Source organism: Streptomyces yaizuensis, from assembly GCF_034961445.1.
In the GTDB taxonomy this organism is placed as follows: Bacteria; Actinomycetota; Actinomycetes; order Streptomycetales; family Streptomycetaceae; genus Streptomyces; species Streptomyces yaizuensis.
In genome coordinates this window covers 1-56,052 of sequence record NZ_BSBI01000003.1, presented here as the reverse complement: position 1 = coordinate 56,052, position 56,052 = coordinate 1, and the positions used below count along the sequence as shown (strand labels likewise).

Genomic DNA, 56,052 nt, shown 5'->3' with positions numbered 1-56,052 from the left:
GGCGGCGGAGCCCGAGGGGGCTTTGGGCTCGGTCGTGCCCGCGGAGGTGGTTCCCGGGCCGGGCGTGGTGAGACCCTCCGTCGTACAGCCGTCCGAGCGGGACGTGGCACCGGTCTGGTGGCGCGTCCCGCTCATCGTGACGGCGGTCGCCCTGCCGTTCCATCTGGTGTGGGCCCTCTGGCTGGCGACGGGCGGTGGTGACCTCGCCGCGCAGTTCGCGTGGACGGGGTTCACGCGGGAGCACCCGGGGTCGGCGTACAACCTGTCCTGGTACGGGGGTATGCACACCGTCAACTACAGCGTGCTGGCTCCCCCGCTGATGGCGGTGTTCGGTGTGCGGGCGGTCTCGGTCGCCGCCGCGCTGGTCGGTACGTGGGCGATGGCCCGGCTGGTCGTCCGCAGCGGGGTGCGGTGGCCGGTGTGGCCGGCGCTGATGGGTGCGGCGGTGATCTGGTGCAACATCGCGTCGGGCCGGACGACGTTCACGCTGGGGCTGGCCATCGGGCTGGTCGCGCTGCTGTACGTCCGCAGGCCCGCCCTGGCGGCCCTCGGCGCGGCCCTGGCCACGCTGGCGAGCCCGGTGGCGGGTCTCTTCCTGGTGGTGATGGGCGCGGCCTGGCTGCTGGAGCGGCGCTGGGCGCGGGCGGCCGCGCTGCTGGTGCCGCCGGCGCTGGTGGTGGGGGCGACCACGGTCCTGTTCCCGTTCTCCGGGGAGATGCCGATGCCGTCGGGGAAGCTGTGGCTGCCGCTGCTGGTCTCCGCCACGGTGGCGGTGGCGGCGCCGCGTGAGCGCGCGTGGCGGGTGGTGCGGTACGGGGCCGGGATCTACGGCCTGGGCGTGGTGCTGACGTATCTCATCCCCACCCCCATCGGGACCAATGTGGAGCGGCTGGCGGGTCTGGCGGGGCCGGTGGTGCTGCTGGCCGCCGTGCTGACCGTCTTCGACGGGGTGCCAGCGTCCGCGTGGTGGCAGCGTTCCCGGGCGGGTCTGTCCCGGCTGCTGCTGGTGGCGGTGCTGCTGGTGAATGTGTCCTGGCTCGGTGACAAGACCGAGGACGACCTCGCCGTCTCCACGGTCGTCCCGTCGTGGGCGAAGGAGACCGACGGGGTCGTACGGGAGCTGGAGCGGCTGGGCGCCGACCGGATGCGGGTCGAGGTCGTCCCCGCCCGCAACCACCGCGAGGCGACGGTCCTGGCCCCGCACATCAACATGGCGCGCGGCTGGAACCGTCAGCTGGACAAGGAGCGCGGGCGGCTCTTCTACGACGGTTCGCTGAGCGAGGAGAGCTACCGGCAGTGGCTGGACCGGTGGGCCGTGGGGCTGGTGGTGCTGCCGCACGGCCGGATCGACGGGCCCGCCGAGGGCGAGGCGGAGATCGTGCGCTCGGAGCCGGAGTGGCTGGAGCGGGTCTGGTCCGACGCGGGCTGGACGATCTTCCGGGTGCGGGACGCGGTGCCGCTGGTGTCGTCGCCGGGTGCGGCGGTCGGCGGGGACGCGGGGAGCCTCCTGGTACGGATGCCGTCGGCCGGTTCGGTGACGGTACGGGTGGCGTACTCGCCGTGGCTGCGGGCCGACGGGGCCTGTCTGCGCCAGGAGGGCGAGTACACCCGGCTGACCGTGGAGCGGGCCGGCGAGTACCGGCTCGGCTCCGGGTACGGGATGCGGTTCCGCGACGACAGCTGCTGAGCGGCTACCGAATGGATACCGAGTGGGGCGGCCCGGCCCTGGGCCACCCCCACCCGTACGGCTCAGATCGTCGTCGCGTCTATCACGAACCGGAAACGCACATCACTCGCGAGCACCCGCTCGAAGGCCCCATTGACCTCCTCCGCCCGGATCACCTCGATCTCCGCGCCGATCCCCCGCTCCGCGCAGAAGTCCAGCATCTCCTGCGTCTCCGCGATCCCCCCGATCATCGAGCCCGCGAGGCTCCGCCGCCCCTGGAGCAGCCGGCCCAGGTCGAAGGAGACGGGCTCCTCCGGCGCCCCCACGTTCACCAGGACGCCGTCGTCGGCGAGGAGCCCCAGGTAGGAGCCGAGGGCCAGGGGCGCGGAGACCGTCGAGACGATCAGGTCGAAGGTCCCGGCCAGCTTCTCGAACACCTCCCCGTCAGCGGTGGCCCAGTAGTGGTCGGCGCCGAGCCGCAGCCCGTCCTCCTTCTTGCGGAGCGACTGGCTGAGCACGGTGACCTCGGCCCCCATCGCGTGCGCGAGCCGTACCCCCATGTGTCCGAGGCCGCCGAAGCCGACGATGGCCACCTGCTTCCCCGGGCCGGCTCCCCAGTGGACGAGCGGGGAGTACAGGGTGATGCCGGCGCACAGCAGGGGCGCGGCGGTGTCGAGCGGCAGCCCGTCGGGGATCCGGACGGTGTACGCCTCGTCCACGACGATATGGGTGGAGTAGCCCCCGTACGTCGGTTCGCCGTTCCGGTCGTGGTCGTTGTAGGTGTTGACGCAGCGCCGGCAGTACTGTTCCCGGCCGGCCCGGCAGTTGGCGCAGACGCGGCAGGAGTCGACGAGGCAGCCGACCCCGACGCGGTCGCCGACGGCGAAACGGGTCACGCCGGGCCCGGCCTGGAGCACCCGGCCGGTGATCTCGTGGCCCGGCACCATCGGGTAGCTGCCCGGTGACCAGCCGTCGCGCACCTGGTGGATGTCCGAGTGGCAGATCCCCACGTACGCGATCTCTATCAGTACGTCGTGCTCGCCCACCGGGCGGCGGGGCACGGTGACGCGCTCCAGCGGTGCCTTGGCGCGGGGCGCGGCGTACGCGGGGACGGTGGTGAAGTCCAGAATCGTCATGGCCCCACCCTGTCCGACGGCCCGGCCCGGCCCAACCCCCCGACCACCGTACGGACTCCTCCCGGTGAAACGCCGGAGGCGGCGCTCCCCGCACCGGGGAGCGCCGCCTCCGGCGACAAGGAAGGACAAAGGAAGGACAGGGGAAGCGTCGGGGCGACGGCTCAGACCTTGGAGCCCTGCTTCCACTGCGCCCAGTCCATGTTCCAGCCGTTGAGGCCGTTGTCCGGGGCGATGGTCTTGTCCTTGGAGTTCTTGACGATCACGACATCGCCGAGCAGGGAGTTGTCGTAGAACCAGGCGCCGGGCTTGCTGGGGTCGTTGGCGCCCTGCACGTCCTCCAGGCCGACACAGCCGTGGCTGGTGTTCGAGTTGCCGAAGACGCCCTTGCCCCAGTAGCTGCCGTGGATGAAGGTGCCCGACGTGGAGAGCCGCATGGCGTGCGGGACGTCCTTGATGTCGTACTCGCCCTTGCCGTTGGCGTCGGTGAAGCCGACCGTGGCGCCGTTCATCCGGGTCTCCTTGAACTTCTCGGAGATCACCATCTGACCGTTGTACGTGGGGGTGGCGGGGGCGCCGGCGGAGATCGGGATGGTCCGGATCGTCTTCCCGTCCTGCTGGACCTTCATCGTCTTGCTGGCGGCGTCGACGACGGAGACCTGGTTGCGGCCGACCGTGAACTTCACCGTCTTCTGCTGGACGCCGACGACGCCGGGCGCGCCCTCGACCCCGTCCAGGGCCAGCTTCAGGGTGACAGTGGAGTTCTCCTTCCAGTACTGCTCGGGGCGGAAGTCGAGGCGCTGGCTGTTGAACCAGTGGCCGACGACCTCCTGGCCGCTGCTGGAGGAGACGGTGATCGCGGACTGGACGGCCTTCTGGTCGGCGATCGGCTTGTTGAAGTTGATGGAGACGGGCATGCCGACGCCGACGGTGCTGTTGGCCTCGGGCGTGAAGTTCCCGATGAAGCTGTTGCCCGGCGCCACGGTGGTGAAGGAGCTGTTCTCGTGGGCGGTCAGCCCGGCGTCGTCCTTGGCCTTGACCGCCAGCTTGTACGAGGTGGAACGCTCCAGCTGGGCGTCGGGCTTCCAGCTCTTGGCGTCGGCGGCGAGGGTGCCCTTGACGGCGGTGCCGTCGGCGGTGGTGAGCGTGACCTCGGTGAGGGTCCCCTCGGTGACGGTGACCTTGCCGGCGTTGTTGATGCTGGCGTTGGTGGCGCCGTTCTTGGGCGCGATGGCTATTCGCGCCTTCGAGGCCTTCTCCGCGGCGGCCTTGTCGACCTGCTGCTGGGACTGCTTCCCGCCTTTGTCGTCCCCGCCCTTGTCCTCGCCGTCCCCGCTACAGGCCGACAGCACGAGCACACTGCTGAGCACCGCCGCCGCAGCCGCGAGGCCCCTGCGCCGCTTGCCGTCCGTCATCACAAGCTTCTCCATCGTCGCCGCTCCCCTGCCCTGACCGAACTACTTACATGAACACCTGTGACAGGGCCCACGGTTTCATTTCCCGGGCGATGTGAAGAACGCCACTCTCCCGGTGTCTGTATCCGATCAACCTTTCTGCCCCACCATCTTGCATGGCACGGTTCTGCTGTCATGGGCCGGGGCGGTGGTCCCCGGTTTCTCATCGACGTGCACCTCTCACTAGCATCTGCGCATCCGGCCAACTCCAGGACGCCTCAAGGGAGATCGTGTCCGTGTCCGCCGCACGCCGCCCGCTTCTGACCGCCACCGCCGCGGGCACGCTTCTGTGCGCCCTGTGGTTCGTCCCCTCGGCGAACGCCTCCGCCGACGAGGGCGGCACCGAGAGACAGGGGCAGGCCGGCACGGTCTCCGTGGCCGCCGTCGCCACCGCGGGGATCGAGGAGGAACCCCGGCTCGCGGAGTCCGGCGGCTTCGACACCACCCCGTACCTGATCGGGGGAACGGCCTTCCTCGGTGTGGGCATCGGCTTCGTGTCGTACGCGGTGCGCAGGCGCGGTTCCGAGCCGCTGTGACGCCCCTGGCCGGGCCGTCCTTGGGGGGACGGCCCGGCCGGGGGCAGTGGCGCGGGGGCTGGCGGGCGCGGGGTGGCGGAAGGCCGCTCAGGCCAGCGGGCCCGTGACCCGCTCCACGGCCGTGACGAGTCCGCCGCCCCGGACGAAGGCGTCGGCCGCCGCCAGTTCGGGCGCGAGGAACCGGTCCGGTCCTGGGCCCTTCGCCCCGGCGGCCCGCAGCGCGTCGATCGCGGCCCGGGAGGCGGGCGCGGGGGTCAGCCCTTCGCGCAGTTCGATCGCGCGGGCCGCCGTGTACAGCTCCACGGCGACGATCCGGCCCAGCGCGTCGACGGCGGTCCGCAGTTTGCGCGCGGCCGACCAGCCCATCGAGACATGGTCCTCCTGCATCGCGGAGGACGGGATGGAGTCGACGGACGCCGGGACGGCGAGCCGCTTCATCTCGCTGACCAGGGCGGCCTGCGTGTACTGGGCGATCATCAGCCCCGAGTCCACGCCGGGGTCGCCGGCCAGGAAGGGCGGGAGGCCGTGGCTGCGGTTCTTGTCGAGGAGCCGGTCGGTGCGGCGCTCGCAGATGGAGCCGAGGTCGGCGGCGGCGATGGCCAGGAAGTCCAGGGCGTACGCGACCGGGGCGCCGTGGAAGTTCCCGTTGGACTCCACCCGGCCGTCGGGCAGCACCACGGGGTTGTCGACGGCTGCGGCCAGTTCGCGGTCGGCGACCAGCCGGGCGTGGGCCATGGTGTCCCGGCCGGCGCCGGCCACCTGGGGGGCGCAGCGCACGGAGTACGCGTCCTGCACCCGGGGGGCCTCGTCCTGCTGGAAGTGCCCGGTGAGCCCGGACCCCTTGAGGACGGCGCTCATGTTGGCGGCGGCGGCGCCCTGGCCGGGGTGGGGGCGGATGGCGTGCAGTTCGGGCGCGAGGACGCGGTCCGTGCCGAGCAGGGCCTCCAGGCTGAGCGCGGCGGTGATGTCCGCGGAGAGGTAGAGGCGCCGGAGGTCGGCGAGGGCGAGGAGCAGCATGCCGAGCATGCCGTCGGTGCCGTTGAGGAGGGCGAGGCCCTCCTTCTCCCGCAGTTCGACGGGGGCGATGCCGTGTTCGGCGAGGAGTTCGGCGGCGGGGCGCACCTCGCCGTCGGGGCCCTCGGCGTCGCCCTCGCCCATCAGGGCCAGGGCGCAGTGGGAGAGCGGGGCGAGGTCGCCGGAGCAGCCGAGGGAGCCGTACTCGTGGACGACGGGGGTGATCCCGGCGTTCAGGAGGTCGGCCATGGTCCGCGCGACCTCGGGGCGTACTCCGGTGTGTCCGGAGCAGACCGTCTTCAGCCGGAGGAACATCAGGGCCCGGACGACCTCGCGTTCGACCCGTGGGCCCATGCCGGCGGCGTGCGAGCGGACGATGTTGCGCTGGAGGCGGGTGCGCAGCTCGGGGCCGATGTGGCGGGTGGCGAGCGCGCCGAAGCCGGTGGAGACGCCGTAGACGGGTTCGGGGGTGGCTGCAAGGGTCTCCACGACGGCGCGGGCGCGGGCCAGGGCGGTGCGGGCGTCGGCGGAGATCTCGACCCGGGCACCCTCGCGGGCCACGGCGACGACGTCCTCGGCGGTGGTACCGGACGTCCCCACCACGACGGTATGCATATCCATATTCAGCAGCGTACGGATTGAATTGCAGCATGTCATCAGCGGGACGGCAGGGGAACAGCAGGGGAAACGGGGCCGGTCCAGGGGGCCTTGGCGGGGCTCCGGCAGGGCTTCGGAAGGGCTTCGGCGGGGCTCCGGGAGGGCTCCGGCAGGACTTCGGGACCGCTCCCGGGTGGCGGGGTACGAGGGACTGCGCACGCGGTACGGGGTTCTGCGCCCGGCGGCCGCTACGGCTCGTCGCTCCACGGCTCGCCGGGGCCGTCGGGGGTGGCGGAGGGCGCGGGGGGCGCGGGGGTGTCCGGCGCCGCCACTCCCCGGAACGCGCGGCGCTCCTGCTGAGGGTGGCGCGGCGGGGTGTCCGCCAGCCGGAGCACGGCCCCGTCCCGGCCCGCGACCACCGGGCCCGGCGCGCGGGCGGCCTTCGCCCGGTACTGGGCGGCGTCCGCCAGCCGGAACAGCCGCCGGGCGGTGCGGATCTGACCGATCGGGTCGCCGGTGGACGCGACGCCGCAGGCCACCCCTTCGCCCAGCTCCAGCGCCGCCGCCCGGACGCAGAGTTCGTCCGCGACCCGGACGACCTCGTCGGCGGAGGGCCCCACGGACAGCAGACAGAACTCGTCCCCGCCGAGCCGGGCGGCGAGGGCCCCGGAGAGCATCGCCCCGCAGAACGAGAGCACCGAGCCGAACCGTTCCAGCAGACGGTCGCCGACGGCGTGGCCCTGGGTGTCGTTCACCTGCTTCAGCCCGTTGAGGTCGCAGACCACCAGGCTGACGACGGAGCCGTCGGCGCGATGGCGCTCCAGGGCCTCGTCGAGCCGGGCGTCGACGGCCCTGCGGTTGGCGAGACCGGTGAGCGGATCGGTGAACGCCAGCCGGCGGACCTCCTCCAGCCGCTCGGTCTGGGCGATCCCGGAGGCGACGACGGACGCGAGCACGGTGGCGAAATCCGTGTCCTCCCCGTCAAAGACGGGCGCCCCGAGCGGCCGGGCGACGTACAGCTCGCCCCAGGCCCGTCCGTGCAGCACGATCGGGGCGACGACGCAGCATCCGCGCTCGCGCCGGCGCAGCGCGGCGGCCCGCCCCTCGGGGGGTGCGGAGGGGTGCCGGTACCCCTGCACGGGGTTCTCCACGACGACGGGCCGCCCCACCCGGGCGCCGGTGCCCCGGGTGCCCGGGCCCCGGGTGTCCGTGCCGGGAGTGTCCGCGCCGGGGGGCCGGCCGGGGTGCGGGGCCCCGGGGGCGGCCGTCTCCACCCAGGCGTCCGGCTCGCCGCCACCGGCCCAGCGTTCGTGCAGGAACTCGGTGATCTCCGGAAAGCGGTTGACCGGATAGGTCTCGGCCTCGGGGAACTCCTCCTCGCCGGGCGCCCGTTCGCCCGCGTTGACCAGCACCTTGAGTCTGCCCCGCTCGCGCTCCCAGACGGAGAGCGCGGCGAACGAACCCCCGAGCGCCGAGCACGCGCCGAGCGCGGCGGCCCGCCAGAACTCGCGCGGGGTCTGTGCCGCCGCCATCGCCTGCGCCAGTGCCACCACGGCTCGCAGCCGCCGATCCTCAGCCATCAAACCAGCTTAGGGAGGATTGGCGCGTTTTGATCGGTGATCGGCGGCGGGAATCCGTTCTCCCCCACCGGGGACGCCCACTCGCGGGGCCGCCCGCCAGACGCGGTGGCCATGGGCGGGACGGGGCCGCGCTCCGGCCCCCGGACGCTCCGCCGCGCCGGCTGCGGCAGGAGCGCGGGCGCTCCGGGGAGAGCGCCCGACAACGCGTTCAGGGCACCCGGTGCGCCTTGACGGACCCCGCGCCCAGCACCCCGGGGGGCCTCCGCGCCCCGGCGCAAAGCCGCACCCGAGCCGCGCGGGCGCCGGGACCCCGGTCGGCGGCCCGGAACACCCCGCCACGCCACCCCCGTACCCCCGGCGCCTCCACGCCGGACGCGCCGGACGCGCCGGACGCGCCGGACGCGCCGGACGCGCCGGACGCGTCAACCCGTACCCGAGCCGCTTGGAGCCTGGACCCGGACCGCCCCGGAAGACCGCAGAGCCACCGACCGGACGTGCCCACGGACACCCGCTGCACCGTCCCGCACGCCGGACACGGCAACCCGCACCCCGGCACAGAAAGCGGCACCCGAACCGCGCAGGGGCGAACACCCCGGGCCGTCGCCGCCGACTGGGCGGTGCCCACGGACACCCCGCCACGCCACCCCCGTACCCCGGACATCTCCGCACCTCGCGCGCCGGAACACGGGAACCCGTACCCCGGCGCAAAAAGCCGCACCCGAACCGCGCAGGGGCGAACACCCCGGGCCGTCGACGGACCGTACGCACGGAGCCGGCCCGAGGCCTCCGGGAGCCGTGCCCCGAGCACGTCGTGGTGTCGACCAGCGCCCCGGAGCACGGCACGGCACCACCCGAGGAACCCCTGCCCGTACCCCGGACGGGAGCCGCCCGGCGACGGAGCACGCCCGGTCGGAACAGTGGCGGAGCGGAACAGTGCCGCGGCCGTCCGGCAGATCAGCCCGGTCTCACAGCAGAACGGGCACAGACACCCGCACCCCGGACGTCACTCCCCCGGCCACTGCGGCTTCCGCTTCTCGTTGAACGCGGCGACCCCCTCCGCGCGGTCGCCGGAGAACGCGACCGAGCGCCAGGCCGCGTCCTCCACCTCCAGGCCGGAGCGGAGGTCGAGACCCTGGCCGAGGCGGAGCGCACGCTTCGCGGCGCGCAGCCCGACCGGGGAGTTCCCGGCCATGCGCGCGGCGAGCGCGAGCGCTTCCGTGCGGGCGTCCTCGGCGAGTTGGTCGACCAGGCCCAGTTCGCCGGCCTCCTTGGCGGCGACCCGGCGCGCGGTGAAGATCAGCTCGGCGGCGCGGGCGGAGCCCACCCGCCGGGGCAGCAACTGGGTCCCGCCACCGCCGGGCAGGACGCCCACCGACACCTCCGGCAGCCCCACCACCGTGGTCGCGTCGCCGACGATGACATCGCAGGCGAGCGCCAGCTCGAACCCGCCGCCGAGGGCGAAGCCGTGCACCGCCGCGATGGCGGGCATCGGCAGTTCCAGGACACCCGTGTACGCGGCCCGGGTCACGGGCCGCTGCCGCAGCAGTTCGGCGTCGGAGAAGGAGTTGCGCTCCTTGAGGTCGGCGCCGACGCAGAACGCGCGGTCGCCCGACGAGGTCAGCACGGTGACGCGGACGGCCGGGTCGGCGGCGAGGGCGGCGGTGGCGGCGGTGATCGACCGGGCCATCGCTGTGGAGACGGCGTTCATGGCGGCGGGCCGGTCGAGGACCAGCTCGGCGACGTGGCCGTGGGAACGGACCAGGACGTACTCGCCGTACCGCTGCTCGGACGCGGACGACACAGACGACACCGACATGGGGACACCCTCCCGGCTGACGCGTTAACGACGGTTCACCATCCCCTCGGATCATAGGCCCACGCGGGGACACCCCGGCGAGGAGGGAGGGAGTGGGTGAGGAGGGAGCGGGGAGAAAGGGCCGTCAGTGCCGGCGGGAGAGCAGCCAGGGCTCGACGACGCCGAGGCCGCGCACGGGCCGCTGCCACATCGGCTGGAGGGCGAAGCGGTACGAGGGGGCGGGCTCGCCCTCCTTCTCCGCCGCGAGGGTGTCCTCGGCGGCCTGCGCCTCGGACTTCGGCGCGTCGCCGGTACGGATCAGCTCCTCCGCGAAGGCCCCGTCCACCAGGACCGCGTCCTTCGGGGCTATCGACGTCAGCCGGCTCGCCAGATTCACCGTCGTCCCGAAGACATCGCCCATCCGGGTGGTGACCGTCCCGAACGCGATCCCCACCCGCAGCGCGGGCATCGTCTCGTCCTGGGTCATCGCGTCGATCAGCCGCAGCGCGATCTCCGAGGCGGTGCCGGCGTCGTCCGCCGCGTACAGCACCTCGTCGCCCAGGGTCTTGATCAGCCGGCCGCCGTGCGCGGCCACCAGGTCGGCGGCCGTGGTCTCGAAGGACTCGACCAGTTCGCCCAGCTCCTCCTCCTCCAGCCGGCGGGTGAGCCGGGTGAAGCCGACGAGGTCGGCGAAGCCCACCGCGAGCCGGCGGTCGACCATCTCCTCGTCGTCCGCCGCCTGGACCACCCGGCCGGTGGCCGCCGCGAGCTGGCGCCGCCACACGTACCGCAGGAACTCCTCCAGCTCCGGCAGCAGCAGCTCGATCAGCGGATAGGTGACCTCCGTGCGGGTCATCCCCGGCTCCGGCGGCTCGGTCAGGCCCTCCAGGAAGGAGTCGATCTGCCACTCGGCGAGCCGGGCCGTGGTCTGCCCGGTGGAGCGCGCGACCTGGATCGCCATCGGCTCGCTGAGCAGCCCGGCCTCCACCAGACCGGCGAGCCGCCGCAGGGCCAGCACGTCCGCCTCGGTCAGGGCCTTCGCCTGGCCGATGTCGGCGAAGCCCATGGCCCGCCAGAAACGGGAGGCCAGATCCATCGAGACACCGGCGGTCCGCGCGGCCTGGAAGGGGGTGTAGCGGCGCTCGGCGCCGAGGATCAGCTGCTCCAGCCGGATGGCGAGGGGGTCGTCCGTGGGCTCGGCGGTGTGGTCGACCGCGTGGTGGGGCGTGGGATGCACCGACGACCGGCCCGACCCACCGGGCACGCCCTCGCCGGACGTGGTGTGGTCGCCGGTCACCAGCCGCCTCCTGCCCGTTCCCTGCCCACTGTCCTGCCGTTTCTCGCATCCGTGCCCGACCGCCTCAACGATACGGCAGGTGTGCCCTAGCTCACGTCCTGGCGACGGGCGAGGTTCACCGGGGGCCGTGACGGCCCGCGCCCCCCACCCGGCACCGGCCCGCCGCCGCGCCCCGGGCCCCGGCGGGCGGCGCCGGGGCCGCCCGCCCCCCGTTCACCCCGCCGGGCGCAGATGCACGATGTCGCCCGCGCCGACCGCCTCCCGCCCGCCGTCCGCGCGTGCGAGCACCAGCCGTCCGTCGCCGTCCAGGGCCACCGCCTCGCCGGTCAGGGAGCGGTCCCCGGGGAGTTCGGCCCGTACGGTACGGCCGAGGGTGGCGCACCCGGCCGCGTACGCCTCCTGGACCCGGGAGGCCACGGGGTCGCCGCCGGCCGCGCGCCAGTCCCCGTACCACTGCTCCAGGGAGCGCAGGACGGCCCGCAGCAGCGGGTCGCGGTCGGTGGAGACGGCGTTCGCGAGCGCGAGCGAGCCCGCCGTGGGCACGGGGAGTTCACCGGCGCGCAGCGAGACGTTGACGCCGATGCCGACGACCACGGTGTCGTCGCCCGCCCGCTCGGCGAGGATGCCGCCGGTCTTGCGTTCCTCGCCGCCGACGGTGACGAGGAGGTCGTTGGGCCATTTGAGGGACATGTCGACGCCGGCGGCCCGGCTCAGCCCGGTGGCGACCGCGACACCGGCGAGCAGCGGCAGCCAGCCCCAGCGTTCGACGGGGACGGCGGGCCCGGGGCGCAGGGCCACGGAGAAGAAGAGGCCGGAGCGGGGCGGGGCGGTCCAGGAGCGGTCGAGGCGGCCGCGCCCGGCGGTCTGTTCCTCGGCGACGAGTACGGCGCCCTCGGCCGGCGGGGTGCGGCGCGTCAGGTCGGAGTTGGTCGAGCCGGTGGTGGGGACCACGTCGAAGGAGGTCCACAGCCCGCCGGGGCGGAGCAGGGCCCGGCGCAGGGCGGCGGCCCGGAGCGGCGGCCGGTCCAGGTCGGACCAGCGGCTCCCGGTCACGCCACCCGGTACCGCACCTGGCACCGCCCCCGGCACGTCACCCGGCTTGTCCCCGGGCACGCTTCCCGGTGTATTCCCCGGCGCACTCCCCGGCGTACTCCCAGGCGTGTTCCCCGGCTTCCTTGGCGCGTTGTCTGGCGTCATGCAAGCCAGAGTAGGTGTGGTGAACACCGCACTGCCGAACAGTAGGGGCGCCGATACTCTACGACTCGGTAGCAAGGGCCGGAGCCGGTCCGGACGGCATGATTCCGGGTCTCTCCGTCCCCTGTGACCTGCACACGTGCGACCCGCACACCGGTGCAGTGCACCAGCTCGGGGACCGCCCGCCGGGACACCGCCCGTATCCGCCGCACCACCAGCACCAGCAGAGACGCCCAGCCGCACCGACGCACGCAGCTCAGCCGCCGACGGCGCTGACGAGCCAGCCAGGGGAGCCGCATCCCGATGTCCGAGCCGGAAAAGGTCCCGTCGGAGATCTCGCAGGAGATCCCGCAGTCCATCGACGTCCACACCACCGCCGGGAAGATCGCGGATCTCCGGCGCCGCATCGACGAGGCCGTCCACGCCGGCTCCGGGCGCGCGGTGGAGAAGCAGCACGCCAAGGGGAAACTGACCGCGCGCGAGCGGATCGAACTGCTCCTGGACGAGGGGTCGTTCGTCGAACTGGACGAGCTGGCCCGCCACCGCTCCACCAGCTTCGGCCTGGAGAACACCCGCCCGTACGGGGACGGCGTGGTCACCGGCTACGGCACGGTCGACGGCCGCCCGGTCGCCGTCTTCTCGCAGGACTTCACCGTCTTCGGCGGCGCCCTCGGCGAGGTCTACGGCCAGAAGATCATCAAGGTGATGGACTTCGCGCTGAAGACCGGCTGCCCGGTGATCGGCATCAACGACTCCGGCGGCGCGCGGATCCAGGAGGGCGTCAGCGCGCTGGGGATGTACGGCGAGATCTTCCGCCGCAACACCCACGCCTCCGGGGTGATCCCGCAGATCTCCCTGGTCGTGGGCCCGTGCGCGGGCGGCGCCGTCTACTCCCCCGCCATCACCGACTTCACGGTGATGGTGGACCGGACGTCGCACATGTTCATCACGGGACCCGATGTGATCAAGACGGTCACCGGTGAGGACGTCGGCTTCGAGGCGCTGGGCGGCGCCCGCACCCACAACACCACCTCGGGCGTGGCCCATCACCTGGCGGGGGACGAGAAGGACGCCGTCGAGTATGTGAAGTCGCTGCTCTCCTACCTCCCCTCCAACAACCTCTCCGAGCCGCCCGCCTACCCGGAGGAGGCCGATCTGCGCCCCTCCGCACAGGACGCGGAGCTGGACACCCTGATCCCGGACAGCGCCAACCAGCCGTACGACATGCACACGGTGATCGAGCATGTGGTGGACGAGGGCGAGTTCCTGGAGACCCAGGCGCTGTTCGCGCCGAACATCCTCACCGGCTTCGGCCGGGTGGAGGGGCATCCGGTCGGCGTGGTGGCCAATCAGCCGCTCCAGTTCGCGGGCTGTCTGGACATCAACGCGTCCGAGAAGGCTGCGCGGTTCGTCCGCACCTGCGACGCGTTCAACATCCCGGTGCTGACCTTCGTCGACGTCCCCGGTTTCCTTCCCGGCGTGGACCAGGAGTACGGCGGGATCATCCGCAGGGGCGCCAAGCTGATCTACGCGTACGCGGAGGCCACGGTGCCGCTGATCACGGTCATCACCCGCAAGGCGTTCGGCGGCGCGTACGACGTGATGGGGTCCAAGCACCTGGGGGCGGATCTCAACCTCGCCTGGCCGACCGCGCAGATCGCGGTCATGGGCGCCCAGGGCGCGGTCAACATCCTGCACCGGCGCACCATCGCCGCCGCCGGGGACGACGAGAGCCGGGAGGCCGTGCGCGCGGAGCTGATCAGGGAGTACGAGGATGCCCTGCTCAACCCGTACACGGCGGCGGAACGCGGCTACGTGGACGCGGTGATCCTGCCGTCCGACACCCGGGCGCAGATCACGCGCGGGCTGCGTCAGCTGCGGACCAAACGGGAGAGCCTGCCGCCGAAGAAGCACGGCAACATCCCGCTGTGAGCGGGCCTGCCGCTGCCGCAAGCGGACCTCCCCCGGAACGGGAGCCGGAGCAGAAACCGGAGCAGAAACCGGAACGGGAGCCGGAACGGAAGGGCGAGACGATGATCAGGGTGGTACGGGGCAATCCCACGCCGGAGGAGCTGGCCGCCGCGCTCGCGGTGGTCCGCGCCCGCGCGGTGGCGTCCGCGAGCGGCGCGGACAGTTTCGGGAGCGGTGCTCCGGGACCGGAGCAGTGGTCCGACCCGGCGCGGATCGCGCGCCGGCCGGGCCCGCGGCCGGGGCCCCGGGCCTGGGCGCGGACCTACTGGCCCGGGTAGCCCGCCGACGGGTGGAGCGGCCCCTTCGCGCAGGTCATCGCCCGATGGCCGGTACGGGACTGGCCGCCTTCCCGCCCCTGTGCCCGGACCCGCGACCGCATGTCCTCCGGCAGGTGTGACGAAGGGCCCGCGCGGCTTGAGTACCCGTACTCAGGCGGCACGACAGCCGGCAGCGCCACCATCGGAATCATGCTGTGGTCCGACCCCGACAACGAGCCCCCCGAGGAACTGCGCGAGACGCAGGCGATGATGCGCCGCGCGGGGCTGCTGCTCGCGCTGGCCATGCTGGTGGGGATGTTCGTGATCGGTCTGCGCTGACCGCGACCTACCATGGCGGGCATGACCGCCGAAACCCCCCGCCTGGTGCTCGCGTCCGCCTCCCCCGCCCGTCTCGGTCTGCTGCGGCACGCGGGCTTCGCGCCCGAAGTGATCGTCAGCGGTGTCGACGAGGACGCCCTGACCGCCCCGACCCCCGCCGAACTGGCCCTGGTCCTCGCCGAGGCGAAGGCGGCCGTCGTCGCCGCGCTGCCGGAGGTCTCCGGGGCGCTGGTCATCGGCTGCGACTCGGTCCTGGAGCTGGACGGGGAGGCCCTCGGCAAGCCGCGGGACGCGGAGGAGGCGACGGCCCGCTGGAAGTCGATGCGCGGCCGCAGCGGCGTCCTCCAGACCGGTCACTGCGTGATCGACACCGGGACCGGGCGGATCGCGTCGGCGACCGCGTCCACGACGGTCCGGTTCGGTGAGCCCTCGGACGCGGAGATCGCCGCGTACGTGGCCAGTGGCGAGCCGCTGCACGTCGCGGGCGCGTTCACGCTGGACGGCAGGTCGGGTCCGTTCATCGAGGGGATCGAGGGCGACCACGGCAATGTCATCGGCCTGTCGCTGCCGCTGCTGCGGAGGCTGCTGGGCGAGCACGGGCGTTCGGTGGCCGATTTCTGGGTCTGACCCGCGCCGTCCCGCTCCACCGGCCCCCTCCACCGGCCCTCCCCCGCCCCGCCCCGCCGCCCACGGCCCGTACCGCCGGTAAGGGCGGGCCGGGAGGCCAGGGCGGCTACTGGCCGGTACCTGTCACGACAGGGGGCGGAACACCTGCCCGCCGCGCGTCCGAAAGCGCCGGAGCGGCAGAAATACGCCCCTGTGTCATTCGTAGACACTCCACAAAGAAACACGTCGGGCCGCTGGGCTCCCTAACAGAGACCCGCACCGCTCCAGCGGGCTACGCTGCGAGGAGGAAGCCCGTCGCACTCCGTTGCGACAAGGGATTTCGCGACTTGCGCGAGCCTCGAATCACGCTCCGTGTGGGCAAGCTCACCAATGGGGACGGGTCGAAAGGCCGTGTCGGTAGTCCCTAAACTCAGCTTGTTTCCAGGAGGGAGCCATCGTGCGCAAGGTGCTCATCGCCAACCGTGGCGAAATCGCTGTTCGCGTCGCCCGCGCCTGTCGGGACGCGGGGATCGGGAGCGTGGCGGTCTACGCCGACCCGGACCGGGACGCCCTGCACGTCCGCGCGGCAGACGAGGCGTTCGCCCTGGGCGGTGACACACCGGCCGCCAGCTATCTGGACATGGCCAAGGTGCTCCAGGCCGCCCGGGACTCCGGGGCGGACGCGATCCACCCGGGTTACGGCTTCCTGTCCGAGAACGCGGAGTTCGCCCAGGCCGTGATCGACGCCGGGCTGACCTGGATCGGCCCGCCGCCGTCCGCGATCCGCGACCTCGGTGACAAGGTCGCCGCCCGGCACATCGCCCAGCGGGCCGGGGCCCCGCTCGTCGCGGGCACCCCGGACCCGGTCTCCGGCGCGGACGAGGTCGTCGCCTTCGCGCGGGAGCACGGCCTCCCCATCGCGATCAAGGCGGCCTTCGGCGGCGGCGGCCGCGGCCTGAAGGTCGCCCGCACCCTCGAAGAGGTCCCGGAGCTGTACGACTCGGCGGTCCGCGAGGCCGTCGCCGCCTTCGGCCGGGGCGAGTGCTTCGTCGAGCGCTATCTCGACAAGCCCCGCCATGTCGAGACCCAGTGCCTGGCCGACCAGCACGGCAACGTGGTCGTCGTCTCCACCCGTGACTGCTCGCTCCAGCGCCGCCACCAGAAGCTGGTCGAGGAGGCCCCGGCGCCGTTCCTGAGCGAGGCGCAGAACGCCGAGCTGTACCGGGCGTCGAAGGCCATCCTCAAGGAGGCCGGCTATGTCGGCGCCGGCACGGTGGAGTTCCTCGTCGGCCTCGACGGCACGATCTCCTTCCTGGAGGTCAACACCCGCCTCCAGGTCGAGCACCCGGTGACCGAGGAGGTCGCCGGCATCGACCTCGTGCGCGAGATGTTCCGCATCGCCGACGGCGAGGAACTGGGCTACGACGACCCGCAGGTGCGCGGTCACTCCTTCGAGTTCCGCATCAACGGCGAGGACCCGGGCCGCGGCTTCCTGCCCGCGCCCGGCACCGTCACCGCCTTCAACGCGCCCACCGGACCCGGGGTCCGCCTGGACGCGGGCGTCGAGTCCGGCAGCGTCATCGGCCCCGCGTGGGACTCCCTGCTCGCCAAGCTGATCGTCACCGGCGCGACCCGCGAGCAGGCGCTCCAGCGCGCCGCCCGCGCGCTGGACGAGTTCACCGTGGAGGGCATGGCGACCGCGATCCCCTTCCACCGCGCGGTGGTGCGGGACCCGGCGTTCACCAGCGACCCGTTCACGGTCCACACCCGCTGGATCGAGACCGGGTTCGTCAACGAGATCCCGGCCTTCACGGTGCCGGCGGCGCCCGACACCGACGACGAGCCCGGCCGGGAGACCGTCGTGGTCGAGGTCGGCGGCAAGCGCCTGGAGGTCTCGCTGCCCTCCTCGCTGGGGATGACCCTGGCCCGCACCGGCCTCGCCGCCGGCGCCCGGCCCAAGCGCCGGGCGGCGAAGAAGTCCTCCGCCACCGCCTCCGGCGACACCCTCGCCTCGCCCATGCAGGGCACCATCGTCAAGATCGCGGTCGAGGAGGGCCAGGAGGTCCAGGAAGGCGACCTGATCGTCGTCCTGGAGGCGATGAAGATGGAACAGCCCCTCAACGCCCACCGCGCCGGCACCGTCAAGGGCCTCAGCGCCGAGGTCGGCGCCTCCATCTCCTCCGGCGCCGCCATCTGCGAAATCAAGGACTGACCGGTCCGGAGGGGCCGGGAGGTCTCCTCGGATCCGAACAGCGGCCCGGCCGCCCGGTGTTCCCGGGTGCCGGGCCGCTGTCCCGTTCCCGGCCCCGTACCGAAAAGCCGGCCGACGAAGCGCGACCGGGGCACGGCCGAAGCGTGACCGGGGCACGACGGGGGCACGACCGGGGGCGCACGGAACGGACTCCGGCTGCTTACTCCGGCTACTTCGGCTTACCCGGGGTGGCGCGGCCCCCGCGATGGCATCCTGTCCCCTGACCGGGAGGACCCGGAGAGCTCCAGGGAGGACCGCGCGATGGCGACGACGACAGCGGGCACGGCCCGTCCCATGCGGGCGGACGCCCGGCGCAACTACGAACGGCTGCTCGCCGAGGCCCGTACCGTCTTCGCCGAACGGGGCACCGACGCCTCGCTGGAGGAGATCGCCCGCCGCTCGGGCGTCGGCATCGGCACGCTCTACCGGCACTTCCCCAACCGCCAGGCCATCATGAACGCGGTCTTCCGGGAGGCGGCCGAGACCCTGCTCGACCACTCCCGTGAGCTGGCGTACGCGGAGCGCCCCTGTGCGGCGCTGATGGAGTGGCTGCGCGCCCTCATCACTCATGCGAGTGAGTACCGGGGCATCGCGCGGGCGCTGATGTCAGCCTCCCGGGACGCGAGTTCGGCGCTCTCGCCGTGTTGTGTGCCGCTGTACGAGGCCGGGGACCGGCTGCTGGCACGGGCGCGGGAGGCGGGGGCGGTGCGCGACGAGGTGTCGACCGGCGATCTGATGCAGCTCACCAACGCCATCGCGCTGGCCGCCGAGCAGAACCCGGACGACCCCGCGCTGCCCGACCGCCTTCTGAATCTCACCCTGCGGGGCCTGGGTCCCGCCTGACGCCCCCGGCCCCTGGTGTCGTTCCATGCCGCCCCGGTGCCGCTCTGGCGCTGCTCCGGTCCGGGTCAGCGGCGGCGGAGGTCCGCCATCCGAGCCGTGCGCTCCATGGCGCCGCCGGGCCCCGGGGCGCTGCCGGGCTCCAGGCCGCCCGCCGGGCCCAGCCGGGTGGGCCCGGGCCCCGCACCGCCCCGGGTGCGCCGCTGGCCCGGCAGGGGCACCTCCCGGCGCTGCGGCCGGACCTTCCCGTCCTCGTCGGCGGACGCGCCCGGCCGGCCCACCGCACCGGGCGGCACCTGCCCCGGCGGGCCACCGGCCACGGTGATCTGCACCCCCTGGTCCGCGAGGGCCTGCAACTCCGTCGCCGCCCGTTCGTCGTGCGCGGGCGGCTCGTCCGTGACCAGCCGGGTGATCACATCCGTGGGCACGGTCTGGAACATGGTGTCGGCGCCCAGCTTGGAGTGGTCGGCGAGGACCACGACCTCGGCGGCGGCCTGCACGAGCGCCCGGTCGACGCTGGCGGAGAGCATGTTGGAGGTGGACAGGCCCCGTTCGGCGGTGAGCCCGCTGCCGGAGAGGAAGGCCCGGGAGACCCGCAGGCCCTGGAGCGACTGTTCCGCCCCGCTGCCCACGAGCGCGTAGTTGGAGCCGCGCAGGGTGCCCCCGGTCATGACGACCTCGACCCGGTTGGCGTGGGCGAGGGCCTGCGCGACGAGCAGGGAGTTGGTGACGACGGTCAGCCCGGGCACCCGGGCGAGCCGCCGGGCCAGCTCCTGCGTGGTGGTACCGGCGCCGACGACGATGGCCTCGCCCTCTTCGACGAGGCCCGCGGCGAGATCGGCGATCGCCGTCTTCTCCGCGGTGGCGGACAGGGACTTCTGCGGAAAGCCGGACTCGCGGGTGAACCCGCCCGGCAATACCGCACCGCCGTGCCGGCGGTCGAGGAGTCCTTCGGCCTCCAGCGCCCGCACATCCCGCCGTACGGTCACTTCGGAGGTCTGGACGACGCGGGCGAGCTCACGGAGGGACACGGCTCCGTTGGCGCGCACCATTTCAAGGATCAATTGGCGACGTTCTGCAGCGAACACGAAACTGACAGTAACCTGACCGGCCGATAGTTTTCAGCAGTATGCGCCGAATAATAAGTAGTGCGCTCACCGAGGGCCATCAAGTGGTATGAGCGAACGGGGCCGCGGGTTCTCGTCCGGTTGTCGGCGCTTGTCGGCGGTTGTTGGATTTCGAACGACTGGGGCCCGGCCGTTCGGCCGGGCCCCAGTCGTTCGATCCGGGAACGGTACGTGACCGTCAGCCCTCGCCGGCCGTCTTACGGGTGTGCAACTGGCGCGCCACCTCGGCAATCGACCCCGAGAGCGAGGGATAGACGGTAAAGGCGTTGGCGATCTGCTCGACCGTCAGATTGTTGTCGACGGCGAGCGAGATCGGGTGGATCAGCTCGCTCGCGCGGGGGGCGACCACACAGCCGCCGACGACGATTCCGGTACCCGGACGGCTGAAGATCTTCACAAAGCCGTCGCGGATCCCCTGCATCTTCGCGCGGGGGTTGCGGAGCAACGGCAGCTTGACGACCCGGGCGTCGATGAGACCCGCGTCCAGGTCGGCCTGCGTACAGCCGACGGTCGCGATCTCCGGGTCGGTGAAGACGTTGGACGAGACGGTCTTCAGGTTCAGCGGGGTGACCGCGTCGCCCAGGAAGTGGTACATCGCGATCCGGCCCTGCATCGCGGCGACGGAGGCCAGCGCGAAGACGCCGGTGACGTCACCGGCGGCGTAGACGCCGGGGGCGCTGGTGCGGGAGACCCGGTCGGTCCAGATGTGGCCGGAGTCCTTGAGCTTGACGCCCGCCTCCTCCAGGCCCATGCCGGCGCTGTTCGGGATCGCGCCGACCGCCATCAGACAGTGCGTACCGGAGATCACCCGGCCGCCGGAGAGGGTGACCTCGACGCGGTCGCCGACGCGCTTGGCGGACTCGGCGCGCGAGCGGGCCATGACGTTCATGCCCCGGCGGCGGAAGACGTCCTCCAGGACGGCGGCGGCGTCGGGGTCCTCGCCGGGCAGCACCCGGTCGCGGGAGGAGACCAGGGTGACCCGGGAGCCGAGGGCCTGGTAGGCGCCCGCGAACTCGGCGCCGGTGACGCCGGAGCCGACGACGATCAGTTCCTCGGGCAGCTCGTCGAGGTCGTAGACCTGGGTCCAGTTGAGGATCCGCTCGCCGTCGGGGAGGGCGTCGGGGATCTCCCGGGGGTGACCGCCGGTGGCGATCAGCACGGCGTCGGCGACGAGGGTCTCCTCGGTGCCGTCGGCGGCCCGTACGACGACCTTGCGGGACCCGTCGGCGGCCTGCCCGCCCTCCAGCCGTCCGCGGCCGCGTACGACCCGGGCACCGGCCCGGGTGACGGAGGCGGTGATGTCGTGCGACTGGGCGAGCGCGAGGCGCTTCACCCGGCGGTTGACCTTGCCGAGGTCGACGCCGACGACACGCGCGGCGGTCTCCATGGGCGGGGTGTCGTCGGCCACGATGATCCCCAGCTCCTCGTAGGAGGAGTCGAAGGTGGTCATCACCTCGGCCGTGGCGATGAGGGTCTTGGAGGGTACGCAGTCCGTCAGCACGGACGCGCCGCCGAGGCCGTCGCAGTCGACGACGGTCACCTCCGCGCCGAGTTGGGCGCCCACCAGGGCCGCCTCGTATCCTCCGGGTCCGCCGCCGATGATCACGATTCGGGTCACTGGGGTTACGCCTCGCGCTCTCGTTGCTGCGGGGGTGTCCCGCTGGGCTGAGTGCCCCTGGTGGGCTGGAGTACGTACCCCATTGTCCCGCACGCTTCAACTTTCTCGCTCCCGGGTCCCATGATGCGGTCAGGAGCCCTTCCGGACCCTGCCCGGCCGCCCTGGCGGGGCCCGGAAACGCGCCCGGTACGGCCGCCCCGGCGCCGTGACCTCAGCCCCGTGACCTCGGCCCCCGTGCGAGTGAGCCGAAGGGGCGCCGCGGGTGTCGAAAGGGAGAACGCGCGGAGGCCGTGAGGAACGAGCGGTCGAGCACGATCGACCGTCGACACGCGCACCAGCGCCCCGGAGGCGAACCGAGCCCGGATGACAGAGCGGAACCGCGCCTGCACGTGCGCCCCTCCCGTACCCTCGATCCCATGTCGCTCTACGCCGCGTACGCCGGCAACCTCGACGCGCGGCTGATGACCCGCCGCGCACCGCACTCCCCCCTGCGCGGCACGGGCTGGCTCAACGGCTGGCGGCTGACCTTCGGTGGCGAACAGCTGGGCTGGGAGGGGGCGCTCGCCACGATCGTGGAGGCGCCGCGTTCGCAGGTCTTCGTCGCCCTCTACGACATCGCTCCGATGGACGAGGACTCGATGGACCGCTGGGAGGGTGTCGGGCTCGACATCTACCGGCGGATGCGGGTCCGGGTGCACACGCTGGACGGCGAGGAACCCGCCTGGGTGTATGTCCTGAACGGGTACGAGGGCGGGCTGCCGTCCGCCCGCTATCTGGGGGAGCTGGCGGACGCGGCGGAGTCGGCGGGGGCGCCGCACGACTATGTGATGGAGCTGCGAAAGCGCCCCTGCTGACCCGGGCGGGGCCCGCCGGTCCCGGCTCGCGCGGCCCCGCGACACCTTGCCGAAAGGGCGAGCGCCGCGAACGCGCCGTTATTCGCGCCGGGCCGCTCCTCTTTTGCGCCCTGTTCGCTCCCCTGGGGGCCGGCTGTGGGCGGTGGGGGGTGTGTTTCCCGGGCCGTGCGCGGGGCCGTTCCGGTCAATTCCCGGGCCCTTCCGGCGCGTCTTCCGGACCTCTTCCGGGAACCTTCCGAGAGCCTTCCCGCCCCCTTCCTTCCCTCTTCCTTCCCTCTTCCTTCCCCCTCTTCCGCCCCTTCCCGGAGATCCGCGACGGGCATTCGTCGGAAACGACAAGACAACGATCCTGGGACCTTGTACCGCCAGGTCTACGCGCGTAGGGAATCAGCGGTTACTCTCATTCGCGTGAACGCACATGTGAATCCGGACCTCGACGGCGCCAGCGCCGACCCCCACCGGGCGGCCGCTGCGGCCGCCGCGCGGCTGCGCGAGCTGACCGGCGCCGATACACACGATGTGGCCCTCGTGATGGGCTCCGGCTGGGCCCCGGCCGTGGACGCCCTCGGCGCTCCCGAGGCCGAGTTCCCCGTAACCGAACTGCCCGGCTTCCCGCCGCCGGTGGTCGCGGGCCACGGCGGCACGATCCGCTCGTACCGCATCGGTGACAAGCGCGCCCTGGTCTTCCTGGGCCGTACGCACTACTACGAGGGCCGGGGCGTCGCCCCCGTCGCCCACGGGGTGCGCACCGCCGTCGCCGCCGGCTGCAAGACCGTCGTCCTGACCAACGGCTGCGGCGGTCTGCGCGAGGGCATGCGCCCCGGCCAGCCGGTGCTGATCAGCGACCACCTCAACCTCACGGCCGCCTCGCCGATCGTGGGCGCGAACTTCGTCGACCTCACCGATCTCTACTCGCCGCGGCTGCGCGCGATCTGCAAGGAGATCGACCCCTCCCTGGAGGAGGGCGTGTACGTCCAGTTCCCCGGCCCGCACTACGAGACCCCGGCCGAGATCAACATGGTCCGGGTCCTCGGCGGCGACCTGGTCGGCATGTCCACCGTCCTGGAGGCCATCGCGGCCCGTGAGGCCGGCGCCGAGGTGCTGGGCATCTCCCTGGTCACCAACCTGGCCGCGGGCCTCAGCGGCGAGCCCCTCAACCACGAAGAGGTGCTCCAGGCCGGCCGTGACTCGGCCGCCCACATGGGCGAGCTGCTGACCCGGGTACTGGCCCGCATCTGATCGCGGCGGTACCCCCGTCCGGTGGCACCGCCGGTGACACCGCCGGTGACACCGCCGGGGGTACCGGCACAGCGGCGCCGGGACGACCGGGTACGTCCGGGTGGGGGGATCCCGCCCGGACGTTCGCGTTGTCCGGGCGGGATCCCCCCACACAGGAACACGCACCCACACGACGGCGCGAAAGGCGGAGCGAGCGTGCACCAGGACCAGGACCTCATGGCGCGGGCCCGAGCATGGCTGGCCGAGGACCCCGACCCGGACACCCGGGCCGAGCTGGCCGGACTCATCGAGGCGGGCGACACGGCGGAGCTGGCGGACCGGTTCGCCGGGACCCTCCAGTTCGGGACCGCCGGCCTCCGGGGCGAGCTGGGCGCGGGCCCCATGCGGATGAACCGGGCCGTGGTGATCCGCGCCGCCGCCGGCCTCGCCTCGTATCTGAAGGCGCAGGGCCGGGGCGACGGGCTGGTCGTCGTCGGCTACGACGCCCGCTACAAGTCCGCCGACTTCGCCCGGGACACGGCGGCCGTCATGGTCGGCGCGGGTCTGCGCGCCGCCGTGCTGCCGCGCCCGCTGCCCACGCCCGTCCTCGCCTTCGCCATAAGGCAGCTGGGGGCCGTCGCGGGCGTCGAGGTCACCGCCAGCCACAACCCGCCGCGCGACAACGGCTACAAGGTCTACCTGGGCGACGGCTCGCAGATCGTGCCGCCCGCCGACACGGGGATCGCGGCGGAGATCGACGCGATCCGCGCCCTCGCCGACGTGCCGCGCGCCGAGTCCGGCTGGGAGACCCTGGGCGACGACGTCCTGGACGCCTACCTCACCCGTACGGACGCGGTCCTCACCCCCGGCTCCCCGCGCACCGCCCGCGTCGTCCACACCGCGCTCCACGGGGTGGGCACCTCCGTCCTGAACGCCGCCTTCGCCCGCGCCGGCTTCCCCGCCCCGGTCCCGGTGGCGGAGCAGGCCGAACCCGACCCGGCGTTCCCCACGGTCGCCTTCCCCAACCCGGAGGAGCCGGGCGCGATGGACCTGGCCTTCGCGACCGCCCGCGCGGCCGGCCCCGGGATCGACATCATCGTCGCCAACGACCCCGACGCGGACCGCTGCGCCGTCGCCGTCCCCGACCCGTCCACCGACGCCGGCTGGCGCATGCTCCGGGGCGACGAGGTCGGCGCACTCCTCGCCGCGCACCTCGTCCGCAGCGGCGCGCGCGGTGTCCTCGCCGAGTCGATCGTCTCCTCCTCCCTCCTCGGCCGGATCGCCGAGTCCGCCGGTCTCGGCTACGAGGAGACCCTCACCGGCTTCAAGTGGATCGCCCGCGTCGAGGGCCTGCGATACGGGTACGAGGAGGCCCTCGGCTACTGCGTCGACCCCGAGGGCGTCCGCGACAAGGACGGCATCACGGCGGCGCTGCTGATCACCGAGCTGGCCTCGGCCCTGAAGGAGGAGGGCCTCACCCTCCTCGACCTCCTGGACGACCTCGCCGTCGAGCACGGCCTGCACGCGACCGACCAGCTCTCGGTCCGGGTCCAGGACCTGAGCGTCATCGCCGACGCGATGCGGACCCTGCGGGGGGCTCCGCCGGTCTCGCTGGGGGGGCTTTCGGTGTCCTCGGCCGAGGACCTGGCGGAGGGTAGCGCGGCGCTGCCGCCGACGGACGGTCTGCGGTATTACCTGGACGGTACGTACAAGGCGCGGGTGATCGTGCGGCCGAGCGGAACCGAGCCGAAGATCAAGTGCTATCTGGAGGTCGTGGTGCCGGTGTCCGAGGCGGCGGCCCTGCCGGGCGCTCGGGCGCGGGCGGCGGAGGTTCTTTCGTCCCTGAAGCGGGACCTGGCGGGGGCGGCGGGTCTTCCGTCGAGCTGACCTGCGGGTCGTTGTCGGGGACCAGTCCCCGAACCCCTGCGCCTCAATCGCCGGCGGGGCTGGTTTTGTTCGGGTGGTCCCGGGTCCGGGTGGTGGTGCGGGTTGGCGGGGCCTCCGGGCTCACCTCCTCGGGGTCGGCGAGCGTACTCACCAGGTCCCGTGCGGGCGAGCCTCCGCCGATCCCCTGCGGGGGCGACCCTGCACCCCCGCCCTCGTCCAAGGCGCGGGCGGCCGGTACCCCGTGCCGGGGGAAAAACATCGCGCCCCCCGGGTCTCGGATCCGGGGGGCGCGGCTGTCGTGCGCTCGTTACCGTGCGGCCTCACGGGCCATGGCCACCAGCCCGGTGAAGGCGGTGGCGGAGACCATCAGGACGGGGCCGTCGGTCCGCTTGCTGTCCCGGACCGGGACGATGCCGGTGCCGGACGCGTACTCCGGGGCCCACTCGACGCAGATGCCGCCGTTTTCGCTGTACGAAGACTTGATCCAGCGGAGAGAGTCGGTCGTGGTCGTCACTGGGTGCCCTTTCGTAACTGCTCGATCATGGCTACGGATAGCGTCTGTGAGAGCGCGTCGGCTTGCAACTGGTGGTAGGCGGTCAACAGGGGTACCACGGAGGAGGTTTCCCGTTCGATCTGCCCACGGTGTGCGCACTCCGCATAGGAGATCAGAGAGCGGTTCTCCATGGTCAGGACATACAGCGGCAGACTGAGAGGACGACGGTCCCCCATCTCGAACGGGGCCACTTGGAGCACGATGTTCGGCAGGCAAGCGAATTCGACCAGCCGCGCCAGCTGCCCCTCCATGGTGTCGGCACTGCCGACAGGCCTTCTGAGACAGCCCTCGTCCAGCACCACGAACAGCAGGGGCGGCGGCGTCCGCTGAAGCACTGCCTGACGCCCTTGGATGAGCGCGTTCCGTTCCTCACCTTGCTCGGGCGTGATCGCCCCGCGCTCAACGGCACGCGCGGTCAGGGTCGATGTGTACTCCGGCGTTTGCAGTATGCCGGGGATGACGCCGACCTCGTAGAGCCTGATTTCTGCCGCGCGAGCCTCATAGCCGAGGTACTCCGGGAGCCCTTCGATGAGCGCCGTGTACCGCACCGCGAGGCTCTGACGCTCAAGCCGGTCCCCGGTGCCGAACACCCGGTCCGCGGTCTTCGCGAAGCGGGCAGTCGGCGGACGCCGACCAGTTTCGACGGCGGAGATATGCGTCGAGGAGCACTCCATCCGCTTCGCCAACTCGTCCTGTGTCCAGCCGCGCCCATCCCGCAGCGTGCGCAATCGCATACCGAATGCTGCGCTGGGTGACTTCTCGGGGTCCAGCTCTTTCCTGTTCAACGGCCACCACCTAACTCCCCAAGCAAAAAATGCAGGTTGAAGACACGCCGTCAGGTGGTCCACGCTGACGGCACTTGGTGGTGGAGACACTACGGAGAGGAACCACTGTGCCTGCCACGAACGACGAACTCCGCGTGGGAGAAATTGCGTTCGACACCGTGACGAGGGCGCTCGGCGAGGTCATGGAGATCTACGAGACCCACTACGCGCTCCGCCCGCCCCAGGGCGGGATCGAATGGGACGCCCTGCGGGAGAACACCCGCCGCGCCACGACCACCGACCGGCTCACCCCGGCGCTGGCGGAGCGGAACGCGAACAGCCGGCTGGGGGTGTAGGCGTGAGCCGCATCCGCTGCTGCATCACCGTCGCGCTGCTGGGCGTCGGCTATCTCTGCCTCGCGTGGGAGCCGCCCCTGATACCCCCGCACGGCTGGCACTAAAACCCCCAGTCCCCTCCCGGCCCGCACCCGGGAGGAAGGGGGAGCGCCCCACGCCTCGCGCTCCCCGGCCCCGGTCGCCACTGCCCCCCGCACAGGGACGACCGGGGCCACCCCTCATCCCCCCGCCGGGGGCCTCGCGCTGCCCGACCCGCGTCGGAACGGGGTCCCGCACCCTCCTTCCCCCCGCCGGGGGTACCACTCACGTGCACTGGCTGCGTGGGCGGGGGTGCAGGGTCGCCCCCGCAGGGGATCGGCGGAGGCCGACCCGAACTGAACCCGTGAGTACGCTCGCCGACCCCGAGGAGGTGAGCCCGGAGGCCCCGCCAACCCGCACCACCACCGGGGCCCGGAACCACCCGCACAAACCCGCCTCGCCGACGATCACCCGGCAAAAACCAGCCCCGCCGGCGTTTGAGGCGCGGGGGCCTCGGGGGCTGGCCCCCGACGACCACCCGCACAAAACCAGCCCCGTGGGGGTCCCCCCGGACGAAGTCTGGGGGAGATTGAGGACGGACCCGCACCCCGCCCCGGGTGCACAAACAACCACCCGCACCCCCACCCCCGGTCAAACAACCACCGCATTGATGCGAACGGCGAATTCTCGCAGCCCCCGCACCCGCGTCGGCCCGTACAGCAGATCCGACGTCAAGGCCCGCAGGGCCGGTCGCCTCACCTCTTGTGGAGCCTCCTGCTCCACCCGGCGCAGTGCTGCGAACGTCTGCTCGCCGTCGCCGAGGGCGTGCCACATACGGGCGATGTCCGTCCACGCCCGGGCTCGACGCTCCGCCGTCGGCAAACGGTCGGTATCCAGGTTGGCCGCGACCTTCACACCCTCGTCCGGAGTGCCGAGAGCGTTGAACACGCCGATGCGATACACGTCCACCTGTGCCCGGCTGGTACCCACGGTGAACAACCCCGGTACCTCGGGCAGCCGCTCGGCGTCCTCCCGGGCCTCGTCCAGCAGAGCCAGCGCCGTCGTGCGGTCCCTGCCTGTGGCGGCCGAGTACGCGGCGGTCAGGAGCAGCGTCGTCCGTACGGCACCGGTGCGGTCCTGCACGGCGTCCAGCTCCGCCGCCTGCCGGGTGAGCAGATGCACGGCGGAGGAGGAGCGCCCGGATCGCCGCATGGTGATCGCCAGCACTCGGGTCGCCTCCCCGATCGGCACCGGCATGCCGCTCGCGCGGGCGGCGGCGAGTGCCCGGTCGGCGGCTGCCCATGCCGCGTCCGAGTGCAGCTTCGAGCCGAGTTCCGAAGCGAGGACGTACGCCCGGGCGAGTACGGCACACGCCTGTTCCCTCTGGCGTCCGGCAGTCGCGTCGCGGGTTGCTTCCGCTGTGGCGAGCAGCCTCGGCAGGGACCGTCCGAGATCGTTGTAGCGGGCGCTGCGGAAGAGGCTCCGGGCTGTGGCCGACTGTTCGGCGAGGCGGGGCAGTGCCACCGGTTCGGCGGCCGGCAGCCGGAACAGGATCTCCTCCAGCCCGTGCCGGTCTGTCTGCGGAGTCGCGGCCGCTGCCGGCCCCGGGCCCACAACGCCCGTCGCCCCGATTGCGAGCGTCCCGGTAAGCAGTTTCCTACGGCGCACCGCGTCCTCCTCGTCCGACAGCGAACTGATCGCCACCGTAGCGATCGCGGGCGCGTCCGGGACAGCAGACCTGCCCAGCCGCTCGGGTGGGATGCCGAGTGCTGCGGCGATGCGCAGCTCGGCGGCACGGTCCGGTCGCAGCTTGTTCGACTCGATCCGTGAGATCGCTGACGCCGAGTATCCGCACTCCCGGCCGAGCTGTGCCTGTGTGAGTCTGGCCGCGCAGCGGGCGCCGCGGATGACGGCGCCCAGGTCTTCCGATTCCGGGCTGTGGCCCATGGGTGCCTCCTGCGCGCACTGACGGGGCGGACGACGCTAGCCGTGTTTGGCCCCGGCCCGGCAGGGCGTGCGGAAGCACACCGCGTGCGGGCTCCGCACATCGTGTGCGGATGCGTCCGCTGTCGGCCCCGGCGCACCTGCCGGGCCGACACGATGGCCCTGCGGACGGGTGGTGACCCGGCCGTCTCGCCGCTCGCACTCCCACCGGAGGCAACCATGGACAGAGTGCTCGTCACAGGCGGGGCCGGGTTCATCGGCTCGCACTTCGTCAAACGCATTCTTCGGGGCGAGGACATCGCCGGGGTGATTGTGCTCGACGCCCTCACGTACGCAGGGCACATCGGAAATCTCGGCGAGGCATTCCTCAGCCCGAAACTGACGTTCGTCCACGGCGATGTCCGCGACGGTGGCCTGGTGGACGCATTGATGGAGAAGAGTACGGCCGTCGTCCACTTCGCCGCCGAATCCCACGTCGATCGCTCGTTCTCCGCTGCCGGAGCGTTTCTGTCGACGAACGTGCTCGGCACTCATACGCTCGCGGACGCAGCCATGCGTCATGGCGTCCGGAAGTTCGTGCAGGTCTCCACGGACGAGGTTTACGGACCGCTCACGGACGGCTCAGCCACCGAGGAATACCCGGCTCGGCCCACGGTGCCCTACGCCGTCTCGAAGGCCGCCGGCGACTTCGTGGCGCTGAGCTACTTCCACACCTATGGCGTTCCGGTATGCGTCACGCGCAGTTCGAACAACTACGGCCCGTACCAGCACCCGGAGAAGATCGTCCCTCTGTTCGTGACCAGGCTCCTCAAGGGCGAGGCGGTCACCCTGCACGGCCATGGCCAACACGTCCGCAACTGGCTGCATGTGGAAGACAACTGCGCCGGGATCGAATTGGTCCTGCGCGACGGTGTCCCCGGCGAGATCTACAACATCGCCGGCGGCCTGGATCTCACCAACAAGGAGCTGACCGGTGCGCTCCTGCGCGTGTGCGGCGCCGACTGGGACTCGGTCACCTATGTGCCCGATCGTCGCGCGAACGACATCCGCTATTCCATGGTGTGGACGAAGATCGCCGACACACTCGGCTACCGGCCCACTCAGGACCTCGCCCACGGCCTCGCCGAGACTGCGGACTGGTATCGGAGAAACCCCGGCCACTGGGCGCCGCTCCTGCGTCACCCGCATGTGTACCCGCCCAGGAACCGGCCCGCTCCGGGTGCGGAGGAGGGACACGGCCCATGCGTGACCTGAACCCTGTGAACGGGCTGCCCTTCAGCCAGAACGCCAGGCCGTTCCTCTACGGCGGCGAGCTGGACGCCGTTGCTGCCGTACTGGACAGCGGTCAGTACGGACACGGAGAGGTGACCGAACACTTCGAGCGCGCTGTGGCGGATCTCCTGGGCGTTCCTGATGTGGTCGCCGTCGCCTCCGGTACGGCAGCACTCCACATGGCGCTGGCGGTGGCCAACATCGGCCCCGGCGATGAGGTGATCGTGCCGTCCATGACGTTCTGCGCCACCGTCCAGGCGATCCGGGCCTGCGGGGCGCGGGCGCGGTTCGCCGAGGTCTCCCCGGACACGCTGTGCATCACCGGCCGAGACGTGATGGACACGCTCACCCCGTCGACCCGCGCGGTGGTGCCCGTCCTCTACGGCGGCCGGGCGGCAGATCTCTCGGACATCCATGAAACGCTGGCCGACAGGGGCATCGCGATCGTGGAGGATGCCGCACACGCTTTCGGGTCCCGCTACGGAGGCGGGCGCGTCGGGGCCGCCGGCCTGCTGACCTGTTTCAGTTTCGGCCCGATCAAGAACGTGACCTGCGGCCAGGGCGGCGCGCTCGTCCCGCGCACCCCGGAAGAGGCCATGCGGGTGCGGCGGATGCGTCTGCTGGGAATGGCCGAGTCACCGGCGGAACGTGCTCGCAGCGCGTCGTATCGTGTTGAGGGCTTCGGAGTCCGCGCCCACCTGTCGCAGATCAATGCCGCGATCGGCCTGGCTCAATTGGCGAACTTTCCCGTGCTGGAGGCCAAGCGCAAACAGCTGTGGCGCCAGTACGAGTCAGCGCTCACGAGTGTGAGCGGCGTGCGCCTGGTGGACGTGGATGTGGACCGGTCCGTGCCTTCCCTGTGCGCGGTGCGGGTACCGGACCGGGACCGTGTCTTTCATGCTTTGCAGGCCTGCGGCATCGGCGCGGGTGTGCACTACCCGCCCAACCATCTCCAACCCGCCTTCGCCCGCTGGCATCGGCCGCTGCCGGTCACCGAGAGGATCGGCGAGGAGATCCTCACGCTCCCGTTCCACCAGCTCATGGGCGCGGACGAGGTCCGTACGGTCGTGTCGGCGCTGGAAGGGGCCCTGCGGTGAGGCGGGCGGCGGTGCTCGGGAAGGGCCGGCTGGCCGTGCACTCGTGCGAGACGATCGCGGAACTGCCGGACACGATCCTGGACACCGTGGTGCCCAATGCCTCCGAACCGGACTGGGACATTCGTCTGTCGGAGCATGCGGCCGAGCAGTGGCCCGACGTCCGTATTCTCCGCTCGGGCGACTGGCGGGACCTGGAACCGGGCAGGTGCGACCTCGTGTTCAGCGTCCTCTACGACAGAATCATCGGCCCCGGGCTGATCAACTCCACCGACATGCTCATCAACTGCCACCCCGGGCGGCTTCCTCAGTACCGGGGAGTACGGCCGGTGAACTGGGCACTGCGCAACGGCGAACATCTGCACGGCGTCACGATCCACATCATCGATGGCGGTATCGACTCGGGGCCCGTCCTCGGGGAGGCCTTGTTCTCCATCTGGCCGGACATCGACGAGGTGGAGGACGTGTGGAGGCGAACCATGCGCCACGCAGAACTCCTCATCTCGGACACATTGCCGCTCCTCGGCAGGATCACTCCAAGGGGGCAGGACGGGTCCCTGGCAGTGACGCACTACAGCCGGGACAACGGCTCCCTGGGTGACAGAAGCGACTGGACCCGGACGCTGTCGGACAACAGCACGGAGCACCGGCCGTAGTCCCGCACCGGTCACCCGGATGCGGCGGAGAGGATCACGTCCACGAGCCTGTCCGCCGCGTCCGGCCGTCCGTGCGCCCGGGCCCGCTCCGCCATCGTCTCTCGCCTCGCGGGATCCGTGAGGAGCGGCCCGACCGCGCCGCGCAGACCGTCGGCGTTGACGTCACCGAGCAGGGCGACCGCCGCGCCTGCCTCCTCAAGGTGCCTCGCGTTGTGCGCCTGCTCGTTCCCGGCGGAGGAGGCGAGCGGGATGAACACCGCGGGTTTGCCGAGGGCGGTCAGCTCCGCGAGCGTACCGGCCCCGCTCCGGGAGATCACGACATCGGCCAGCGCCAGGACGTCAGGAAGCTCCGGGCCGACGAACCCGGTCAGGTAGTACCGGCGGGCCGACTCCGTGCGAAGGGCGGCGGCCTGCTGACGCAGGCCCTCGGCATGGTCCGGCCCGCACTGGTGGATCACGTTCGCGCGCTCCAGCAGCCACGGGAGCGCGTCTCGTACGACATCGTTGATCTGCTGCGATCCCTGGGCGCCACCGGTCACGTACACCGTCGGCAGGCGCGGGTCGAAGCCCCGCAGCCCCAGTGCCTCGACCGCTTTGTCCGCGTGCCCGGTCAGCACCTCGGGGCGGATCGGGTTGCCCGTCACCACCGCGGCACCCCGCATCGGCTCGGGCAGGAGCGGCAGGGACGACTCGGACGAGAGCGCGATGCGCGTCGCCGAGCCGGCAAGCTTCCGGTTGGCCAGGCCCAGACGCACGGTCTGCTCGTGCAGCACCAGCGGACGGCGGCACATACGGGCGGCCAGACCTGCGGGAACAGCGACGTACCCGCCGGTGGCGAGCACGACGTCCGGCTGAAAATCAGCGACGATCCTCCGGGCCTGCGCGACGCCGAGCGGCACCCGCGCCATGTCCCGCATGTTCGCGGGCGACACCATCCTGAGCGGATTGGCGGAGCGGCGGATCTTGCCCGTGGCCACCGTGGTGAAAGGGATCCCTTCGGCCGGAGCGACCCGCGCTTCCAGACCGTCCGCCGTGCCGATCCACAGCACGTCCAGCGCTCCGCCGTCCGCCGCGAGCCGGGCCTTCAGCGTCCGGACGGCGGTCAGGGCGGGATACGTATGACCACCGGTCCCTCCCCCCGTGACAATCAGGCGGAAGGCGCGTGGGGAAGGGGAGGAACTGTTCACCCCGCGCACCCTACTGGCTGCCCGACGACGCGGCGGGCGTACACCGCAACCACCGAGGACACGCCCCCGCACTGGGACGACCGGGGCCACCCCTCTTTCCCCCGCCGGGGGCCTCGCGCTGCCCGACCCGCGTCGATACGGGCGGGGTGCGCTCGTCCGGGGCCCGGCCCTGCGTGGCCCGCGTCGGTACGGGGTCCCGCACCTTCCTTCCCCCCGCCGGGGGTACCGCCCACGTGCACTGGCTGCGTGGGCGGGGGTGCAGGGTCGCCCCCGCAGGGGATCGGCGGAGGCCGACCCGCACCCAACCCCGTGAGCACGCTCGCCGACCCCGAGGAGGTGAGCCCGGAGGCCCCGCCAACCCGCACCACCACCCCGGGCCGGGACAGGCCGCACAAAAACCAGCCCCTTGGGGGTCCCCCCGGACGGAGTCTGGGGGAGATTGAGGCGCAGGGGTTCGGGGACTGGTCCCCGACGACGGACCCGCACAAACAAAGCCCGTCCGGCGCTTGAGGACGGACCCGCACCCCGCCCCGGGGCGCACAAACGAACCACCCGCACCCCCAACAGGGTGAACCTGCGCCCGCGCCCACAGCCGTGCGCACCACCCCCCGCGCCGGACGGCGAAGGTGCGGGGGAGCCGCCACCCCCGACACCCCAGGAGCTGCGACCGTTGCCCGCCACGACCTCGCGCACACACCCCTTCGTCCCGGCGTCCCGCCGCCCCCGCGGCCACCCCCGCGGCCCCGGGCGCGGAAACACCGGGCGGCTGCCGCGAGCGCTGCGCCGCGCCGCGCCCGCGCTCGCGGCGTATGTGGCCGTACGGCTGTGCGGTCTGCTGGTGGTCGCGCGGCTGGCGCACGCGCAGGGGCATGGGGTGTGGCCGGTGCTGGCGGCGTCGTGGGACTCGCGCTGGTATCTGGACATCGCGGCGCACGGCTACGCGGACGAGCTGGGTACGCGGGTGAACGCCAACAATCTCGCGTTCTTCCCGCTGTATCCGCTGCTGGTGCGCGCGCTCGCGGCGGTCGTCCCGGGGGCGCCCGCGACGGTCGCGCTGGTGTTCGCGGTGGGCTGTTCCCTGGTCGCCGCGTGGGGGGTGTTCGCGGTCGGGGACCGGCTGTACGGGCGGCGGACCGGCACGGTGCTCGTGGTGTTGTGGGGGGCGCTGCCCGTGGCGCAGGTGCAGTGGATGGGCTATACGGAGTCGCTGTTCACGGCGGTGGCGGCGTGGTCCCTGTACGCGGTGGTGAGCGGCCGGTGGATCGCGGCGGGCGCGCTGGCGTGCCTCGCGGGGCTGGCCCGCCCCACCGGTGTCGCGGTGGCCGCCGCCGTCTGTCTGGCCGCGCTGGTCGCGTGCCGCCGGGGCCCGTACGGCCGGAAGGCGGCGGCCGCCGTGCTCGCCCCGCTGGGCTGGCTGGGGTACGTGGCCTGGGTGGGGCTGCGGGTGGGCCGCCCGGACGGCTATTTCGCGGTGCAGCGGCTGTGGAAGAACGAGTGGGACGGGGGCCGGGCGACGCTGCTGGAGCTGCGTCAGCAGTTGCTGTACGCCAGCCGTCCGCCGCTGTTCCTGCTGCTGGTGTCGGCGGTGCTGATCGTGTCGTCGGTGCTGTACGTGCTGTCGCTCGCGGACCGGCAGCCGCTGCCGCTGCTGGTGTTCAGCGGGGTGCTGCTGCTGGTGGTCCTGGGCAGCGCGGGCGTCTACTTCCCCCGGGCGCGGTTCCTGCTGCCCGCGTTCCCGCTGCTGTTGCCGGCCGCGCGGGCCCTCGCGGGGGCGCGGCCGGTGACGGTGGCGGTGGTGCTGGTGTCCGCGACGGCCCTGTCGGCGTGGTCGGGGGCGTACATGCTGCTGGTGTGGGAGGGCCCGCCGTAACATCCTTTTCCGCCATGACCGGAAGTGTCACCAGCCCCGTACGGCAGAGAAAGAGACAGAGGCATCTCCCGCGCCATATGTCCCACCATGGCGCGAAATCAACGGGGCAATGGCCACTCTCCCCCCTGTGGGCGGACAACTCCCGCAGTACGTTCCCCTCGCTGCGGCCTCGCGCCCGCGGGGCCGGTGAGGGGGAACCGTGAAGAACGCGATCCGACGTTCCATCGCCCTGGGGGGAGCGCTCGCGCTGCTGCCGCTGATGGCGGTCTCGGCCGAGGCGAAGCCGCCGGGCCCGCTCTCCGTGGCGGAAGTGGCCGCGATGAGCCCGGAGCGGCAGGCGGAGGTGCTGGAGCCGCTGCGGCTCGTCGCCGACGCCGCGATCCGAGTGGGCCTGGAGAGACGTACGGACATCTACACCCAGGTCGAGATGGCCTCCGACTACCGCGCGGTCAACGTCTATCTGACCGATATCAGCCAGGGCGGCCAGTTCATCGCCGAGGTGCGCCGGATCAGCCCCAAGGCGGACACCGGGCTGATCGACATCGTTCAGGGCAAGAAGTCCCGGCAAGCGCTCAACAAGGAGGTCGACCAACTCACCGAACGCTCCGACCTGCCGTTCGAGGTCTCCCTCGCGGGAACGTCGACGGACGGCGGGACGATCGAACTGTCCGTGGACAAGCCCCAGGCCGCCCGGAGCTGGCTCACCGGCAGACAGGCAGCCGCGTCCGCCACGCCCGTGCGGGTCCGGCAGGCACCCGCGTCCGCCGCGACGCCTGTGACCCGGTGGAACGACATCCCCCCGTTCTACGCGGGGGCCGCCCTCGGACCGGGCTGGGGCGCGCAGTCGTACTGCACCAGCGGGATTCCCGCCATCAGCACCTGGGACGGCCGTCAGTGGCTGGTCACGGCCGGACACTGCTACGGCGTGGGCACCCAGGTGACGACGGCCGGCGGGAACAACGTGGGCCGGGTCGAGTACAACCGGGCCGACCTCGACGCGGCCCTCATCGAGACCCGGACGAATCGTTTCACCTGGGACGGTGTCGACGCGACGGGCTACACCCGCTATCTGAACGGCGTCCGCAATGTCGCCGTCGGCGACTTCACCTGCCAGCTCGGCTACAACTCCAAGGTCGTCTGCAATATCCGGACGGTCTACGCGGGCAATGCCGTCTGGAACTTCGGCACCGGCCCGATACGGGGCAGCTACGGTGTGCCGCACGCGGGCGGCGTGGTCGTCCGGGGCGGGGACAGCGGCGGCCCGGTGATCTACCTCAACGATCCGGAATCCCGGCAGCTCAACGGCATCGTCAGCGCCGGATGGGGCTGTGACGCCAACAAGATCTGCACCACCGCGGTGGGCTGGGTCGACGTGTGGTCCATCTTCAACGGGTTCTCCCTCAAGCTGAACCCGTCCTGATCCGGCGGGCCCCGGTGGGTGCGCCGGGCATCGGCACACCCACCGGGCGCCCTGGACGAAGGCGCCCTGGACGAAGGGCGTCCTAGACGAAGGGCGTCCTGACGTCGACCCCCGACAGCACCTGCCCGTACAGCTCCAGGTTGGTCGCGGGAGTGACGAACGCGTGCAGGCTCAGGGCGTTCAGATCGCGCACGATCCGCTGGATCGGCACCTCGTGGTAAAGGGACGACGCCCCCGACGCGGAGCCGATCAGGTCGCCCGCCTCCTTGCACAGCCGCGCCAGATATCCGGCCTGTGCCCGGATCCGGACCCGTTCCTCCGTGGTGTACGGCTCGCCGCTGGCCGCCTTGGACTCCATCAGCTCCACGAGGTCGGCGGCGAGCAGCCGGGCGGAACGGGCCTTCATCTCGGCCTCGGCGAACTGGAGGTGCGTGACCGTGGCCTCGTTCTGCCGCTCGTAGAAGGTGTACGTGATGCCCCGCTGGTGGATGCGGTCCCGGAACTCGGCCAGGGCCGCCCGGGCCAGGCCGAGGGCGGTCGAGGCCGTCCACGCGGAGAACAGCTGCATCACCGGCATCCTGTAGAAGGGGTCGGCGTTGTTGCGCAGCGACGGGAACGTCCCGGCCATGAGCGGCTCCACCGGCAGGACGCGGTGGGCGGGCACATGGACGTCCCGGGCGACGACGGTGTTGCTGCCGCTGCCGGTCAGGCCGGTGACGTCCCAGTCGTCCAGTACGTCGAGGTCGGCCATGGGAATCGCCAGCCACAGCAGCTCCGGCGGGCCGTCCGGGGTGTCGGCGAGCGCGGTGAGCAGATGCCAGTCGGCGTCCTGGCAGCCGGTCGCGAAGGGGGACTTCCCGGTCACCGTGTAGCCGCCGTCCACGGGTACGGCCTGCGCGCCCGGGACGAGTGTGCCGCTGACGCGTACGTCGGGGCCGGTGAAGATGTCGTCCTGGGCCTCGTCGGGGAACAGGGACGCGACGAACGCGGTCCCGGCCTGGATCATCACCGTGTATCCGGCCGATCCGCACGCGGCGGTGACCTCGCTGAGCACGTCGATCTGGGTCCGCAGCGGGGTCTGGTAGCCGCCGTAGTGGCGGGGGACGTTCATCCGCAGGATCCCGGAGTCCCGCAGGGCCTCGGCCACCTCACCCGTCACCCTCCGTCGCCGTTCCGCGCGCGCGGAGTGGGAGCGGATGAGCGGACGCAGCTCACGGACGCGTGCGAGAAGATCGGTATCGGTACCAGGTGCTGACGAACCGGCCACGGACGACCTCCGGTCTCGGGTCACAGCGGACCCCTCACCGTGGCGCCGATCACGGTGCCTGTCAATGCCGCCCCGGGCGGCCGGCGGCCCCGGCTACGCGGCCACGAACAGGGCCAGGAGCAGTGCCCCGCCGACCACGGCCGGCGCGATGATCTCGTACGCCCAGCGGATCGCGACCGCGCCCTTGGCGCCCGGCCGGCCCTCGTTGTTCTCGCACAGCAGCCGCAGCTCGCGGATGGTCTGGTCGACCTGCGCCCGCTTGATCTCGCCCACCGGCTCCACGCCGGTCCCGGCGGTGCGGGCCGCCTTCATCTCCTGGCGGGTCGCCTTCTTGCGCTGCCGCAGCGAGACGGGCACGGCCCAGAGCGCGTACTTCTTCCCGTCGTCGGTCAGCAGCTCGGTGGAGTACTCGGCGCGGAATTCGTCCACCTGCGACCAGGGGACGTCGATGGTGCGGAAGGGGTTGCGGATGCGGAGCCGGTCCTCGTTCGCGAGGACGACGGGCCGCAGCGTGAACGCCACCACGAGCGGGACCAGGAACATCAGCCAGGCGATGGCCAGCCAGGGCGTGTCCCCCCGGCCCCGGACGATCGCGTCCACACCGAGCCACAGGCCCAGGCCGAGCAGCAGCACGCCGCCCACCAGTCCGGCGGGGGATCGGAAGGCCCGATCCGCGTACGAGGGTTCCACGGGCGACTGCGAGCTGCTCATACCCACGATTCTGCCCCACCGCCGACGGAGGCCGCCTCCGCCCACCGGTGCGGAGGGGCCGCCGGGCCGGTGAAGACCCCGGGCTGGCGCGCGGCGCGGCACGGAAAGGCCCTCAGGACACCCGGGTGCGGCCCGTCACCGCACCCCCCTGTACAGGCAGCTACGCGCGTAGATATGCTCCGCTGGTGAGCATGCCCATCGCACCCGCATCCGCCCTCCCGGAGGTCACGGCCTCCGATCAGGCTCTCCGTCGCTTTCTGCACGGGCTCCCCGGGGTCGACCCCGTCGGGCTCGAAGCGCGCGCCGCCTCCCTCGGGACGCGGTCGATCAAGACGACGGCCAAGGCGTACGCCATCGATCTGGCCATCTCGATGATCGACCTCACCACGCTCGAAGGCGCCGACACCCCGGGCAAGGTCCGGGCCCTCGCCGCCAAGGCCGTGCATCCCGATCCGACCGACCGGACCACCCCGCGCACCGCCGCCGTCTGTGTCTATCCGGACATGGTCGCCGCGGCCAAGGAGGGGCTGCGGGGCGCTGACGTCAAGGTCGCGTCCGTCGCCACCGCCTTCCCCGCCGGCCGGGCCGCCCTCGGGGTCAAGCTGGCCGACACTCGCGACGCCGTCGCGGCCGGGGCCGACGAGATCGACATGGTCATCGACCGGGGCGCCTTCCTCGCCGGGAAGTATCTGAAGGTGTACGAGGAGATCGTCGCCGTCAAGGAGGCCGCTGGCCCCGCCCGGCTGAAGGTCATCTTCGAGACCGGTGAGCTGTCGACGTACGACAACATCCGCCGCGCCTCCTGGCTCGGCATGCTCGCGGGGGCCGACTTCATCAAGACGTCCACCGGCAAGGTCGCGGTCAACGCCACCCCGGCGAACACGCTGCTGATGCTGGAGGCCGTGCGCGACTTCAAGCTCCGGACCGGGATCCAGATCGGCGTGAAGCCCGCCGGCGGCATCCGCACCACCAAGGACGCGGTCAAGTTCCTCGTCCTGGTCAACGAGACCGCCGGACCGGCGTGGCTGGACAACCACTGGTTCCGCTTCGGCGCGTCCAGCCTTCTCAACGATCTGCTGATGCAGCGCCAGAAGCTGGCCACCGGCCGTTACTCCGGCCCCGACTACGTGACTGTGGACTGAGCGAGATGACCAGCGACATGACCAAGACAGTGGCGGGCGACCCGTTCGCCTACGCGCCCGCGCCGGAATCCCGCGCGGTCGTCGACATCGCCCCCTCCTACGGCCTCTTCATCGACGGCGAGTTCACGGAGTCCAGCGGCCGGGAGATGGCCAAGACCCTCTCCCCCGCGACCGAGGAGGTCCTCGCGGAGTACACGCAGGGCACCGCGGAGGACGTGGACCGCGCGGTCGCCGCCGCGCGCAAGGCGTTCGAGAAGTGGTCCGCGCTGCCCGGCGCCGAGCGGGCGAAGTACCTCTTCCGGATCGCCCGGATCATCCAGGAGCGCAGCCGTGAGCTGGCGGTGCTGGAGACCCTGGACAACGGCAAGCCGATCCGCGAGACCCGGGACGCGGACCTGCCCCTGGTCGCCGCGCACTTCTTCTACTACGCGGGCTGGGCCGACAAGCTGGAGCACGCGGGCTTCGGGGCGAACCCCCGGCCGCTGGGTGTCGCGGGCCAGGTCATCCCGTGGAACTTCCCGCTGCTGATGCTGGCGTGGAAGATCGCCCCGGCGCTGGCGGCCGGCAACACGGTCGTCCTCAAGCCCGCCGAGACGACGCCGCTGTCCGCGCTCTTCTTCGCGGACATCTGCCGCCAGGCGGGGCTGCCCCGGGGCGTGGTGAACATCGTCACCGGCGACGGCCGCACCGGCGCGTCCCTGGTCGCGCACCCGGGCATCGACAAGGTGGCGTTCACGGGCTCCACGGCGGTCGGCAAGGCCATCGCCCGCCAGGTGGCGGGCACGGACAAGCGGGTCACGCTGGAGCTGGGCGGCAAGGGCGCCAACATCGTCTTCGACGACGCGCCCATCGACCAGGCCGTCGAGGGCATCGTCACCGGCATCTTCTTCAACCAGGGCCAGGTCTGCTGCGCGGGCTCCCGGCTGCTGGTCCAGGAGTCCATCCAGGACGAGCTGCTGGACGCGCTCAAGCGCCGGCTGTCCACGCTCCGCCTGGGCGACCCGCTGGACAAGAACACCGACATCGGCGCGATCAACTCCGCCGAGCAGCTGGCCCGGATCACCGCGCTCGCCCAGTCCGGCGAGGCGGAGGGCGCCGAGCGCTGGTCCGCCCCGTGCGAGCTGCCGTCCGCGGGCTACTGGTTCGCGCCGACCCTCTTCACCGGGGTCACGCAGGCGCACACGATCGCCCGTGACGAGATCTTCGGCCCGGTGCTGTCGGTGCTGTCGTTCCGTACCCCGGACGAGGCCGTCGCCAAGGCCAACAACAGCCAGTACGGCCTGTCGGCGGGCATCTGGACCGAGAAGGGTTCCCGCATGCTCGCGGTCGCGGGCAAGCTCCGGGCGGGTGTCGTCTGGGCCAACACGTTCAACAAGTTCGACCCGACCTCGCCGTTCGGCGGCTACAAGGAATCGGGCTTCGGCCGCGAGGGCGGTCGCCACGGCCTGGAGGCGTACCTCGATGTCTGAGACTGCACGACTGAGCGTGTTCAAGACCTACAAGCTGTACGTGGGCGGGAAGTTTCCGCGTTCCGAGAGCGGCCGGGTGTACGAGGTGACGGACGTCAAGGGCAAGTGGCTGGCGAACGCGCCCCTGGCCTCCCGCAAGGACGCCCGGGACGCCGTGGTCGCGGCCCGCAAGGCGGTCGGCGGCTGGTCGGGCGCGACCGCGTACAACCGGGGCCAGGTCCTCTACCGCGTCGCGGAGATGCTGGAGGGCCGCCGGGAGCAGTTCGTCCGTGAGGTCGCGGACGCGGAGGGCCTGTCCAAGTCGAAGGCGGCGGCCCAGGTGGACGCGGCGATCGACCGGTGGGTCTGGTACGCCGGGTGGACCGACAAGATCGCCCAGGTGGTCGGCGGCGCCAACCCGGTGGCGGGGCCGTTCTTCAACCTCTCCACACCGGAGCCGACCGGCGTGGTCGCGGTGCTGGCGCCCCAGGACTCGTCCTTCCTGGGCCTGGTCTCGGTGATCGCCCCCGTGATCGCCACCGGCAACACGGCCGTGGTCGTGGCGGGCGAGCGGGCCCCGCTGCCCGCGCTCTCCCTCGGCGAGGTGCTGGCCACCTCCGACCTCCCCGGCGGTGTGGTCAACGTCCTCTCCGGCCGTACGGCGGAGATCGCGGCCCCGCTCGCCGCGCACCAGGACGTCAACGCCATCGACCTCACCGGCGCGGACGCGGCCCTGGCCGTGGAGCTGGAGACGGCGGCCGCCGACAACCTCAAGCGGGTGCTGCGGCCCGGCGCCGAGGAGTGGGCGGCCGACCCGGGCACCCGGCGGATGACCGCGTTCCTGGAGACCAAGACGGTCTGGCACCCCACGGGGGCGCTGGGCGCGGCCGGCTCCTCCTACTGAGCGGCATGACGACGCCCCCGCCGTCCACGACCGGACGGCGGGGGCGTCGTGTCGCACGGGCGCTACAGCGGCAGGCCCTGCACCAGCGGGCCGAGCACCGGCAGTTCGCTGAGCGAGTCGCCCTGGGCCAGCGGCCCGGTGGCCGCCTGGGTGGAGATCGGCTTGAAGTCGGCGACCTGGGCGGCGGCCCCGTTGGCCAGCGGGTCGACCCCGGTCTTCGCCAGCGGGTTCAGCTGGAGCCGGGTCAGCTCCCCGAGCCCGGTCACCGAGTTGGTGACCGCCCCCGCCAGGGGGAGCCCGCCGGTGGGCCCGGCCAGGGTCGAGGCGACGGAGTCGAGGGGCCCCGGGGGGACCGGTGCCGCGTGCGCGGTGTCCCCCGCGCCGACGGCGGCGGCCACCGCCGCCACGGTGAGACCGGCGCTCAGGGCGAAGCGCCGGGACGGGTGGGATGCGTGACGTGCCATGGGATGAGGGCTCCCGCCTGACGAGCGATCCGGACGGCGGTCCAGTCGGGTGACGGGGACCGCAGTCCAGTTGGGTGACGACAAGGACACCGAGCGTAGTGGAGATGTGATTCTCCCTCCACCGCTCTCCCCGGAGGGTCCCCTTCACGAGTCAATGCCTCACACTGGTGTCCCGTGACTGCTTCCCCCACGCCCACGCGTGTCGTGCTCCTCGCGGGCCCCTCCGGCTCCGGAAAGACCTCCCTCGCCGCGCTCTCGGGACTGCCCGTGCTGCGCCTGGACGACTTCTACAAGGAGCACGACGACCCCACGCTGCCGCGCGTCGCCGGGGGCACGGCCACCGACTGGGACTCGCCCCTGTCCTGGGACACGGAGACGGCGGTCGCGGCCATCGCCGCGCTGTGCCGTACCGGGCGTACCGACGTCCCGGTGTACGACATCGCCACCAGCTCCCGGAGCGGGAGCACCGCGTTCGAGACCGGTGGTGCGCCGTTGTTCATCGCGGAGGGGATCTTCGCGGCGGAGCTGGTGACCCGCTGCCGCGAGCTGGGGCTGCTGGCGGACGCGCTCTGTCTGCGGGGGCGTCCCTCGACGACCTTCCGCCGCCGGCTCGCCCGTGATCTGCGCGAGGGGCGCAAGTCGGTGCCGGTGCTGCTGCGGCGGGGGTGGCGGCTGATGCGCTCGGAGCGTTCGATCGTGGCCCGGCAGACCCGGCTGGGGGCGCACCCCTGCGGCCGGGACGAGGCGCTGGGGCGGCTGGCGGTCGCGGCGGGCGGGAACACCGCCGCGCGGCCCCCGGCCCGTCAGTCCGGCTGACCGGGCGCGCCCTGCCCGTACCGCCGCCCCCTAGGGGCACGCATGAAGAGCGGGACCGGACAAGACCCCCCGGCCCGTCCGATCCCGCTCTCCCCCGTTCCCCCCGTGCTCCACGCGGGTCCCCCGACCCTTGTGGCCCCCCTCTTGCCCGCCGCTCCCCCGAACGACGGCCCCCCTCGTTCCCCCGTGGGGTGTCCCGTATTACTGGTGGGACCCCCCGTTCCCTCAGGCCACCAGCTCGCCGAAGGACTCCTCCTCGTCACGGCCGAAGCTGAGGACCTGGTCCTCGCGCAGCCGGCGGAGCGACCGCCAGATGCTCGACTTCACCGTGCCGACACTGATGTCCAGGATCTTCGCGATCTCCGGGTCGGTGCGGCCCTCGTAGTAGCGCAGGACCAGCATCGTCCGCTGGAGTTCGGGCAGCCTGGCCAGCGCCTGCCAGAGCACCGCGCGCAGCTCGGTCCCCCGCATCGCGTCGGTGTCGCTCGCCGTCTCCGGCAGCTCCTCCGTGGGGTACTCGTTGAGCTTGCGCCGGCGCCAGGCGCTGATGTGCAGATTGGTCATGGTCCGCCGGAGATAGCCGCCGACGGCCGCCTTGTCGCTGATCCGGTCCCAGGCCCGGTAGGTGGAGAAGAGGGCGCTCTGGAGCAGGTCCTCGGCCTCGAACCGGTCTCCGGTCAGGTGGTAGGCGGTCGCGTACAGGGAGGAACGACGTTCCTGCACATAGGCGGTGAACTCCGCCTCGGTCAGGCTCGGCCGTCCCCCGTTCTCCCGGTACGCGGCCCCCGGGCCGACGGTCGTCGTGGCGTTGGCACCCGTGGTGACAGCCCCCGTGGTGGTGGCGTCGACGACCGTCATGTACGACGGCTTGTGCTGGCGCCCGGTGCCGCGAACGCACCCCCGCCCGTTCACGGCACCGGACTTCTCCAGAGCCCGCCCGACGTCGTGAAGACGCGTGACAACTGCGCTTGAGGTGGTGCTGTGCAGTGCTTTCATCCCGCGCCCCCCGTCGAGTGGAGTTCGTTTCCGTCCGTGTGCCACACAGCTTGCCCAGGCAGTTTCATGGCGGTGTCCGCCGACTGTCACAGACCTGTCACAGGGAAAGGGAGAGCAGTGGAGTGACGGGTGTGACAGGGCTGGCGTCGGTGGCGCGGCCGGCCCGGCCGGGACCCGTCCCGCCCGATCACCGGGATCCACCGGTCGTACTCCGGCGCGGCCATGGGCCAGAATGGCCCCTGTGCCTTTCCTGTTGCTGATCGAGGACGACGACGCCATCCGCACGGCCCTCGAACTCTCGCTCTCCCGCCAGGGCCACCGTGTGGCCACCGCGGCGACGGGCGAGGACGGCCTGAAGCTGCTCAAGGAGCAGCGGCCCGATCTGATCGTGCTGGATGTGATGCTGCCAGGGATCGACGGCTTCGAGGTGTGCCGCCGGATCCGGCGCACCGACCAGCTGCCGATCATTCTGCTGACCGCGCGCAGCGATGACATCGACGTGGTGGTGGGGCTGGAGTCCGGCGCCGACGACTACGTGGTCAAGCCGGTGCAGGGCCGGGTGCTGGACGCCCGGATCCGCGCGGTGCTGCGCCGGGGCGAGCGGGAGGCCACCGACTCGGCGACCTTCGGCTCGCTGGTGATCGACCGCTCCGCCATGACCGTGACGAAGAACGGTGAGGATCTTCAGCTCACGCCGACCGAGCTGCGGCTGCTGCTGGAGCTGAGCCGACGGCCGGGGCAGGCGCTGTCCCGGCAGCAGTTGCTGCGGCTGGTGTGGGAGCACGATTACCTCGGGGACTCCCGGCTGGTGGACGCGTGCGTCCAGCGGCTGCGGGCGAAGGTGGAGGACGTGCCGTCCTCGCCGACCCTGATCCGTACCGTGCGCGGTGTGGGCTACCGGCTGGACGCCCCGCAGTGAGCGCACGCGCCACCGTCACCATCACCACCGCCGTCGCTTGCGTCGCAGCGGTCGCGAAGGGCGCCGCCCGGTGAGCGGTGCCGCCAAGCGCGCGCTCCTCGCCGGGCTGCGCTGGACCAGCCTGCGGCTGCGGCTGGTCGTCGTCTTCGCCGTGGTCGCGCTGACCGCCGCCGTGTCCGCGTCGGGCATCGCCTACTGGCTCAACCGGGAGGCCGTACTGACCCGGGTGCAGGACTCCGCGCTGGACAGCTTCCGCAAGGACATGCAGAACCGGGCGGCGGCACTGCCGCTGCGCCCCACCCAGCCGGAACTGGAGCAGACCGCGCTCCAGATGGCGAACGGGCAGGCGGGGTACGGGGTGCTGCTGCTGGGCGAGCGCGCGGCGGGCAAGCCGGTCGTCGGCACGTCCGACCAGGATCTCTACACGCTGGACCGGGTGCCGGACGCGCTGCGCACGGCCGTGAACAAGCGGCAGGACACGGGCCCCGACGGGGCCGCGCAGTACCACCTGTACTGGCAGCGCACGGAGGTGGCGGGCGAGCCGTATCTGGTGGGCGGCGCCCGGATCACGGGCGGCGGCCCGACGGGCTATGTCTTCAAGTCGCTGGAGCAGGAGCGCGACGATCTGATCACGCTGGCCTGGTCGCTGGGGATCGCCACGGCGCTGGCCCTGGTCGGCTCGGCGCTGCTGGCGCAGGCGGCGGCCACGACCGTGCTCAGGCCCGTACGGCGGCTCGGGGACGCGGCGCGCAGGCTGGGCGAGGGCAAGCTGGACACCCGGCTGCGGGTGTCGGGCACCGACGAACTGGCCGAGCTGGCGCGGACCTTCAACAGGACGGCGGAGTCGCTGGAGAAGAAGGTCGCCGACATGAGCGCCCGGGAGGAGTCCAGCCGCCGGTTCGTGGCGGACATGTCGCATGAGCTGCGGACCCCGCTGACGGCGCTGACCGCCGTGACCGAGGTGCTGGAGGACGAGGTCGACACCCTGGACCCGATGATCGCCCCGGCGGTGACCCTGGTGGTGAGCGAGACCCGGCGGCTGGGCGATCTGGTGGAGAACCTGATGGAGGTCACCCGCTTCGACGCGGGCACCGCCAAGGTCGTCCTGGACACGGTCGACGTCGCGGACCAGGTCACCGCGTGCATCGACGCGCGGGCCTGGCTGGACGCGGTGGAGCTGGACGCCGAGCGCGGGATCATGGCGCGGCTCGACCCGCGCCGCCTCGATGTGATCCTGGCGAATCTGATCGGCAACGCGCTCAAGCACGGCGGTTCGCCGGTACGGGTGTCGGTGCGGCTGGACGAGGGCGCCGGGCTGGTGATCGAGGTACGGGACCACGGGCCCGGGATCCCCGCCGAGGTGCTGCCCCATGTCTTCGACCGCTTCTACAAGGCGAGCGCGTCACGGCCGCGGTCCGAGGGGAGCGGGCTCGGTCTCTCGATCGCGATGGAGAACGCGCTCGCGCACGGGGGCACCATCACCGCCGCCAACTCGCCAGACGGCGACGGCGCGGTGTTCGTGCTGCGGCTGCCCCAGGATCCGTCCGCGCCCCAGGGGTACGCCGACGACCCGATCGACGCCGTGGGCGCCGTGGATCCCGTCGATCCGGACGATCCGGACGATCCGGCAGGCGGTGGGCCGGGGTCGGGCGGAGCGGGCCCGGACGAGGGGACGGGCGGGGTGCGGGACGAGGGGAGCGAGCGGTGAGGAGCGGGGTCCGCGGGCGGTGGGGCGCCCTGGCGCTGGCGGGCGGTGTCCTGCTGCTCTCCGGGTGCGGGATCAGGACGACCCAGGTGCCGGTGAACGACGGCCCCGCGCCGTCCAGGCCGCCGTGCGCGGTGAGCGGCGCCCCGGCGGCCGAGGGGTTCCCGGTGCGGGTGTACCTGGTGTGCGCGTCCGGGCTGAAGCCGGTGGACCGGGTGGTGGAGCTGCCCGCCGAGAGCGCCCACGACGGACGGGTACGGGTCGCCGGCGCGCTCCTCGCGGAGCTGCGGCGGCAGCCGTCGGAGACGGAGCGGGAGGCCGGGTTCACGACGGACGTGCCCGATCCGGTGGTGGTCGGCGGGGCGCGGCCCGGGGATCCGGCGGGCACGCTGCGGCTGAGCCGGCAGCCGGAGGACCTGCCGCCGACGGCGCTCGCGCAGATCGTGTGCACCTTCGCGGAGAGCCAGGCCGCGGTGGCGGGCGGCGCGGTGGTCCTCGGCGGTCCCGGGGAGTATCCGCCGCGGGGCTACAGCTGCCAGGAGCGGGTGCGGGAGCGCCCGGCGGAGCCGGTGCCGACCCTGTCGCCGCTGCCGTCGCCGGAGCCGGAGCCGTCGGCGCCGTCGGCCCCGCAGCTGTCGGGGAGCGTGCTCCGGTGACCTGGGCGCCGTGCGGCCGCTGAGGGGACACCCGGGGGACATCGGGGCCGTTTCCGGGGCCCTGAGGGCCGTCAGGACGGCTCCGCGGACCCTTCCCGGGACCCGGCGGAACCGTTCCCCGGGTGGCGCGCGTCTTGTGTGCCGTGCGGTGTCAAGGTAAGAGCGGCAGTGCCGCGAACCGGTTGCGTGCGGTGGGGGTTCTCCTCCTCCTCGCGCACTTGCTGCTCGTCTGCTGGCTGACCCTGCGCCCGCTGGACGTGCCCTGGGTGACGCCCGCGAACCTGGAGCTGCTGGCCGGCATCCGGGCGGATCTGGAGCTGCCGCCCCGGGACGCGGCGCTGCGGCTCGGCGGGGGGCTGCTGCTGCTGGCGCCGCTGGGTGTGCTGCTGCCGCTGGTGAGCGGCCGGCTCATGGTCTCCCCGGTGGGGTCGCTGGCGCGGACGGTCACAGCGGGGGCGCTGATCTCGCTCGCGATCGAGCTGTTGCAGACGGGGGTGCCGGGCCGGGTCCTCGACGTCGATTCACTGCTGCTGAACACCGCCGGGGTGATGCTGGCGCATCTGCTGGTGGTGCCGTCGGCGCGGGCCCGGCTGCGGCGGCGCCGGGCCCGGCTGCGGGACCGGTCCCCGGCGGCCTCATCGGCGCAGCCCCGGCCCCGGTTCCGGGCGGTGGCCCAGTCGGCCCCGATGGCGCCGCTGATGCCGTCGCCCGTGCGGCGGCCCGGGTCCGGCGGCGGTCCGCTCCTCCGGGAGGAGGGGAGTCCCCCGGGGCCGACCCCGAGGATTTCCAGGGTCGGGATCGCCCCGTAGAGGGACGCTTCATCCCGGTAGGCGGGGGCACCATGGAGGGACAGAGAACGTCGTCCGGCCGGGCCGGGCGGCCACCGGAGGCCCCCCGGAGGACCCCTGAAGCCGGTGGAGCCCGTGAAGCCCGAGCCCATGAAGCCCGAGCCTGTGAAGCCTGTGAAGCCTGTGAAGAGGAGACCGTGATGGCCGCACTTGTCCGCCCGCGCGAGGGACGCATGATCGGTGGCGTGTGCGTGGCGCTGGCCCGGCGCTTCGGCACCTCGGCCGGCGTGGTCCGGACGGTGTTCGCCGTCTCGTGCCTGCTGCCGGGCCCGCAGATCCTGCTCTATCTGGCGCTCTGGGCGCTGCTGCCCGGCCAGTCGAAGTCGGCCGCCACCTCCTGGTAGCGCCCGTCCCGGGTGCCGATGTACGCGCGTGGGGCGCGCGCCGCGTGTGCGGTGCGCGCCCCACGCCGTGTTGCCGGAGCGCCGTACGGAGGGGAAGTGACGGCGGGCGGCGGTCGGTGTCAGAGGGGCTGGGAACTGGCGTTCAGCTGAGGGGTGAGGTTGAGCGGCGCGGGGGCCAGCTTGCCGAGTTCGCCCACCGGGAGGCCGCCGAGCAGGGAGCCCAGCACCTCCTGGGGGGCGCCGGGCGCGACGGCCCGGGTGGCGGCGGTGCCGAGGGTCGCGGGCACGGTGGACGCGCTCTCGACCAGGGCACCCTGGGTGCTGGCCTGGGCGCCCGCCAGGGTCTGGGGAGCGCCGGCGGGCAGCTTGGAGACGACCTTCTGCACCGGCACCGCGCTGGTGACGGCGTCGAGGGAGGTGACTTCTTCGAGGGAGGGCGCGGGAGTGGGCGCGGGCGCGGCGACGGCGGTACCCGCGGCGGCGGCTGCGAAGGCGGCACCGAGCGCGGCGACGCCGAGGGTCCTGGCGGCAGACTGCTTCATCAGGGATGTGTCCTCGGAAAGGGAATGACAGGGAACAGCCGTGGAAACAAAGAGGGAAAACGGCGGCTCCGCAAGCTAGCCACACCAGCAGGGCCGAAGCAAATACCCGGCGCCGTCGATATTTTCGCCTTTTCCGGTGTTCCGCTGCTCTCCCCGGGCCGGGTCCTTCAGCTTTCCGGTGGGGCAGACCGGCTGGTCGTGGCGGTCTGCGAGAACAGCCATTCGGATTTCAGCTCGGCATATCCAGGCTTGATCACATCATTGATCATCGCCAGCCGTTCATCGAAAGGAATGAACGCGGATTTCATCGCATTGACGGTGAACCACTGGAGGTCGTCGAGCGAGTATCCGAAGGCCTCGGTCAGCCGCTCGAATTCCCGGGACATGCTGGTCCCGGACATGAGCCGGTTGTCGGTGTTCACGGTGGCCCGGAAGTGGAGCCGCCGCAGCAGCCCGATGGGATGGTCCGCGTAGGAGCCGACGGCCCCGGTCTGGATATTGGACGTGGGGCACAGCTCCAGCGGTACGCGCTTGTCGCGCACATAGGCCGCGAGCCGGCCGAGGCGGACCTCGCCGCCGGCGGCGACGGAGATGTCGTCGACGATCCGCACCCCGTGGCCGAGCCGGTCGGCGCCGCACCACTGGAGGGCCTGCCAGATCGACGGCAACCCGAACGCCTCCCCCGCGTGAATGGTGAAGTGGTTGTTCTCCCGCTTGAGGTATTCGAAGGCGTCGAGATGGCGGGTGGGCGGATAACCGGCCTCCGCGCCCGCGATGTCGAAGCCGACGACGCCCGAGTCCCGGTGCCGGTTGGCGAGTTCGGCGATCTCCAGGGAGCGGGCCGCGTGCCGCATCGCCGTCAGCAGGGCCCCGACCCGGATCCGGCGGCCGCTCTCCCGCGCCAGCCGCTCCCCCTCCCGGAAGCCCTCGTTCACCACGGCGACGACCTCTTCGAGGGTCAGCCCGCCCTCCAGATGCTGTTCGGGGGCGTAGCGGATCTCCGCGTACACCACCCCGTCCTCGGCGAGATCCTCCGCGCACTCGGCGGCGACCCGGAAGAGCGCGTCCGGTGTCTGCATCACGGCGCAGGTGTGGGTGAAGGTCTCCAGATAGCGTTCCAGCGAACCGGAGTCGGCGGCCTCCCGGAACCAGGTGCCGAGCCGGTCGGGCTCGGTCTCCGGCAGATCGCCGTAGCCGCTCGCGCGGGCGAGGTCGACGACCGTGCCGGGGCGCAGCCCGCCGTCGAGATGATCATGGAGGAGCGCCTTCGGGGCACGGCGGATCTGCTCCGCGGTGGGGCTGTTCAGAGGCTTGATCTCCATTTGCGCACTCTATTCCTACGCGGGTAGAGCCCACCTCGCGCGCTCCGTAACAAAGACCGCGCATACGGGTGGCGCGGGGTATCGCTTCTGCCACTGTTCTGCCATGGCACACCGTGTACTGCCCCGGTGGTGGGGGCGTCGTCAGGAGCGGGATACGGCAGGGACGCGGACAGCGGCGGAGGGGGGCGGGGAACAGCGGCTGGGCCGGGCGTTCCGGGGCCCCGCGCCGGCGCCGGGCGCGGATGCGATGGTGGCCGGGGTGGTGGTGCTGCTGCCCGACGGGGAGCCGCACTCGGACCGGGGCCCGTCGCGGCGTGCCCTGGCCCTGGCGCAGCCGCTGGGCCGGGCGCTGGCCCGCGCGGGCGGCCCGCACGGGCTGGTGGTGCATCCGGTGCGCTACCGCTCCCGGGGGTGGAACGGGAGCGACGCCCGTCTCGCCGCCGACGCGTCGTCGGCCGTCGACGAGGTGGTGCGGCGGTACGGGGACGTACCGGTCTGCCTGGCGGGCCACGGCTTCGGCGGCCGGGCGGCCCTGCACGCGGCGGACCATCCGGCGGTGGGCGCGGTGCTGGCGCTGGCGCCCTGGCTGCCCGGGGCCCGGGACGCCGCCGTCGCTCCTGAGCCGGTGAAGCAGCTGGTGGGACGGCAGGTGCTGATCGTGCACGGCACCAACGACCGGCGGACGGAACCGGACCTGTCGTTCCGGCTGGCGGAGCGGGCGAAGAAAGTGAACCGGAACATATGCCGCTTCGAGGTGCACACGGACGGGAACGCGCTGCGCCAGCACCACGCCGAAGTGCTGGCGCTGGCGACGGACTTCGTCCTCGGGTCGCTCTCGCCGCACCCGTACTCCCGCCCGGTGGCGGACGCGCTGGCGGCGCCGCCGCCGCTGGGGCTGCGGATGCCGCTGGCGGCGGGGTTCGGGCGGTCGCTGCGGCCATGAGCGCGCGCAGGGTCCGCGCGGTACGGCCCGGGGCGGCGCCGGGCATCCTGGCGACCGGACGGGAGGCCCGGGGCCCGGACCCGGACCCGGGGCCGGGGCCGGGGCCGGGGCCGGGGCCGGGGCCGGGGCCGGGGCCGGGGCCGGGGCCGGGGCCGGGGCCGGGGCCGGGGCCGGGGCCGGGGATCACTCCGGAAGGCCCGGCAGCAGCTTCCCCCGCTGGGCGAGAAGGAACTTCTTGAACGCGGCGACGGGGGCGGTGTCGGGATGCCCGTCCAGCCAGGCGACGCCGATCTCGCGGGCCGCGCGGGGCGCGGTCACCGTCAGCTCCACCACCCCGGGCCGGGCCACCGCCGGCGGCGGCAGCAGCGCCACGCCGAGCCCGGCGGCGACCAGTCCGCGCAGGGTCTCGGCCTCCTCGCCCTCGAAGGCGACCTTGGGGGTGAATCCGGCCTGGGCGCAGAGGTCGTCGGTGATCCGGCGCAGCCCGTACCCCGGCTCCAGGGTGACGAAGACGTCGTCGGCGGCCTCCGCGAGACGGACCCGTTTGCGGCGGGCGAGCCGGTGGTCGTCGGGGACGACGAGCCGCAGCCGCTGTTCGTCGAGGCGGCGGGCGACGAGGTCGGGCGCGTCGGGGACGGGTGAGGTCAGGCAGAGGTCGAGATCGCCGGAGCGCAGGCCCCCGAGCATCGCCTCGCCGTAGTTCTGGACGAGGGTGAAGCGGACCTTCGGGTGGTCGGCGCGGAAGGCGCGCAGCAGGGCGGGCACGGTCTCCGAGCCCATGGTGTGCAGAAAGCCGAAGGCGACCTTCCCGGCCCGGGGGTCCGCGTCGGCGCGGACGGCGTCGGCGGCCTTCTCCACCTCGGCGAGGGCGCGCTCGACGGCGGCGAGGAAGGTGCGCCCGGCGGGGGTGAGGGAGACGGTGCGGCCCCTGCGGGCGAAGAGGGCGACCCCGAGGTCCCGTTCCAGGCGGACCATCGCCCGGGAGAGGGTGGACTGCGGTACGCCCATCTCCTGGGCGGCCCGGGTCACGTGCTCCTGGCGGGCGACCCCGGCGAAGTAGGCGAGGCGAGGCGCCAGGAGCAGCGCTGTGTCTTCGATGACATCTTCGTGTCCTGCGTAACTGCCGTGTGACAGCCGAGGCTGTGAGCTGCGGTCATGCACCATGGGAACGATTATCGCCATTCCATGCATTGGACGCATGAAAAGGAGGGGTTTACGTTCGAAACATGCCTGCTGCCAGTACCAAGGCGTCCACCACGGTGGGCGCCGCCTTCGACCCCGCTCCCCTCGCCCCGGGCCGCCCCGGCTTCCGCCGGATGAGCCTCGCCCTCTTCGCCGCCGGTGTGGCGGCCTTCGCCCTCCTCTACTCCACGCAGGCACTGCTGCCCGCGATCTCCTCCGGCTACGGGGTGAGCGCGTCGGCGGCGAGCTGGACCGTCTCGGCCGCGACGGGCGCGCTGGCCCTCTTCGTCCTCCCGCTGTCCGCGCTCTCCGAGCGGTACGGGCGGCGCACCCTGATGACGGCGTCCCTCGTCGTCGCGGTCGCGCTGGGTCTGCTGGTGCCGTTCGCCCCGAGCCTGGAGTGGCTGGTGGTCCTGCGGGCCGTGCAGGGCGCGGCGCTGGCCGGGCTGCCTGCGTCCGCGATGGCGTATCTCGCGGAGGAGGTCAGGCCCACGGCGCTGGTCGGCGCGATCGGACTCTTCGTGGCGGGCAACAGCGTCGGCGGGATGAGCGGCCGGATCGTCACCGGCTGGGCGGCCGAGGCGTGGGGCTGGCGCGCGGGCCTGTTCGCGGTGGGCGTGCTGGCGCTGGCGGGTCTGGCGGCCTTCCGGCTGCTGCTCCCCCGGCCCCGGCGGTTCACACCGGGGACGCTGAGCCCCCGGGCGCTGGCGAGCACCGTGCGCGGGCATCTGGCCGATCCGCTGCTGGGGCGGCTGTACGCGATCGGCGCGCTCTTCATGACGGTGTTCGGCGCGGTCTACACGGTGATCGGCTACCGGCTGACGCAGGAGCCGTTCGGGCTCTCCCCGGGCGTCGTCGGCTCCGTCTTCCTGGTCTATCTGGTCGGTACGGCCTCGTCGGCCGCGGCCGGGCGTCTGGTGGGCCGGCTGGGGCGGCGCGGGGCGCTGTACCTGGCGGTGACGACCACGGCGGCCGGTCTGCTGCTGTCGCTGTCCGACTCGCTGACGGCGGTCCTGCTGGGCCTGGTGCTGATCACGGCCGGTTTCTTCGCCGGGCACGCGGTCGCGTCGGCGGCGGTGAGCCGCACGGCGACCACCGGCCGGGCGCAGGCGTCGGCGCTCTACCAGTCCGCGTACTACCTGGGCAGCAGCGTCGGCGGCACGCTCGGCGCGATCGCCTTCCACGCGGGCGGCTGGCCGGGGACGGTGGGTCTGGCGCTGCTGGCCGTCACCGGCGTCGTCTCGATCACGCTGTACGGGACCCGGGTGGCGCGGCTGGAGCGGCGCTCACTCGTCGTGGCCGGCGCCCCGGCGGTCCGCTGAACCCTCCGGCCCCACCTTCCCGTTCGCAGAGTTGAGCGGGGTTGAGCGGGGCCGTCCGCTGTAGCGGTATCGAGACATTTCCGCACAACGCAGTGTCCCGTATCGTCGTCCTACCGTGTGAGCGACCGCAATCCGGCGGCGTATCTAGGGGGAGTTGAGAACGGTGGGGAATCTGATGCGTGGGGTACGGGGGCCGGGGCGCCGGGCGGGTGTGGTGCTGGGGCTGACCGGGATGCTGGTCCCGCTGACCCTGGCGATCGGCAGCACGCCGGCCGCCGCCGCGTCCGCGTGCACGGCGAAGGCGGGCCCGCACCAGAAGCAGGTGGAGAAGTTCCTCGGCCGCAAGGCCGACGGCAAGCAGTCCACAGCCGACTGCACGGCGATCCGCGCGTTCCAGAAGAAGCACGGCGTCAGCCCGGCGGCCGGCTACGCGGGCCCGCTGACCTGGCAGATCATGAACACGATGATCCAGCAGAAGGCGGCGGGGAAGAACCCCAACAAGGCCGGCAAGTGCCCGGTGAACAAGGGCCGGATCGCCTGTGTGGACCTGACCCGGCAGCTCAGCTGGATCCAGGACGGCAAGAAGCTGAAGTTCGGCCCGGTGCCGGTGCGCACCGGCAAGGACAAGTTCGAGACCCGGACCGGGCTCAAGAAGATCTATATGCGCAACATCGACCACGTCTCCTCGATCTACGACGTGAAGATGCCGTACGCCCAGTTCTTCGACGGCGGCCAGGCCTTCCACTCGGTGACCAAGTCGATGTGGAACCCGCCCGGTTCGGCGGGCTGCGTCAATATGACGCCCTCCAACGCCAAGTCGTACTGGAGCCTGCTCAAAAAGGGCGATGAGGTGTACGTATACGGCCGGAAGCCCGGCACCTGAGCCTCCGTTGTCAGTCCTCTCCGGTAGGTTCCGTGGCGCAGTGGCCATGGGGCTGAATGGGGTGGACCGATGAGTGATCTGGCGACGGGCGGAATCGACGCGGAGCTGGAGAAGTACCGGCGGGAGCTGACCGGTTACTGCTACCGGATGCTGGGCTCCTCCTTCGAGGCGGAGGATGCCGTCCAGGACACGCTGGTGCGGGCCTGGCGCGGTCTGGAGAAGTTCGAGAGGCGTTCGTCGCTGCGGTCCTGGCTGTACCGGATCGCGACGAACGTCTGCCTCGACATGCTGCACGCGGGCAACCGCCGGGCCCGTCCGATGGATCTGTCGGCGCCCACCCCGGTCGCCCAGGCCCAGCTGCGGACCCGCCCGGAGGAGATCTGGCTGGAGCCCGTGCCGGACGGCCGGGTGCTGCCGTCGGTGGCGGACCCGGCGGAGCGCGCGGTGCAGCGGGAGTCGATCAGGCTGGCGTTCGTCGCGGCCCTCCAGCACCTCCCGCCGAAGCAGCGGGCGGTGCTGATCCTCCGCGAGGTGCTGGCGTGGAAGGCGGCGGAGGTCGCCGAGCTGCTGGACACCTCGGTCGCCTCGGTCAACAGCGCACTCCAGCGGGCCCGGGCGACCCTGGCCGAATCACCGCCCGCCGCCTGCGACCCGGCGAACCCGCTGGACGAGGAGCAGCGGGCGCTCCTTGAGCGCTATGTCGCCGCCTTCGAGGGGTACGACATGGAGGCGCTGAAGCAGGTCCTCCACGACGACGCCACGCTCTCCATGCCCCCGTACGACCTGTGGCTCCAGGGCTTCGACGACATCGTGGGCTGGCTGCTGGGCACGGGCTCGGTCTGTATCGGCTCCCGGCTGCTGCCGACCACAGCCAACGGCATGCCGGCCTTCGCGCACTACCACCTGGCGGAGGACGGCGACGGGCACACGCCGTGGGCGCTGATGGTGATGGACATCCGGCAGGGAAGGATCGCCGGGATCAATTCCTTCCTGGACACGGACCGCTGGTTCCCGCTCTTCGGTTTCCCGGAGCGGCTGGCCCCGGGCCAGGTTCTCTAGGCCGTCTCTTACGGATCTTGCTGGGGCTCGCGTGCCCTGGCACCGCGCCTCGCCGCGTTGTCGTCAATCGCCGCTGCTCCGCAGGGACTCATTCCTCCGCCTTGCGATGCACGGCACCAGACCCCGCTCCCTCACCCAGCCTGATCCGTAAGAAACGACCTAGTGACCTGAGTCGGAGATTCGTCGGCAGTAGTGGGCGACTTTGTCGAGG

Annotated in this window: 50 protein-coding genes (1 of these 50 only partly in view); 30 read left to right on the top strand and 20 right to left on the bottom strand. The window is 72.4% G+C overall.

The genetic code is table 11. The features are described from left to right. On the top strand, positions 1-1,687 hold the 3' portion of the coding sequence (locus tag SYYSPA8_RS08475) for a hypothetical protein (protein WP_323446398.1). The gene continues 68 nt to the left of window position 1, outside the view; 1,687 of the gene's 1,755 nt are visible here — the last part of the coding sequence; its start codon lies off the left edge, out of view; the stop codon is at positions 1,685-1,687. 62 nt (positions 1,688-1,749) lie between these two features. On the opposite strand, the gene SYYSPA8_RS08470 is transcribed toward SYYSPA8_RS08475, so the two are convergent. After that, complete coding sequence (locus SYYSPA8_RS08470) at positions 1,750-2,802, bottom strand: NAD(P)-dependent alcohol dehydrogenase (protein ID WP_323446397.1); 1,053 nt, start codon at positions 2,800-2,802, stop codon at positions 1,750-1,752. 161 nt (positions 2,803-2,963) lie between these two features. Continuing rightward, complete coding sequence (locus SYYSPA8_RS08465) at positions 2,964-4,229, bottom strand: L,D-transpeptidase (RefSeq protein ID WP_323446396.1); 1,266 nt, start codon at positions 4,227-4,229, stop codon at positions 2,964-2,966. A gap of 260 nt (positions 4,230-4,489) precedes the next feature. On the opposite strand from SYYSPA8_RS08465, the gene SYYSPA8_RS08460 reads away from it, so the two are divergent. Continuing rightward, positions 4,490-4,789 carry a hypothetical protein gene (locus SYYSPA8_RS08460; RefSeq protein ID WP_323446395.1) on the top strand — a complete coding sequence of 100 codons (300 nt, stop codon included), beginning with the start codon at positions 4,490-4,492 and terminating at the stop codon, positions 4,787-4,789. Between the two features lie 87 nt (positions 4,790-4,876). On the opposite strand, the gene hutH is transcribed toward SYYSPA8_RS08460, so the two are convergent. The 5 genes from hutH to SYYSPA8_RS08435 all read right to left on the bottom strand — a co-directional run bounded on the left by hutH (position 4,877) and on the right by SYYSPA8_RS08435 (position 12,269). Further along, a complete protein-coding gene (hutH, locus tag SYYSPA8_RS08455; protein WP_323446893.1) occupies positions 4,877-6,418 on the bottom strand; it encodes a histidine ammonia-lyase in 1,542 nt (513 codons plus the stop codon). Between the two features lie 230 nt (positions 6,419-6,648). Further along, positions 6,649-7,980: a sensor domain-containing diguanylate cyclase gene (locus tag SYYSPA8_RS08450; RefSeq protein WP_323446394.1), complete on the bottom strand. Its 1,332-nt coding sequence runs from the start codon at positions 7,978-7,980 to the stop codon at positions 6,649-6,651. Positions 7,981-8,983: 1,003 nt separating this feature from the next. Further along, the gene (locus SYYSPA8_RS08445) at positions 8,984-9,796 is read right to left on the bottom strand and encodes an enoyl-CoA hydratase/isomerase family protein (protein WP_323446393.1); all 813 of its coding nucleotides are present in this window, start codon (positions 9,794-9,796) and stop codon (positions 8,984-8,986) included. A gap of 124 nt (positions 9,797-9,920) precedes the next feature. Then, positions 9,921-11,075, bottom strand: a complete 1,155-nt coding sequence (locus SYYSPA8_RS08440; RefSeq protein ID WP_407705967.1) for an adenylate/guanylate cyclase domain-containing protein — start codon at positions 11,073-11,075, stop codon at positions 9,921-9,923. A gap of 210 nt (positions 11,076-11,285) precedes the next feature. Then, positions 11,286-12,269, bottom strand: a complete 984-nt coding sequence (locus tag SYYSPA8_RS08435) for a biotin--[acetyl-CoA-carboxylase] ligase (protein ID WP_407705942.1) — start codon at positions 12,267-12,269, stop codon at positions 11,286-11,288. Positions 12,270-12,569: 300 nt separating this feature from the next. On the opposite strand from SYYSPA8_RS08435, the gene SYYSPA8_RS08430 reads away from it, so the two are divergent. From SYYSPA8_RS08430 to SYYSPA8_RS08405, 6 genes are all read left to right on the top strand, one after another. Next, positions 12,570-14,198, top strand: a complete 1,629-nt coding sequence (locus SYYSPA8_RS08430; RefSeq protein WP_323446390.1) for an acyl-CoA carboxylase subunit beta — start codon at positions 12,570-12,572, stop codon at positions 14,196-14,198. A 101-nt stretch (positions 14,199-14,299) separates the two neighbouring features. After that, complete coding sequence (locus SYYSPA8_RS08425; protein WP_323446389.1) at positions 14,300-14,515, top strand: acyl-CoA carboxylase epsilon subunit; 216 nt, start codon at positions 14,300-14,302, stop codon at positions 14,513-14,515. A gap of 189 nt (positions 14,516-14,704) precedes the next feature. Continuing rightward, complete coding sequence (mmpB, locus tag SYYSPA8_RS08420) at positions 14,705-14,833, top strand: morphogenic membrane protein MmpB (protein ID WP_323446388.1); 129 nt, start codon at positions 14,705-14,707, stop codon at positions 14,831-14,833. Positions 14,834-14,845: 12 nt separating this feature from the next. After that, complete coding sequence (locus SYYSPA8_RS08415; protein ID WP_323446387.1) at positions 14,846-15,460, top strand: Maf family protein; 615 nt, start codon at positions 14,846-14,848, stop codon at positions 15,458-15,460. Between the two features lie 436 nt (positions 15,461-15,896). Next, entirely contained in the window at positions 15,897-17,651 is a 1,755-nt protein-coding gene (locus SYYSPA8_RS08410) for an acetyl/propionyl/methylcrotonyl-CoA carboxylase subunit alpha (RefSeq protein WP_323446386.1), read from the top strand. 300 nt (positions 17,652-17,951) lie between these two features. Then, on the top strand, positions 17,952-18,533 hold the full coding sequence (locus SYYSPA8_RS08405) for a TetR/AcrR family transcriptional regulator (protein WP_323446385.1): 582 nt from the start codon (positions 17,952-17,954) through the stop codon (positions 18,531-18,533). A gap of 65 nt (positions 18,534-18,598) precedes the next feature. Here SYYSPA8_RS08405 and SYYSPA8_RS08400 read toward each other — a convergent pair whose 3' ends face one another. Continuing rightward, the gene (locus tag SYYSPA8_RS08400; RefSeq protein ID WP_407705966.1) at positions 18,599-19,582 is read right to left on the bottom strand and encodes a DeoR/GlpR family DNA-binding transcription regulator; all 984 of its coding nucleotides are present in this window, start codon (positions 19,580-19,582) and stop codon (positions 18,599-18,601) included. Between the two features lie 253 nt (positions 19,583-19,835). Next, positions 19,836-21,275, bottom strand: coding sequence for an NAD(P)H-quinone dehydrogenase (locus SYYSPA8_RS08395; protein ID WP_323446383.1), 1,440 nt, complete (start codon positions 21,273-21,275; stop codon positions 19,836-19,838). Positions 21,276-21,691: 416 nt separating this feature from the next. Between SYYSPA8_RS08395 and SYYSPA8_RS08390 the strand changes: the two genes are divergently transcribed. The 3 genes from SYYSPA8_RS08390 to SYYSPA8_RS08380 all read left to right on the top strand — a co-directional run bounded on the left by SYYSPA8_RS08390 (position 21,692) and on the right by SYYSPA8_RS08380 (position 25,234). Further along, positions 21,692-22,129 carry a gamma-glutamylcyclotransferase gene (locus tag SYYSPA8_RS08390; protein ID WP_323446382.1) on the top strand — a complete coding sequence of 146 codons (438 nt, stop codon included), beginning with the start codon at positions 21,692-21,694 and terminating at the stop codon, positions 22,127-22,129. A gap of 420 nt (positions 22,130-22,549) precedes the next feature. Then, positions 22,550-23,368, top strand: a complete 819-nt coding sequence (locus tag SYYSPA8_RS08385) for a purine-nucleoside phosphorylase (RefSeq protein WP_323446892.1) — start codon at positions 22,550-22,552, stop codon at positions 23,366-23,368. 216 nt (positions 23,369-23,584) lie between these two features. Next, complete coding sequence (locus SYYSPA8_RS08380) at positions 23,585-25,234, top strand: phospho-sugar mutase (protein ID WP_323446891.1); 1,650 nt, start codon at positions 23,585-23,587, stop codon at positions 25,232-25,234. Positions 25,235-25,541: 307 nt separating this feature from the next. Here the strand turns inward: SYYSPA8_RS08380 and SYYSPA8_RS08375 are convergent, their stop codons facing one another. Further along, a complete protein-coding gene (locus tag SYYSPA8_RS08375) occupies positions 25,542-25,748 on the bottom strand; it encodes a DUF397 domain-containing protein (RefSeq protein ID WP_323446381.1) in 207 nt (68 codons plus the stop codon). Then, positions 25,745-26,572 (bottom strand): helix-turn-helix domain-containing protein, encoded by an 828-nt coding sequence (locus SYYSPA8_RS08370; RefSeq protein WP_323446380.1) that lies wholly within the window; start codon positions 26,570-26,572, stop codon positions 25,745-25,747. The genes SYYSPA8_RS08375 and SYYSPA8_RS08370 overlap by 4 nt, the downstream gene beginning before the upstream one ends. Before the next feature lie 107 nt (positions 26,573-26,679). Between SYYSPA8_RS08370 and SYYSPA8_RS08365 the strand changes: the two genes are divergently transcribed. Next, positions 26,680-26,907 carry a hypothetical protein gene (locus tag SYYSPA8_RS08365; RefSeq protein ID WP_323446379.1) on the top strand — a complete coding sequence of 76 codons (228 nt, stop codon included), beginning with the start codon at positions 26,680-26,682 and terminating at the stop codon, positions 26,905-26,907. 669 nt (positions 26,908-27,576) lie between these two features. Here SYYSPA8_RS08365 and SYYSPA8_RS08360 read toward each other — a convergent pair. Beyond that, positions 27,577-28,872, bottom strand: coding sequence for a helix-turn-helix domain-containing protein (locus tag SYYSPA8_RS08360; protein WP_323446378.1), 1,296 nt, complete (start codon positions 28,870-28,872; stop codon positions 27,577-27,579). Positions 28,873-29,088: 216 nt separating this feature from the next. Here SYYSPA8_RS08360 and SYYSPA8_RS08355 point away from each other — a divergent pair, with 216 nt between their 5' ends. The 3 genes from SYYSPA8_RS08355 to SYYSPA8_RS08345 are packed head-to-tail and all read left to right on the top strand — an operon-like array spanning position 29,089 to position 31,891. Beyond that, positions 29,089-30,123 carry a dTDP-glucose 4,6-dehydratase gene (locus SYYSPA8_RS08355; protein ID WP_323446377.1) on the top strand — a complete coding sequence of 345 codons (1,035 nt, stop codon included), beginning with the start codon at positions 29,089-29,091 and terminating at the stop codon, positions 30,121-30,123. Beyond that, complete coding sequence (locus tag SYYSPA8_RS08350) at positions 30,111-31,238, top strand: DegT/DnrJ/EryC1/StrS family aminotransferase (RefSeq protein ID WP_323446376.1); 1,128 nt, start codon at positions 30,111-30,113, stop codon at positions 31,236-31,238. Before SYYSPA8_RS08355 ends, SYYSPA8_RS08350 begins: the two co-directional genes overlap by 13 nt. Continuing rightward, entirely contained in the window at positions 31,235-31,891 is a 657-nt protein-coding gene (locus tag SYYSPA8_RS08345) for a formyltransferase family protein (protein ID WP_323446375.1), read from the top strand. Before SYYSPA8_RS08350 ends, SYYSPA8_RS08345 begins: the two co-directional genes overlap by 4 nt. Before the next feature lie 11 nt (positions 31,892-31,902). On the opposite strand, the gene SYYSPA8_RS08340 is transcribed toward SYYSPA8_RS08345, so the two are convergent. Then, on the bottom strand, positions 31,903-33,078 hold the full coding sequence (locus SYYSPA8_RS08340) for a UDP-N-acetylglucosamine--N-acetylmuramyl-(pentapeptide) pyrophosphoryl-undecaprenol N-acetylglucosamine transferase (protein ID WP_323446374.1): 1,176 nt from the start codon (positions 33,076-33,078) through the stop codon (positions 31,903-31,905). Positions 33,079-33,748: 670 nt separating this feature from the next. On the opposite strand from SYYSPA8_RS08340, the gene SYYSPA8_RS08335 reads away from it, so the two are divergent. Beyond that, positions 33,749-34,948: a hypothetical protein gene (locus SYYSPA8_RS08335; RefSeq protein WP_323446373.1), complete on the top strand. Its 1,200-nt coding sequence runs from the start codon at positions 33,749-33,751 to the stop codon at positions 34,946-34,948. 199 nt (positions 34,949-35,147) lie between these two features. Beyond that, positions 35,148-36,368 (top strand): trypsin-like serine protease, encoded by a 1,221-nt coding sequence (locus SYYSPA8_RS08330; RefSeq protein WP_323446372.1) that lies wholly within the window; start codon positions 35,148-35,150, stop codon positions 36,366-36,368. An 82-nt stretch (positions 36,369-36,450) separates the two neighbouring features. On the opposite strand, the gene SYYSPA8_RS08325 is transcribed toward SYYSPA8_RS08330, so the two are convergent. Then, on the bottom strand, positions 36,451-37,635 hold the full coding sequence (locus tag SYYSPA8_RS08325; RefSeq protein WP_323446371.1) for an acyl-CoA dehydrogenase family protein: 1,185 nt from the start codon (positions 37,633-37,635) through the stop codon (positions 36,451-36,453). 93 nt (positions 37,636-37,728) lie between these two features. After that, complete coding sequence (locus SYYSPA8_RS08320; protein WP_323446370.1) at positions 37,729-38,346, bottom strand: PH domain-containing protein; 618 nt, start codon at positions 38,344-38,346, stop codon at positions 37,729-37,731. Positions 38,347-38,537: 191 nt separating this feature from the next. On the opposite strand from SYYSPA8_RS08320, the gene deoC reads away from it, so the two are divergent. From deoC to SYYSPA8_RS08305, 3 genes are read left to right on the top strand one after another with little or no spacing between them, the layout of a single operon-like run. Further along, a complete protein-coding gene (gene deoC, locus SYYSPA8_RS08315; RefSeq protein WP_323446890.1) occupies positions 38,538-39,488 on the top strand; it encodes a deoxyribose-phosphate aldolase in 951 nt (316 codons plus the stop codon). Between the two features lie 5 nt (positions 39,489-39,493). Then, positions 39,494-40,957 (top strand): aldehyde dehydrogenase family protein, encoded by a 1,464-nt coding sequence (locus SYYSPA8_RS08310; protein WP_323446369.1) that lies wholly within the window; start codon positions 39,494-39,496, stop codon positions 40,955-40,957. Continuing rightward, on the top strand, positions 40,950-41,840 hold the full coding sequence (locus tag SYYSPA8_RS08305; protein WP_323446368.1) for an aldehyde dehydrogenase family protein: 891 nt from the start codon (positions 40,950-40,952) through the stop codon (positions 41,838-41,840). Before SYYSPA8_RS08310 ends, SYYSPA8_RS08305 begins: the two co-directional genes overlap by 8 nt. Before the next feature lie 62 nt (positions 41,841-41,902). On the opposite strand, the gene SYYSPA8_RS08300 is transcribed toward SYYSPA8_RS08305, so the two are convergent. Next, positions 41,903-42,304 (bottom strand): hypothetical protein, encoded by a 402-nt coding sequence (locus tag SYYSPA8_RS08300; protein ID WP_323446367.1) that lies wholly within the window; start codon positions 42,302-42,304, stop codon positions 41,903-41,905. 174 nt (positions 42,305-42,478) lie between these two features. On the opposite strand from SYYSPA8_RS08300, the gene SYYSPA8_RS08295 reads away from it, so the two are divergent. Continuing rightward, positions 42,479-43,120, top strand: a complete 642-nt coding sequence (locus SYYSPA8_RS08295; protein WP_323446366.1) for a uridine kinase family protein — start codon at positions 42,479-42,481, stop codon at positions 43,118-43,120. A gap of 225 nt (positions 43,121-43,345) precedes the next feature. On the opposite strand, the gene SYYSPA8_RS08290 is transcribed toward SYYSPA8_RS08295, so the two are convergent. Next, positions 43,346-44,116 (bottom strand): SigE family RNA polymerase sigma factor, encoded by a 771-nt coding sequence (locus SYYSPA8_RS08290; protein ID WP_323446365.1) that lies wholly within the window; start codon positions 44,114-44,116, stop codon positions 43,346-43,348. 241 nt (positions 44,117-44,357) lie between these two features. Here SYYSPA8_RS08290 and afsQ1 point away from each other — a divergent pair, with 241 nt between their 5' ends. The 5 genes from afsQ1 (at position 44,358) to SYYSPA8_RS08265 (ending at position 48,588) form a co-directional block, all read left to right on the top strand. Beyond that, a complete protein-coding gene (afsQ1, locus tag SYYSPA8_RS08285) occupies positions 44,358-45,035 on the top strand; it encodes a two-component system response regulator AfsQ1 (protein WP_323446364.1) in 678 nt (225 codons plus the stop codon). Between the two features lie 70 nt (positions 45,036-45,105). After that, positions 45,106-46,743 carry a HAMP domain-containing sensor histidine kinase gene (locus SYYSPA8_RS08280; protein ID WP_323446363.1) on the top strand — a complete coding sequence of 546 codons (1,638 nt, stop codon included), beginning with the start codon at positions 45,106-45,108 and terminating at the stop codon, positions 46,741-46,743. Continuing rightward, positions 46,740-47,396 (top strand): hypothetical protein, encoded by a 657-nt coding sequence (locus tag SYYSPA8_RS08275; RefSeq protein ID WP_323446362.1) that lies wholly within the window; start codon positions 46,740-46,742, stop codon positions 47,394-47,396. The genes SYYSPA8_RS08280 and SYYSPA8_RS08275 overlap by 4 nt, the downstream gene beginning before the upstream one ends. A 182-nt stretch (positions 47,397-47,578) precedes the next feature. After that, positions 47,579-48,205 (top strand): VanZ family protein, encoded by a 627-nt coding sequence (locus tag SYYSPA8_RS08270; protein ID WP_323446361.1) that lies wholly within the window; start codon positions 47,579-47,581, stop codon positions 48,203-48,205. Positions 48,206-48,384: 179 nt separating this feature from the next. Next, positions 48,385-48,588, top strand: a complete 204-nt coding sequence (locus SYYSPA8_RS08265; protein WP_323446360.1) for a PspC domain-containing protein — start codon at positions 48,385-48,387, stop codon at positions 48,586-48,588. A gap of 119 nt (positions 48,589-48,707) precedes the next feature. Here SYYSPA8_RS08265 and SYYSPA8_RS08260 read toward each other — a convergent pair whose 3' ends face one another. Both SYYSPA8_RS08260 and SYYSPA8_RS08255 read right to left on the bottom strand, forming a co-directional pair. After that, positions 48,708-49,130, bottom strand: a complete 423-nt coding sequence (locus tag SYYSPA8_RS08260) for a hypothetical protein (RefSeq protein WP_323446359.1) — start codon at positions 49,128-49,130, stop codon at positions 48,708-48,710. A gap of 167 nt (positions 49,131-49,297) precedes the next feature. After that, positions 49,298-50,452 (bottom strand): adenosine deaminase, encoded by a 1,155-nt coding sequence (locus tag SYYSPA8_RS08255; protein WP_323446358.1) that lies wholly within the window; start codon positions 50,450-50,452, stop codon positions 49,298-49,300. Positions 50,453-50,699: 247 nt separating this feature from the next. On the opposite strand from SYYSPA8_RS08255, the gene SYYSPA8_RS08250 reads away from it, so the two are divergent. Further along, positions 50,700-51,395, top strand: a complete 696-nt coding sequence (locus SYYSPA8_RS08250; protein WP_323446889.1) for a dienelactone hydrolase family protein — start codon at positions 50,700-50,702, stop codon at positions 51,393-51,395. A 183-nt stretch (positions 51,396-51,578) separates the two neighbouring features. Here SYYSPA8_RS08250 and SYYSPA8_RS08245 read toward each other — a convergent pair whose 3' ends face one another. Beyond that, a complete protein-coding gene (locus SYYSPA8_RS08245; RefSeq protein WP_323446357.1) occupies positions 51,579-52,559 on the bottom strand; it encodes a LysR family transcriptional regulator in 981 nt (326 codons plus the stop codon). 62 nt (positions 52,560-52,621) lie between these two features. Between SYYSPA8_RS08245 and SYYSPA8_RS08240 the strand changes: the two genes are divergently transcribed. From SYYSPA8_RS08240 to SYYSPA8_RS08230, 3 genes are all read left to right on the top strand, one after another. Further along, the gene (locus tag SYYSPA8_RS08240; RefSeq protein WP_323446356.1) at positions 52,622-53,899 is read left to right on the top strand and encodes an MFS transporter; all 1,278 of its coding nucleotides are present in this window, start codon (positions 52,622-52,624) and stop codon (positions 53,897-53,899) included. 175 nt (positions 53,900-54,074) lie between these two features. After that, entirely contained in the window at positions 54,075-54,782 is a 708-nt protein-coding gene (locus tag SYYSPA8_RS08235) for a L,D-transpeptidase family protein (protein ID WP_323446355.1), read from the top strand. A 69-nt stretch (positions 54,783-54,851) separates the two neighbouring features. Beyond that, entirely contained in the window at positions 54,852-55,841 is a 990-nt protein-coding gene (locus SYYSPA8_RS08230; protein WP_323446354.1) for a sigma-70 family RNA polymerase sigma factor, read from the top strand. Positions 55,842-56,052: the final 211 nt, after the last annotated feature.

Bases quoted from the DNA above. Each gene is read 5' to 3' on its own strand.
- SYYSPA8_RS08470 (WP_323446397.1), bottom strand. From the start codon at position 2,802: ATGACGATTCTGGACTTCACCACCGTCCCCGCGTACGCCGCGCCCCGC.
- SYYSPA8_RS08465 (WP_323446396.1), bottom strand. From the start codon at position 4,229: ATGGAGAAGCTTGTGATGACGGACGGCAAGCGGCGCAGGGGCCTCGCG.
- hutH (WP_323446893.1), bottom strand. From the start codon at position 6,418: ATGCATACCGTCGTGGTGGGGACGTCCGGTACCACCGCCGAGGACGTC.
- SYYSPA8_RS08450 (WP_323446394.1), bottom strand. From the start codon at position 7,980: ATGGCTGAGGATCGGCGGCTGCGAGCCGTGGTGGCACTGGCGCAGGCG.
- SYYSPA8_RS08445 (WP_323446393.1), bottom strand. From the start codon at position 9,796: ATGTCGGTGTCGTCTGTGTCGTCCGCGTCCGAGCAGCGGTACGGCGAG.
- SYYSPA8_RS08435 (WP_407705942.1), bottom strand. From the start codon at position 12,269: ATGACGCCAGACAACGCGCCAAGGAAGCCGGGGAACACGCCTGGGAGT.
- SYYSPA8_RS08430 (WP_323446390.1), top strand. From the start codon at position 12,570: ATGTCCGAGCCGGAAAAGGTCCCGTCGGAGATCTCGCAGGAGATCCCG.
- SYYSPA8_RS08425 (WP_323446389.1), top strand. From the start codon at position 14,300: ATGATCAGGGTGGTACGGGGCAATCCCACGCCGGAGGAGCTGGCCGCC.
- mmpB (WP_323446388.1), top strand. From the start codon at position 14,705: ATGCTGTGGTCCGACCCCGACAACGAGCCCCCCGAGGAACTGCGCGAG.
- SYYSPA8_RS08415 (WP_323446387.1), top strand. From the start codon at position 14,846: ATGGCGGGCATGACCGCCGAAACCCCCCGCCTGGTGCTCGCGTCCGCC.
- SYYSPA8_RS08405 (WP_323446385.1), top strand. From the start codon at position 17,952: ATGGCGACGACGACAGCGGGCACGGCCCGTCCCATGCGGGCGGACGCC.
- SYYSPA8_RS08400 (WP_407705966.1), bottom strand. From the start codon at position 19,582: ATGGTGCGCGCCAACGGAGCCGTGTCCCTCCGTGAGCTCGCCCGCGTC.
- SYYSPA8_RS08390 (WP_323446382.1), top strand. From the start codon at position 21,692: ATGTCGCTCTACGCCGCGTACGCCGGCAACCTCGACGCGCGGCTGATG.
- SYYSPA8_RS08380 (WP_323446891.1), top strand. From the start codon at position 23,585: ATGGCGCGGGCCCGAGCATGGCTGGCCGAGGACCCCGACCCGGACACC.
- SYYSPA8_RS08360 (WP_323446378.1), bottom strand. From the start codon at position 28,872: ATGGGCCACAGCCCGGAATCGGAAGACCTGGGCGCCGTCATCCGCGGC.
- SYYSPA8_RS08355 (WP_323446377.1), top strand. From the start codon at position 29,089: ATGGACAGAGTGCTCGTCACAGGCGGGGCCGGGTTCATCGGCTCGCAC.
- SYYSPA8_RS08350 (WP_323446376.1), top strand. From the start codon at position 30,111: ATGCGTGACCTGAACCCTGTGAACGGGCTGCCCTTCAGCCAGAACGCC.
- SYYSPA8_RS08320 (WP_323446370.1), bottom strand. From the start codon at position 38,346: ATGAGCAGCTCGCAGTCGCCCGTGGAACCCTCGTACGCGGATCGGGCC.
- deoC (WP_323446890.1), top strand. From the start codon at position 38,538: ATGCCCATCGCACCCGCATCCGCCCTCCCGGAGGTCACGGCCTCCGAT.
- SYYSPA8_RS08310 (WP_323446369.1), top strand. From the start codon at position 39,494: ATGACCAGCGACATGACCAAGACAGTGGCGGGCGACCCGTTCGCCTAC.
- SYYSPA8_RS08305 (WP_323446368.1), top strand. From the start codon at position 40,950: ATGTCTGAGACTGCACGACTGAGCGTGTTCAAGACCTACAAGCTGTAC.
- SYYSPA8_RS08300 (WP_323446367.1), bottom strand. From the start codon at position 42,304: ATGGCACGTCACGCATCCCACCCGTCCCGGCGCTTCGCCCTGAGCGCC.
- SYYSPA8_RS08290 (WP_323446365.1), bottom strand. From the start codon at position 44,116: ATGAAAGCACTGCACAGCACCACCTCAAGCGCAGTTGTCACGCGTCTT.
- SYYSPA8_RS08265 (WP_323446360.1), top strand. From the start codon at position 48,385: ATGGCCGCACTTGTCCGCCCGCGCGAGGGACGCATGATCGGTGGCGTG.
- SYYSPA8_RS08260 (WP_323446359.1), bottom strand. From the start codon at position 49,130: ATGAAGCAGTCTGCCGCCAGGACCCTCGGCGTCGCCGCGCTCGGTGCC.
- SYYSPA8_RS08255 (WP_323446358.1), bottom strand. From the start codon at position 50,452: ATGGAGATCAAGCCTCTGAACAGCCCCACCGCGGAGCAGATCCGCCGT.
- SYYSPA8_RS08250 (WP_323446889.1), top strand. From the start codon at position 50,700: ATGGTGGCCGGGGTGGTGGTGCTGCTGCCCGACGGGGAGCCGCACTCG.
- SYYSPA8_RS08245 (WP_323446357.1), bottom strand. From the start codon at position 52,559: ATGGTGCATGACCGCAGCTCACAGCCTCGGCTGTCACACGGCAGTTAC.
- SYYSPA8_RS08240 (WP_323446356.1), top strand. From the start codon at position 52,622: ATGCCTGCTGCCAGTACCAAGGCGTCCACCACGGTGGGCGCCGCCTTC.
- SYYSPA8_RS08235 (WP_323446355.1), top strand. From the start codon at position 54,075: ATGCGTGGGGTACGGGGGCCGGGGCGCCGGGCGGGTGTGGTGCTGGGG.
- SYYSPA8_RS08230 (WP_323446354.1), top strand. From the start codon at position 54,852: ATGAGTGATCTGGCGACGGGCGGAATCGACGCGGAGCTGGAGAAGTAC.